Origin of the sequence: Dactylosporangium sp. CA-152071 (assembly GCF_050936335.1) — a bacterium.
Taxonomy (GTDB): domain Bacteria; phylum Actinomycetota; class Actinomycetes; order Mycobacteriales; family Micromonosporaceae; genus Dactylosporangium; species Dactylosporangium maewongense.
The window spans coordinates 7,844,102-7,900,872 of sequence record NZ_JBNJMZ010000001.1 but is presented as its reverse complement, the minus strand read 5'-3'; the positions used below and the strand labels follow the sequence as shown (position 1 = coordinate 7,900,872).

Genomic DNA, 56,771 nt, shown 5'->3' with positions numbered 1-56,771 from the left:
ACACGTACCAAAGTTCTGCTCGTCGACGACCACGATCTCATCCGCCGAGGACTGCGGCACGCCTTCGAGCGTGACCGGCAGTTCGAGGTGGTGGGCGAGGCCGCGACGGCCGCCGAGGCGATCCGCCAGGCCGGCGCCCTGCAGCCCGACGTGGTCATCATGGACCTGCGCCTCCCCGACGGCAGCGGCCTGGAGGCGACCCGCGCCCTGCGCAAGACCAGCAACACCATGGGCATCGTGGTCCTGACCATGTACGCCGGCGACGACCAGCTCTTCGGCGCGCTCGAGGCCGGCGCCTCCGCGTTCGTGCCGAAGACCGCCCCGGCCGACGAGGTGGTCGCCGCGGCCCGTCACGCCGCGTCGGCGCCTTCCGCGTTCACCGCCGCCGACCTCGCCGAGGCGATGAAGCGGCGCCTGGCCCCCAGCGGCCCGCAGCTGTCCCCCCGCGAGGGCCAGGTGCTGCGCCTGCTCGCCGACGGCATGAGCGTCGCCGGCATCGCCAAGCAATTGTTCGTCTCCGAGTCCACCGCGAAGACGCACATATCGAAGCTGTACGAGAAGCTCGGCGCCGCCAACCGCGCCCAGGCCCTCATGACCGCCCTGCGGCTCGGCCTCCTCGAAGCCCCCGACGCCCCGAAGTTCTGACCCACTCCGGATTTCGACTTTCGATAGGCGCTGGCCGATCTGCCCCCAACCCCCAGAACGGCCAGCCTGTCGTTTCTCAACCCCCATGGCCCCACTTCGCCATTGACCACCATCACGCACCTCCGGCCCACCCGGCGCACGCTTTTCCGAGCTGACGCCCACGCGGCCATCACCACCACCCCACCGCACCACGGCGTTCACCGTCGTTCGCGGACCACCACCGCCGGCTCCGCAGACAACCGTCACGGGCCGGACATCACAATCCAGCGCCCCGACCGGCTCCACGGCGTTGACCTTCAATGACCGACCGCCGCCCTCTTGAGCGAGCTCCGCATTCAACCGCCGCGGCCGGACACCCCAGGCCAGCACCTCCCGGACCCACCACGTCGCGGCGTTCACCTTGAATCGCCGACGCCACGCCTGAGCACACTCTGCGGACGACCACCACGGGCCGGCCGCCACGGCCCAGCACCCCGCCGATCGCCCAGGGCCGGTCTCCCGAATACGGCGACACCAGGTCGGACACCACAGCCCAGCGCCCGCAGGACCTACAACCTTCGGCCCCCGCAATGCACCGCGCCCCGCTCAGTTGCCCCCGTGGCGCACCACGGCCGCTCGGCCGGCTCGTAGCCGACGCCGCTTGGCTGCCTCACGGTGCACGTCATCCGACCAGGTGCACCGCCGTTGACAGATCGTGCGGCGGCATGACGGCACCGCCGGCCGCGCTCCACCCGGGCCGAACCTTGGCCCCGCCGGCGTCCGTCTACCCGCCGTCGCCCTGGCAGGAGCTTGTCGTGTGCCTCGCCCGTCACCGTCCTTCCCCGGTTGTCGTCGGCGGTGGTCATCGCCGTCGGCGGTAGAGCGGGTCAGGGTAAGTCGGGCGTGGGTGTGGTGAGCATGGTGCGGAGCCGGTCCGCCTGGGTCTCCCAGCGCCAGTCCGACTCGACCCAGGCGCGGCCCGCGGCGCCCATCTTCGCGGCGAGGGCCGGGTCGCGCAGCAGGGTCGTGACGCGGTCGGCGACGGCGGCGACGTCGCGGCCTGGGACGACGAAGCCGGTCTCACCCTCGCGGACGGCGTCGGGCGCGCCGCCGGAGTCGCCCGCGACGACCGGCAGGCCGGTGGCGGAGGCTTCGAGGTACACGATGCCGAGCCCTTCGACGTCGAGGCCACGGCGCCGGGTCCGGCACGGCATGGCGAACACGTCACCGGCGGCGTAGTGCGCCGGCAGCTCCGCCCACGACACGGACCCGGTGAACACGACGTCCCGCTCGACCCCCGCCTCACGCGCGAGCCGCTCCAGCGCAGGCCGGTACGGCCCACCGCTGACCACCAGCAGCGCGGCGTCGGGAACGGCGCGGCGGATGAGCGGCAGCGCCCGGATCAGCACGTCCTGCCCTTTGCGCGGCACGAGCCGCGACACGCACACGACCACCGGCCGGTCGGCGAGGCCGTGACGGGCACGGATCAGCCGCCGGTCGACCTGCGGCGAGTACGAATCCACGTCGACACCCGGCGCCAGCCGCTGCAGCGACGTGAGCCCGTCCAGCGCCTTGGCGAGCCGGGTGCGGGTGTACTCGCCGAGGTACGTGACGACGTCCGCGCCCCGCCCGATGCGCCGCAGCAGGCTCCGCGCGCCGGGCAGCGCCGCCCAGCCGACCTCGTGCCCGTGGGTGAGCGCGACGACCCGCTCCACCCCGGCCCGCCGCCGCAGCCCGCCGGCCAGCAGCCCGAGCGGCGCCGCCGCGCCGAACCACACGCTGTCGCACCCGTGCGCCCGCGCCAGCTCAGCGGCCCGCCGCGCGACCCCGGCCGTCGGCAGCAGCATGCCGGTCCGCTCCCGCACCACCTCGAACGGCTGCTCCGCGTCGAACTTCTCCGCCCCCCTGAACGTCGAGCAGTACACGACGACCGACCCCGCGGGCTGACGCACGGCAAGGTTGTGCACGAACTGCTGGATCCCACCCGGCCGCGGCGGAAAGTCATTCGTCACGAGCAGCGTGGTCATCGCGCCCCCACCCCTCCAGCAACCACCCGGCCGCACTGCACCCCCGTGCGACCGCACGTCACGAGCGACGACCAGCTCCTCCGTGCCGCGCCGCCGACCCCGCCGGCGCGCTGCGGCGCACGGCGGCGACGGGCAGAGGTCGCATCGCGGCTCAGCCCCTCCGCCAACCACCCGCGAACGGCCGAGACGCTCCCCCATGCCACCGGGCCCGACGGCAACTGCACCGGACCCGACGGCTTCACCGGACCCGACGGCCGACCCCTGCCGCAGCGCAGCAGGTCGCAGCCGGTCAGCACCTTGGTCATCGCCGCCTCACGGCTTCGCCGGCCACCTGGTCGTTGCCGGGGCAAGGGGTCCCCTCTGGCACCACCAGGCTGAGCCGCCGAACTCCGCCACGGCCCACCGGAACGTCCTGGGTCACGAGCAGCATGGTCATCGCTCCGGCGCTCCGAACCCCACCGCGCCGGATTGCCGACCGCTGCCACGGCCCGGCAGGTCGTCACGGCCGGCGAGCGAGGCGGTCATCGCACGCCGCACGCCCCGACCACCCACAGCACAGCGCCCCGGCCGAAGCCGCACACGACACCCCACCGCGCCGAACCGCCGGCCCCCCGGCACGACGTCACGACCGCCGAGCAGGCTGGTCGTCGCACGCCCCGTGCCTCGGCCCGGACGGAATTCCGCACGACACCCCGTCATGGCGAAGCGCAGAGCCCCGCCAGCACCCGGCAGAACGTGACACGTGGAGCGCCGGCTGGTCATCGCTTCCCTCAGGCCCAGACGCGCAGCGCGGCCATACACCGCACCACGACGACCTGGACGGAACTGCTCACGGCACCCCACCGCGGCGAAGGGCCGAACACCGCCGGCGACCGGCAGGACCTCATGGGCGACGAGCGGAATGACCATCGGACGCCTCATACCCAGACGCGCAGCTCGGCCAAGCCAGGCACCACGACCCAGACGGAAATGCGCACGGCGCCCCACGGTGGCGACGTGCCGAACGTCGCTAGCGGCCGGCAGGACGTCGGGGGTGGTGAGCGGAGTGATCATCGCTCGCCTCGGGCCCAGGCGCGGGCCTCGGCCATGCGCTCCACGGCGGTCGGGTGGGAGCCGAACAGGAACTGCTCGACGGGGTTGGGGTCGGGGTCGCCGAGGTTGACCAGGGAGAGCCGGCCCTGCATGGCCTCGAAGCCGGCCGGGTCGGCGGTGAGCTGCAGGGCGTGCCGGTCGGCGCGGGCCTCGACGCGGCGCGACACGAACGCCTGGGCCGGGCCGGCGAGCAGGCCCGCCACGGTCGCGACGGCGATCAGCAGGGCGACCGCGCGCGGCTCGCCGATCGAGTCCACGCCCGCGCGGCGCAGCAGGGCGCCCCACGAGCCCAGCAGGTACAGCGCGCAGACGGCGGCGGCCGCGCCGAACGCGCCGAGCAGCGTGCCGGTGAGCACGTCACCATCCTTGGCGTGGCCGAGCTCGTGCGCGACGACCGACTCGACCTCCTCCGGCGGCGCCTTCTCCAGCAGGGTGTCGTAGACGACGATGCGGCGGGTCGGGCCGAGACCGGACACGTACGCGTTGACGGCCCGGGTGCGGCGGGACGCGTCGGCGATCAGCACGTCGCGGACGGGGACGCCGTCGCGCTCGGCGAGCGCCATGAGCCGGGTCCGCTGCTCCCCCTCGGGCATCGGGGTGAACTTGTTGAAGACCGGCTCGACCAGCACCGGGAAGATGAACGACAGCAGCACCGTGAGCAGGGCCGCGCCGACCGCTCCCCACGCCCACCACCAGCGGGGCACGAAGTGCGTGATGGTGAAGAAGCCGACGAGCACGACCGCGCCGATCACCGCACCGACGGCATAGCCCTTGAGCATGTCGACCGTCCAGGCGGACCAGTCCTGCGTGGACAGCCCATAGCGCCTGAGGATGGACTGGCGCCAGGCGGCGAGGGGCAGCGCCGCCACCTCACCGACGAAGACGACGGCGAGCCCGCCGAGCAGCGCCCGGGCGAGCCAGTGGCCGCCGAACGGCCGGGACACCTGCTCGACGATCCACGCGCCGGCCGGGGTCAGGCCGAGCAGGAGCGCGACGAGCAGGCCGAGGCCGATGGACAGATACATCCCGGGGCGCAGCGCCGCGTGGAACGCCTGCCCCTTGGCGACGGTGTCGGCGGGCAGCGTGTCGAGCGCGGCGAGCTGGTCGGCTCGCGGCGCGGGCGGCGCCGACCAGGGCACCCGCAGCGCCGCGACCACCACGACCGCGACGATCAGCGCCGCGAGGGTGATCGCCGCCCATGCGCGAGGAGTCACGCCGCACCTCCTGGTCGGAAACTCCGCAAGCTTATGCGGCGCGGTGCCGTCTCGACCGGCGCGGTGCGGCCGGCTCGACGTGGGTGGGGTCGAGCACGGTGACCTCGAACCCGGCCCGCTCGAACACCTCGATGGCGCGGACCTCGGCCGCGCCGAGCTGGTGCAGGGCGGGTGGCGTGTCGAGCAGCAGGGTCACCACGCAACCGCCGCAGGCGGTGCCGCGCACTGAACAGGTCTCGCAGTCGACGAGCATCGCTCCTCCTCCGTTGACCGTCTGTAGCTCCACGGTAAGCGGGGGGTATGACAAAAATGCGTTTCCGCAGGTCAGGAGCGGGATAGCCGGCGGAGGAGGGTGTCGTTCCCCAGCGGGTACGCACCGTGACGGCGTACACCGTCGATGACCTCCTTGTCGGAGGAGATCACCACGACCGGGCGGCCGGCCGGCTCGGCCCTGACCAGGCGCCGGATCAGCTCGTCGGCGGTCTCGCCCTTCTTGGAGAACAGCACCCGCACGCCGCGCGGCGCCGGCGGCAGCCCGACGACCCGCTCGGCGCCGTCGAAGGCGACGGTGACCTCGGCCCTGGTCTGGGCGACGAGACCGCCGACCCCGGCGACCAGGCGGTTGCGCTGCTGTTCGAGGGAGAGCTCCCCGTAGCCCTTCTTCGTGACGTTGTACCCGTCGACGATCATGTGCGCCTTCGGCAGGCTCAGCAGCTGGTCGAGGCGGGCGGGGTCGTCGGCGTCGAGCGCCCGGGCCGCGCCGGCGCCCGGTGCGTTGTCCGGGCGGTCGGCGTCGTGCTCGGCGACGAAGTCGGCCGGCAGCCGGTCGGTGGGGTCGAGGGCCAGCTCGCGGCGCAGCCCCACGGCGGCCTGCCCGATCGTCTCCAGCAGCAGCCAGAGGCGGGCGTCGTCGACGGCGCGGGCGTCCTTGGCGCTCTGCCGCTGGGCGCCGGCCACGGTCTCCGCCTCGGCGAGCTTGGCGCGCACGCGGCGCAGCTCGGCGTCGTGGTCGGCGGTCGCCCGGGTGGCGCGGCCCTTCTCGCTGGCGAGCATGTCGGTCGCCTTGCGCTCCTTGGCCTGGCTCTCCCGCAGCGCCTTGCCCAGCGAGCGGACCTCCTCGCGGAGGCCGGCGGTCTCGTCGCGGAGGCGGGCCAGCTCGTCGCGGAGCTTGTCGGCCTCGACCCGGGCGACGGCGCGGTCGTGCTCGGCACGGGCGAGGCGCTGCTCGACGTCGCGGATGCGGTCGGAAGCGGCGGCGTCCTCGGCCTCGGTGCGGACCGTGTCGGTGGCCCGCTCGACCAGGTCGCGCCAGCCGTCGGGGCGGGCGAGGTAGGCCAGCGCGGCGACCTCGACGGGGTCGGCGGCCGGCGGCGCGACCCCTTCCAGGATCGAGGCGCCCAGGTCACCGGCGTCGTTGACGACCCTGGTCGCGAGGCGCTGACGCAGCAGCGGGTCGCCGGACAGCTGCATCGCGATGACGGGTCCGCCGAGGCGGGCGCGCCGGTTGGGGGCGAACTTCGCGACCCGCCGCAGCGGCATCGGCAGCTCGTCGAGGGGCAGGCCGGTCATGGCGCCGGCCGCGAGGGAGATGACCCGCTGGCGGATGATCTCGGGCAGCGCGGGCTCGGCGCCGCCGTCGGAGTCCGGCAGGTCGACGTCCTCCGGCGCAGACGTCACCGCGGCCTCGTCGTCGAGGTCGTCGGGAGCATCGTGCGCGGGCATCACTCCAGTGTCGCATTGTCGACCAGATTCGCCCCGGATGGTCTCCAGGACCGGCGGCTTCCCTCGAAAGGCTAAAAGCTGACATATCCTTATTTCACCCGATTGGGTACGCCAGCGAGGAGGCACGGACATGCAGCCGCCGGTACCCGACAACGAAGCGGAACGGATCTCGACCCTGCGGGGACTGGCGGTCCTCGACACCCCGCCGGAGACGGACTTCGACGACATCGTCAGGATCGCGTCGGAGGTCTGCGGCGCCCCGATCTCCCTGGTCACCCTGGTCGACACCCAGCGACAGTGGTTCAAGGCCAAGACCGGCCTCGACGGCATCACCGAGACGCCCCGCGAAGTGGCGTTCTGCGCCCACGCGATCATGGGCCGCGACCTGATGGTCGTCCCGGACGCCACCGCGGACGCGCGGTTCGCCGACAACCCGTTCGTCAGAGTCGCGGACGGCATCCGCTTCTACGCCGGCGCCCCCCTGCTGACCAGCGAAGGCGCGGCACTGGGCACCCTGTGCGTGGTCGACCACGCGCCGCACCGGCTCAACCTGGACCAGATGCGGGCGTTGCGGGCGCTCGCCAGGCAGGTCACGGAGCTGCTCGAGCTGCGACGCCTGGTCGACGCCGCCGCGCTCGACGGCCCGCCCGAGTCCAGGTCGGTCGACCTCACCTACCTGACCGAGGCCCGCATCCGCGAGTTGCGCCCCATCGCGGACGCCAGGAACATGGCCATCACCCTCGGAGTGACCGATGCGGCGTCGGTACAGGCGGATCCCGGCCGACTGTCGCGCGCGCTGGACTATGTGGTGTTCTCGGCGTTGAAGGTCGCGCCGCCCGGCGGACGGGTCGCGGTGCGGGTGCTGGGCACCCCGGTCCCGACGGTGGAGATCAGCCATGCGGGTGGTTCGATCGCCCCGGAGTGGCAGGCCGACCTCGACGGCACGCGGGAGGCCGACGAGCTGGTCCCGCGGGCCGTGGCGGAGATCCTGCGGTCCCACGGGGCGACCGTGGCCAGGACCAACGCGGCCCTCGGCTCGCCGGACGTCCGGTTCGAGCTGCGCTTCCCGCCGCACTGAGCGATTTTTTGTCACACCCTGGTCGTAGTGTGCGCGCGTGGCCGACTACCACCAGGAAACGCTCGATGCCCTGTTCGACGACCCGCGTGCGGCGACGCTGTTCGCGTCGACGTTCGTGGTCGTCGACCTGGAGACGACCGGCGGCGCACCCGACGGCGGCGGCATCACCGAGATCGGCGCGGTCAAGGTCCGCGGCGGGGAGGTCCTGGGCGAGTTCGGCACGCTGGTCAATCCCGAGGAGCGGCTGCCGGCGTTCATCACCGTCCTGACCGGCATCACCGAGGCGATGCTGGTCGAGGCGCCGAAGATCGACACGGTGCTGCCGGCGTTCCTGGAGTTCGCCGCGGGCGCCGTGATGGTGGCGCACAACGCCCCCTATGACACCGGGTTCCTCAAGGCGGCGTGCGCCAAGCACGGCTACGCGTGGCCGAAGCCGATCGTGCTGGACACCGCCGCGATCGCCCGGCGGGCCCTGGTCGCCGACGAGGTGCCCAACAACAAGCTGTCCACCCTCGCCCGGCACTTCCACGCGAGCACCCAGCCGATCCACCGGGCCCTCGACGACGCCCGCGCCACCGTCGACGTCCTGCACGGGCTGATCGCCAGGCTGGGCAGCCACAAGGTGCACACCATCGGCGACACGATCGAGTTCGTGAAGGCGGTCAGCCCGTCCCAGCGGCGCAAGCGCCACCTCGCCGAAGGCCTGCCCGACGCGCCGGGGGTCTATGTGTTCCGCGGGCACAAGGACCGCCCGCTCTACATCGGCACCAGTTCGTCGATCGCGACCCGGGTCCGCAGCTACTTCACCGCCGCCGAGAAGCGCGCCCGCATCGACGAGATGATCAACGCGGCGCAGCGGGTCGAGGCGATCGTCTGCGCCCACTCCCTGGAGGCCGAGGTCAGAGAGCTGCGGCTGATCGCCGCGCACAAGCCGCCGTACAACCGCCGCTCCAAATTCCCAGAGCGGGTGATGTGGCTCAAGCTCACCGCCGAGGCCTATCCCCGGCTGTCGATCGTGCGCGACGTGCAGCCCGACGGCGCGGCATACCTGGGGCCGTTCGCGTCCCGCCGCGGCGCCGAGCTCGCCGCCGCCGGCATCTATGACGCGCTGCCGCTGCGTCAGTGCACCCACAAGCTGTCGCTGCGCACGAAGACGCCCGCGTGCGCGCTCGCCGAGCTCGGCCGCTGCCCGGCGCCGTGCGAGCACCGCATCTCCCCCGACGACTACGAGACCGCGGCCGCCGAGCCGTTCCGCACCGCCACGACCGGCGACCCGGGCCCCGTCGTCCGCGGGCTCATGGCCCGCATCGAGGCCCTCGCGACCGCCGAGCGCTTCGAGGACGCGGCCACGATCCGCACCCGGCTGATCACGTTCCTGCGCGCCGCGATCCGCATGCAACGGCTCGCCTCGCTGACCAGCCTGCCCGAGCTGATCGCCGCCCGGCCCTCCGCCAAGGGCGGCTGGGAGCTCGCCGTGGTGCGACACGGCCGTCTCGCCGCGGCGGGCGTGTCACCCCCGCGGGTGCATCCACAGCCGACTCTGGATGTAATTCTCGCCACAGCCGAGACGGTCCAGCCGGGTCACGGGCCGACGCCACGCGCGTCACCGGAGGAGACCGAGCGGATCCTCGCCTGGCTCGAGCGGCAGGAGACACGCCTGGTCAAGGCCGATATGGGTTGGTCATCGCCGGCCACGGGGGCCGGTCGGTGGCGCCCGTTCCTCGCCCGCGCGGAGGCCGCCGCGACGGTCCGGATCGACCTGGAAGGCTAAGCACATCGGACGATCGCACATACTCAAATGACCGATCGGATGCCACGAGGGAAACTAGGCTGGAACCTACCCAAACCCAGGCCCGCCCGGCCCGTCGGTGAGGAGGTGCCGCATGGAGCCCGGTCTGCACCAGTCCGGTGCGCCCCTGGATGCTGGCCCCTCCACGGTCACCGGCGCCGGCGGAGCCAACTCCGGGTCCTCGTCCGCGCACAGCGAGTTCATGTTGGACCCACTGACGCCCGGGGGCAAGCCCAACGAGCCGACGGGTTTTGCGCACCCGCTGGCGACGGGGTTCACGACCGGCGGGGCATCGCCGCCGACACCCGGCGCCACCGAAGCCCAGCAGCTCCTGGACGCGGTGGGCGAGGTGCTGCTCGGCCCGCGTGGGCTGCCGACCGCGTCGATCAACGTGCCCGAGGCCCCGCCGCGGCGCCGCCCTGCCCATCCGGCCGGCCGCCACCCGGAGCGCAACACCAGGGACAGGGTGCAGCAGGATCGGCAGCGGGTGGAGCGGACGTACGTCGACAGGACCCCCTCCGACCGCCGGGACTCGCCCTCCCCGGCCAGGTCCCCCCAGGACACCGCGCCGCAGGACAAGCACCCAGAGGCCACGGCGCCACAAGGCACTGCCTCACAGGACAAGACGCCACAGGACCGGGCGCCACAGGACCGGGCGCCGCGAGACAGCACGCCGCAGGACAGCACGTCGCACGACCGGGCCTCCCACGACAGGCACCCGCACGGCGCCGCCTCGCAGAACGCCGCTCCGCAGGGCAGCGCCCCTCAGGGCAGCACCTCGCAGGATCAGGTCTCGCACGACGGGCACCCACAGGACAGCGCCCCTCAGGACGCCTCGCAGGACCGGGCCCTTCAGCACGGGCAACCGCACGGCAGCGCCTCGCAGGGCAGCGCCTCGCAGGACCGGGAAGCTCCGAGCAAGGGTCCGCAGGACGAGGCGGGACGCGGCCGGGTGGCGCCAGGTGAAGGAGCCCAGGACGCGGGCCACCGGGACGGTGCGGCGCAAGGGCAGGAGCCGGAGGCCGGGCAGGCCCCGGACCCGGAGGCCCAGGACGTGGTGGCCCAGGACGGTGCGGGGCGGAGCTGGGGGTCTCGGGGCGAGGGGTCTCGGGACGCGGCCTGGCAGCGTGGCGCGCGGGTAGGCCGGGACGTGGGGACTGTGGAGAGTCAGGCTGCGGTGGTGGCGCCCCCGGGCGAGGTCGTGAGCGAAGCGGCGCCCGGGCAGCGGGTGCCGGTGGATGGGAAGAGCTGGCAAGGAGCGGCCGGGGGGCAGAGCGCTACGGACGCGGGGCAGGACGGAGCGGGTGGCTCCGGGCACGACGGTGGCGTTGGCGTATGGGGCGAGCAGCGGACACCCGCGCAGAGCACAGCAGGCGGGTCCGGGCGCGACAACCTCGGCGTGCGGGACGAGCAGCAGACGCCCGCGCAGAGCACAGCAGGCGGGTCCGGGCGCGACAACCTCGGCGTGCGGGACGAGCAGCAGACGCCCGCGCAGTGGACCGGGCAAGAAGCGGCAGGCGGGTCCGGGCGCGACAACCTCGGCGTGCGGGACGAGCAGCAGACGCCCGCGCAGTGGACCGGGCAAGAAGCGGCAGGCGGGTCCGGGCGCGACAACCCCGGCGTACAGGGCGAACAGCAGACACCCGCGCAGTGGACCGGGCAAGAAGCGGCAGGCGGATCCGGGCGCGACAACCCCGGCGTGCGGGACGAGCAGCAGACACCCGCGCAGTGGGCGGGGCAGGGGCAGCGGCCGCAGCGGGCGGCGCAGGATCAGGGTGACGGGCGCAGGGACTGGCCGGCCAACGAGCGGCCGCCGGCGCCGCGGGGTAATCCCGGGAGTGCCGCCGGTGGGCGGGCGCGCAACGAACGGTCCGCCGGTGAGCGGGCGGGGTCGGACACGGGAGCGGGCGCCGGGGGCGAGCGGGACGTCGCGGGCAGGAGCGCCGACGCGGAAGCGAACGGTGCCGCCGGGCAGACGGACGCGGCCGCCGGTACACGCGAGGACACGACCGCCGGGAAGGCCAAGGACAAGGCGGGCCGGAAGGGTGGCAGGGACGCGGCGGTGAAGCGGGCGGTGCCCGTGGACGACCGGTTCGCGGCGCCGCGGGCCAGGCTCACCGCGCCGCCCACCGAGGACTCGCCGGCGGTGCCGCCGCCGCCGTCGTATTCGGCGCTGGTCGGTGGGGCGGTGCCCGGGGACCCGACGTCGACGTACTCGGCGATCATCGGGTCGCGGCTGCGGGCGATGCTGCCGTGGCAGTCGGCCGAGGACCCCATGTCCAACGTGCTGCGGTCGCACCGGACGATCCACCCGATGGGCGACGTGGCGTTGCTGCGGCGGGCGTACGCGACGGCCGAGCAGATGCACCGCGGGCAGATGCGCAAGAGCGGCGAGCCGTTCATCTCGCACCCGCTCGAGGTGACGGAGATCCTCGCCGACCTGGGGATGGACACGACGACGCTGGTGGCGTCGCTGCTGCACGACACGGTCGAGGACACGGACTACACGCTGGGCGCGCTGGAGCGGGACTTCGGCGGCGAGGTGGCGCTGCTCGTCGACGGCGTGACGAAGTTCGACAAGATGTTCTACGGCGCGGACGCCGAGGCCGAGACGATCCGCAAGATGATCGTCGCCGCCGGGCGGGACGTGCGGGTGCTCGTCATCAAGCTGGCGGACCGGCTGCACAACATGCGCACGCTGGACGCGCGGTCGATCAAGTCGCAGGTGCGGATCGCGACCGCGACGCGGGAGGTGCTGATCCCGCTGTGCGAGCGGCTCGGCATCCAGGCGCTGAAGCGGGAGCTCGAGGACTGGGTGCTGCGGGCGGTCAGCCCCGGCGGGTACGCGCTGATCGACGAGTACGTCAGGCAGCGCAAGGGCTGGGACGGCTACCTCGAACGGGTCATCGCGGCCGTCAACACGGACCTGCGGAAGTTCGGCATCGACGCGCAGGTGTCGCCGCGGCCGAGGCACCTGTACTCGATCTGGAAGGACACCGTCGACGGCAACTACGAGGACCCGCACGACATGCCGCGGGTCGTCATCATCGTCGACGGGCCCGAGACGGACTGCTACGCCGCGCTCGGCGCGGTGCACGGCAAGTGGCGGCCGGTGCCGGGGCGGTTCAAGGACTTCATCGCCACGCCGAAGGGCAACAACTACAAGTCGCTGCACACCACGGTGCTCGGGCCGGAGGGGCAGTCCCTGGAGGTGCTGATCCGCACCGAGGAGATGCACCAGGCCGCCGAGTACGGCATCGTCGCCAACTTCCGGTATCCGCACGTGGCGGCCCGCTTCGGCCCCGCGTCGAAGGCGGAGCAGCTGAACTGGCTGCGGCGGCTGCTGGACTGGGAGGCGGCGGCGTCGGACCCGTCGCAGTTCATCGCGTCGCTGCGGTGCGACCTGGCCGAGGACCAGATCCTGGTGCTCGCCGAGGGCGGCGGCCGGCCGGTGCTGCTGCCGCAGGACGCCACGCCGGTCGACCTCGCGTACATCCTCGGCGCGGACGTCGGCAACCGATGTATCGGCGCGAAGGTGAACGGCCGGCTGATCGCGGTGTCGTCGCCGCTCGCCGACGGTGACACGGTCGAGATCATCACGCGGACCGGGCAGCGCGACGAGTTCGACTTCGACGCCGACGCCCCCGCGCGCGGGCCGTCGCCGGAGTGGCTGGAGTTCGTGAAGACGCCGCACGCCCGGCTGCACATCAGCCGGTGGTTCGAGGCGCACGAGGCGCCCGCGATCACCGTCGCCAACAAGGTGCGGCTCGGCCGGCTCGCGATCGGTCTGGCGCTGCGCCGGCAGGGCCGCGGCCTGGCCAGCGACCTGCCGCTGGTGCGGCTGTCGGCCCGGCTCGGGTACCCGGACCTGGAGACGCTGCTCGTCGCCGTCGCCGACCACAGCCGCACCGCGGACGAGGTGGTCGAGGAGTTGATCGCCCTGGTCGACCACTCGCCCCGGTAGGCCGCTAGCCTTTCGGAGATGGCGGTAAAACAACAACTGCGCATGGTGGCGTACCGGACGTTCTACCGTCTCCCGTCCCGCTGGAAACGCAGGATCGTGCGGACGTTCCAGCCGACGTACACGGTCGGCGCCGTCATCCTGGTGCGCGACCCCGAGGCGAGCCGGATCCTCCTGCTGCGGCAGCCGCCGGGCGCGGGCTGGTCGCTGCCGGCTGGGCTGATGGACCGCGGTGAGCGGCCCGTGCAGACCGCCGCGCGCGAGCTCGCCGAGGAGACCGGGATCAAGCTGCCCCTGGAGCGCTTCCGGCCGGCGAACCCGAACGCCCTTGTGCACACCCGCGGGCAGTGGATCGACATGGTGTTCGAGGTTGAGGTCGAGCCGCCCGCCGAGCTGGTCGTCGACGCCGCGGAGGTCATCGAGGCCGCCTGGCACCGGCTCGACACGCTGCCGCCGCTGACCGTGTCGACGTCGCAGCTGCTCGCGCACTACGGGATCGGGCCGTACAAGGACTACCCCGAGGTGCTGACGAAGTGACCGACATCTGTGCGGTGATCCTCGCCGCGGGTGAGGGCCGCCGGCTGCGGCCGCTGACCGAGCACCTGCCGAAGGCCCTGTGCCCCGTCGGCAACGTGGCGCTGCTCGACCGGGCCATGGCCAGGGTCGCCGCGCTCGGGATCGCCGGCCCCGCCGACCTGGCGGTCAACGCCTGCTACCTCGGGGAGCAGGTCGTCGCGCACGTCGGCGACCGGGCGCACCTCTCCGTCGAGCCGGGTGATCCGTTCGGTACCGCGGGCGGCGTCGCGCTGCTGAAGGACTGGATCGGCGGCCGCGGCGTCCTGGTGGGCAACGCCGACGCGTACCTGGCGGCGGGCGAGATCCCGGAGACGTCCGGCAGAGGGGAAGGCGGCGCGGCCGGTCCGGCCGCCGACATCGCGGAGCTGCTCGAGGGCTGGGACGGTTCGACGGTACGGATGCTCGGTGTGCCCGGGCCGCCGAAGGAGTTCGGCAGGCACCGGTTCGCCGGGTTCTCGCTGCTGCCGTGGGACCTCGTGGAGCGGCTGGAGGCGGTGCCGTCGGACCTGGTGAGGACCACGTGGCGGCCCGCGGAGCGGGAAGGGCGGCTGGAGGTCGTCGAGTACCGCGGGACGTACCTGGACACGGGCACGCCCCGGGACTACGTGACGGCGAATCTGCACGCCGTACACCATGAAACCCTGATCGGTGAGGGCGCCGTGGTGACCGGGAGCGTGGAGCAGGCGGTGATCGGCGCGGGGGCCGTCGTCGCCGGTCAGGTGGTCCGCGGGGTGGTGTGGCCGGGCGGGAAGGTCCGCGCGGGCGAAACGCTGCGCGACGCGGTCCGGGTCGGCCGGGAGCTCACCGTCGCGGCGGATTAGCATGACGATGTCCACATGCTGGAAGGAGCACCGCAGGTGATCACCGCGATCGTCCTCATCGACTGCGCGACCGACTCGATCCCCGAGGTGGCCGAGAACATCGCCAACCTTCCCGGGGTCAGCGAGGTGTACTCGGTCGCCGGCAACGTCGACCTGATCGCGATGGTCCGGGTGCGGCAGTACGAGGAGATCGCCGAGGTCATCGCCGGCGGCATCTCGAAGGTGGCGGGTGTGATCGACACCGACACGCACATCGCGTTCCGCGCGTATTCGCAGCACGACCTGGAAGAGGCGTTCTCGATCGGCCTGCCCGACACGGACTAATTTCCAGCAAATTTGCCGCCCCTTGCAGCAAGCCGTTCGCCGCAGCTGTCGGCAAGCCGCAAGAAACCGGGAAAACCGCTGGTAAGGCCCCCGACAGTGCGCCAAATCGCATCGAACCCGGCCCGGCGACGCGGTAGCCTCGACGCCCATGAGGATCGGCATCGTCGGAGCCACGGGTCAGGTCGGCAGCGTCATGCGCCAAATCCTGGCCGAGCGTCAGTTTCCGGTAGACCAGTTGCGCCTGTTCGCGTCCGCCCGCTCCGCGGGCCGGCCGATCGACTGGCAGGACCAGCAGATCACGGTGGAGGACGCGGCGACCGCCGACTACTCCGGCCTGGACATCGTGCTGTTCTCCGCGGGCAAGGGCACGTCGAAGGAGCTGGCGCCGAAGGTGGCCGCCGCCGGTGCCGTCGTCGTCGACAACTCCTCCGCCTGGCGGATGGACCCGGACGTGCCGCTGGTCGTCGCGGAGGTCAACCCGCACGCGATCGCGAACCGCCCGAAGGGCATCATCGCCAACCCCAACTGCACCACCATGGCCGCGATGCCGGTGCTGCGCCCCCTGCACGAGGAGGCCGGCCTGGTCGCGCTCGTCGCCGCCACCTACCAGGCGGTTTCCGGCGCCGGGCTCAGCGGCGTCGCCGAGCTTGACGAGCAGGTCCGCAAGGTCGCCGACGGCGCCGCCGCGCTCGCGTTCGACGGCTCGGCCGTCGAGTTCCCGGCGCCGAAGCAGTTCTCCCGGCCGATCGCCTACAACGTGCTGCCGCTCGCGGGCTCGATCGTCGACGACGGCTCGTTCGAGACCGACGAGGAGCAGAAGCTCCGCAACGAGAGCCGCAAGATCCTCGAGATCCCCGGCCTGAAGGTGTCCGGCACCTGCGTGCGCGTGCCCGTGTTCACCGGCCACTCGCTGCAGCTCAACGCCCGGTTCGAGCGGGCCGTCTCGGTCGAGCGGGCCATCGAGCTGCTCTCCGCCGCGCCCGGCGTGGTCCTGACCGACGTGCCGACGCCGCTGCAGGCCGCCGGCGCCGACCCCAGCTTCGTCGGCCGGATCCGGGTCGACGAGACCGTCGAGCACGGCCTGGCGCTGTTCGTCTCCAACGACAACCTGCGCAAGGGCGCGGCGCTGAACGCCGTCCAGATCGCCGAGCTCCTCGTCAAGTGACCAAGGTGGGGGCGGTCCTCACGGACCGCCCCCACTCCCCACGGTCAGCTCACACGTGCCGGCCGAACCACTCCAGGATCGCGTCGAAGCGCGCCACCCGGTGCGACGGCCGCCCGGACCGGGACAGCTCGTGCCCCTCCCCCGGGAAAAGCAGCAGCTCCACCGGTGTCCCGCGCCGCTTCAACGCCACGAACAGCCGCTGGGCCTGCTCGACGGGGCACCGCCAGTCGTGCTCCGAGTGGATGATCAGCACCGGGATCTCGATCTTTCCGGCGTACGTGAGCGGGCTCTGCTGCTCGAACGAGCCGCCGTTCGCGCCGTAGAGCGAGTCCGCGAACAGCCAGCCGATGTCGGAGCTGCCCTGGAAGCTGTCGATCGCGTTGACGGCCCGCTCGGAGACGGCGGCCTTGAACCGGTCGCCGTGCCGGCCCGCCAGCCAGGTGGTCATGAACCCGCCGTGCGACCCGCCGAGCACGCCGACCCGGTCGCCGTCGAGGTCGCCGGCCTCCAGCGCCGCGTCCAGCAGGGCGAGCAGGTCCCTGGCCGAGACCTCGCCGACGTTGCCGCGGACGGCCCGGCCGTGCGCCTCGCCGTAGCCGGACGAGCCGCGCGGGTTGCCGTAGACGACCGCGTAGCCCGCGCCCGCGTAGACCTGCGCCTCGTCGAAGAGGCGCCACCCGTACTGCGCGAACGGCCCGCCGTGGATCATCAGCAGCACCGGGTGGGGGCCGTCGCCGGCGGGCCTGACCACCCAGCCGTGGACCGGGTAGCCGTCCTGCGCGGTCGCGGTCAGCTCGACCTGCTCGAGCGCGGTGACGCCGGCGGAGAAGCCGGTGAGCCTGGTGTCGCCGGCGTAGACCTCGCCCCAGTCCGCCGGCCCCGCGATCGTCGTCACCAGCGTGCCGTCCGCGGCCTCGGAGAAGCCGGCCACCTGGCGGGGCCCGTCCACCACGATCTCGGGGGTCCCGCCGTCGTACGGGACGCGCAGCAGCTGCACGGCGCCGCGGTGCTCGTTGGTGAACAGCACGCCGCGTCCGGTGGCGGCGATGTCACCGCCGGGCGCGGCGAGCGTGTAGGCCTCCGCGTCCAGCAGCTGCCGGGCCGTCCCGCCCTCGACGGGCACGGACCACAGCGACTCGTTGCGGATCACCGGGTCGACGCGGCCCTCGCCGGCCAGGTTCGCGGTGAAGACGACCGACCGGCCGTCCGCCGCCCACCGGCACAGCCCGGCGCTGTACGTGGTGTCCGTCAGCACCCGGATCTCGCCGCCGCCGGCGGGCATCACGCACACGTCGGACGCGAAGTCGTCGCCCCTCGTGTCGTGCCGCTCGGACACGAACGCCAGGGTCCGCCCGTCGGGGCTCCAGTCCGGGTCGCCGTGGCCGAGTTCCCCGTCGGTCAGCTGCGTCACGGTGCCGTCGAGGTCGGCCACGTGCAGGTGGGCCGGCCGGTCCAGGAGGAAGCCGAGGCCGTCCACCCGGTAGAAGTAGCGGGTGATCCGCCGGGGTGGCTCGCCGTCGGCGCCGACCGTCTCGCCGTCGTCGGTCTTCCCCGTGCCGTAGCGGCCGTCCTGCGGTACACGGGCGGAGAACGCCAACCGGGCACTGTCCGGTGACCAGGCCGGCGTGCCGGCGCCCAGCGGCAGGTCCGTGAGGCGGCGCGGCTCGCCGCCGGCCAGGGGCATGACGCACAGCTGCGGCGCACTGTCGTGCTCGGCCTTCGGGCCGCCCGCCCGGCTCCCCACCGCCTTCGTCGCCCGCAGGAACGCCAGCCACCGCCCGTCCGGCGAGATCCGCGGCGCGCTGTCGTGCCACCCGTGGGTGAGCTGGGTGGGTTCGGCACCGCCGTCGGTCCGCACGAGCCAGAGCTGGGAGGTGTACGAGTCGGCGGCGAACTCCAGCCGGGACACCGGCACGACGGCGATCGTGCCGTCCGGGCTGACCGCGGGCGCGCCGGGGAGGCGCATTTGGGACAGATCGATTGGCTTCACGCCCCGCACAGTAGTCTGAGTCACACTTCTTACTCGCCAGTAACCTCCTACCTCTACCCTACGAATCCATGGAGTCCGTGGAGTTTCTTGATCGCGGCGCCGATCGCGTCGCGCTGCACGCGTATCCAGCGGACGACGCCCCCACCCTCGCGGTGCTGTGGCCCGCGATGGGCGTGCCGGCCCGCTACTACCGGCACTTCGCCGCCGCCCTGAACGCCGACGGCGTCGAGGTCGTCGTCGCCGACCTGCGCGGCACCGGCGACAGCACCCCGCGCCCGTCCCGGTCCTCCCGCTACGGCCTCGCCGAGCTCACCACCGACGTCGAGGCCGTCCTGGACGCCCTGAAGCCCCGCCGCGCCGGCCGCCGGACGCTGCTCGTCGGCCACTCCCTCGGCGGCCAGGTCTGCGCCCTGCACCTCGCCGTCCGCCACGCCGCCGGCCTGGACCCCGGCGTCGACGGCCTCGCCCTGCTCGCGGTCGGCCTGCCGTACTGGCGCTGCTACCCGGGCTTCACGGGGCCCGGCACGCTCGCGTTCACGCAGGCGATCGCCGCCGCCTCGACGGTCCTCGGCGTGTGGCCGGGCTGGGGCTTCGGCGGCCGCCAGTCCCGCCCGGTCATCCAGGGCTGGGCGCACACCGCCCGGACCGGCCGCTATCCCGCGCTGGACGGCGTCGACGTCGAGGCGTCATTGGCAGGTGTACGACTTCCGGTCCTGGCCGTCGACATGGAGGCCGACCAGTACACGCCAGCGCCCACCGTCGACCGGCTGACCGCCAAGCTGTCCGCGGCGGCGGTCGTCCGCGAGCACTACTCCGCCGCCGACGCCGGCTCCCCGATCGACCACTTCACCTGGGCCCGCCACGGCACTCCCCTGGCCGCCCGCGTCGCCGCCTGGGCCACCACCCTGTAACACCCACCGCCTGCCTCTTACGCGGTGCGGCGTCGGCCAGGTCGCTCACCGCGAAGCGGCGTCGGTCAGGAGCCTCGCCGCCTGGTCGGTGAGCGGGGCGCCGTGGCCGAAGCAGACGGTCGCCGGGCGCAGGGCGGCCTGCCGGCGGAACGACTCGGCGACCCGGCCGGGGTCCGCGTTGAACACGCCCGGGATGACCGCGCCGTCGGGCGTCCTGGCGATCGTGTCGCCGGTGAACAGCACCCCCGGGCCGGGCAGGTGGAACGCGACGCTGCCCGGGGTGTGCCCCGGCACCTCGACGGCCGTGGCCGTCACCCCGCCGCCCAGGTCGACGACGTCGCCGTCGCGCAGTTCCCGGTCCACCCTGGCCGGCGGCGCCGGGGCGTCGGGCAGGGTGGCGTGGACCTGCTCGTACAGGTCACGCTCCCAGCCGTCGAGCACGGGCGGCGGGACCGCGGCCCTGCCCCGGACGGCCTCGGCGTCGCCCGCGTGGGCGTGGACGGTGACGTCGCCCCAGGCGGCGATGTCCGCGGCGGCACCGGTGTGGTCGGGGTGGGCGTGGGTGAGCAGGAGGTTCCGCACGTCGCGCCGGTCGAGTCCGAGGGATTCGACGGCCGCCGCGATCAGGGGCGCCGATCCCGGCAGCCCGGTGTCGACGATGGTCAGCCCGTCGGGGCCACGCCAGAGATATGCGTGCCCCACGGGGAACGCGAACTGATAGAGACGCTCGGGCAGGAGCTCGACCAGGTCCATCCCCGGACCGTAGGCCCGACCGGGTGCCGAGGCCCAGAGCGGTCCGCCCACAGCGGATCCGCTACCGGCGAACCCCCGCGAGGTTTCCCGTTCGCGGTCCTGACATGACGAAACCCCCGGCTCCGCGAGGGAGCCGGGGGTTTCGCACGGGATCGGGGTCAGTGGCCGCTGGTGATTTCCTCGCGGTCACGGTCCTCGGCGACCTGGCGCGGCTTGGGGGCCGGGCCGGCCTTCTCGATCGGGTAGAAGAAGCCCTTCACCGTCGGGGCCAGGGCACCGAGGCGGTTCATCTTCTTCGGCACGACCCAGCCGGCGTAGTCGAGGCCGTGGGCCTCGCCGTGCGCCTCCTCGGCGGGGCCGTGGCCGTTGCCCGAGGGCAGCGGCTGGTGGATCTCGACGAACTTGCCGTCGGGGAGGCGGCGGATGATGCCGGTCTCCACGCCGTGGGCGAGGACCTCGCGGTCGTGCTGCTGCAGGCCGAGAGCCACCCGGTACGCCACGTAGTACGCCAGCGGCGGGAGCACCAGGATGCCGATGCGGCCGGCCCACGTCATCGCGTTGAGGCTGATGTGGAACTTGTCCGCGAGGACGTCGTTGCCGCCGGAGATGAGCAGGACCACGTAGAACGCGATGGCCATGGAGCCCAGGGCGGTCCGCAGCGGGTTGTCGCGCGGGCGCTCCAGGAGGTTGTGGACCCGTTTGTCCTTGCTGAACCTGGCCTCGATGAACGGATAGAAGATCGGCAACATCGTCAGGATGCCGGGTAGCACCACCGTCGGCCAGAAGATCGGCGGGATGGTGTAACCGTCACCGTAGAAGAAGTCGAACCGGATCTCCCAGGCCGGGAAGAGACGGGTCGAGCCGTCGAGGAACATGACGTACCAGTCGGGCTGGCTCGCCGCCGAGACGACCGCCGCCTTGTACGGGCCGAACAGCCAGATCGGGTTGATCTGGAACAGGCCCGCGAGCGCCGCGATCATCGCGAACACGATCATGAAGAAGCCGCCGGCCTTGGCCGCGAAGCCGGGGAACATGCGCACGCCGACCACGTTGTTGTTGGTGCGGCCGGGGCCGGGCCACTGGGTGTGCTTCTGCTTCACCAGCAGGCCCATGTGCACGCTGATCAGGCCGAGCAGCGCGCCCGGGACCAGCAGCACGTGCACGATGTAGAGGCGGTCGAGGATGACCTCACCCGGGAACTCACCACCGAACAGCGACGTGGTCACCCACGTGCCGACGATCGGGATGGACAGCATGATCGCGCTGGCGATGCGCAGGCCGGTGCCGGACAGCGCGTCGTCAGGCAGCGAGTAGCCGCCGAAGCCCTCGAGGAAGCCCATCCAGAAGAGCAGGACGCCGACGATCCAGTTGGCCTCGCGGGGCTTGCGGAACGCGCCGGTGAAGAAGACCCGGAACATGTGCACCACGATCGCGGCCATGAACAGCAGCGCGGCCCAGTGGTGCATCTGGCGCATGAAGAGGCCGCCGCGCACGTCGAACGAGATGTGCAGCGCGGTGTTGTACGCCTGCGACATCTCCACGCCCTTCAGGGGCGCGTAGCTGCCGTCATACACGACCTCGCGCAGCGACGGGTCGAAGAACAACGACAGGAAGATGCCGCTGAGCAGCAGGACGATGAACGAGTAGAGCGCGATCTCACCCAGCAGGAAGGACCAGTGGTCGGGGAAGACCTTGTTCATCAGCCGCCGCAGCGGGGTGGCCGCCTGGAACCGCTCGTCGAGTGCCTTGGCGGAGTTGGCCGGGAGAGCCCGGACGTCGATCTTACGCCGTTTCATGGCCGCTCCCAGAAGGCCGGTCCGACCGGAATCTTGTAGTCCGAGGTCGCGATGAAGTACCCCTCATCGTCCACCGTAATCGGCAGCTGGGGCAAGGCGCGGCTGGCCGGACCGAAGATGGGCCGCGCGTTGTCCGTGATCTGGAACTGCGACTGGTGGCACGGGCACAGCAGGCGGTTGGTCTGCTGCTCGTACAGGCTGGCGGGGCAGCCGGCGTGGGTGCAGATCTTCGAGTAGGCCACGAAGTTCTGCCACTGGGAGCCCTTGTTGATCTCCTTGACGTTGCCCAGCGTCGCCTCGGCGTCCACCTCACGCAGGTGGATGAGCAGCGTCGGCGAGTCGGCCCACTTGTTGGTGGCGCCGTGCGGGATGCCGGGGAAGACCGTGATCTGGCCGCCGATGCTGACGTCGGCGGGGCGGATCGGGGTGCCGTCCTCGTGGGTCAGGCGCACCGGCTTGCCGTCGTTGTACTTCGGGTCCCAGCCGGTGGTGAAGAAGACGTTGTCGCCGTTCTGCGTCGGCGCCTTGATCAGCGAGCCGACGAGCAGCGCGCCCGCGACCGCGCCGAGCGGGGCGGCACCGGCCAGGAACGCCATGCCGACGAAGCGGCGGCGCTTGAGGCCGAGCTCGTCGCCCATGTTCAGGATCGTCGCCGCGGTCAGGACCTGCTCGGTGCTGTCGGACGGGCCGTCGTGCCGCTCCTGGATCGAGACCTCCTCGGGCAGGAGCTTCTTGCTCCACACGACGATGCCGAGGCCCAGGGTGAGCAGGGCCAGGCCGAGCGTCGCGCCGAGGACCGGCGTGTAGTACGGGAAGAGGTCGCGGTAGGTCGCGTCGCCCTCGCCGTACTTCCACGGCCAGGCGATGTAGGCGACCACGAACGCGGTCGACGCCAGGCCGGTGAGCAGGAACAGGAACGCCAGGACGCGCTCGATGCGGCGCTCCGCGCGGGTGCCCGGGACCGGGAACCGCGGCGCGTAGTGCACGATCTCGACACCGTCGCGGCGGGCGCCCTCCCTGACCAGGTCGAACCTGGTCAGGGACGCGTCACTCGCGTCGAACTCGTCGTCGGACGGGTGGTGGGTGGTCATGACTTCCCTGCAATCCACAGCGTGGCGAACACGAGCGCCGCGATACCGACGAGGAAGATGACGAGGCCCTCGGGCACTGGGCCGTACCGGCCGAGGTTCCAGCCGCCCGGGTCGCTCGCCTGGCTCTTGTTGAGGTTCTGGATGTAGGCGATGATCGCGGCCTTGTCGTCCGGGCTCAGCTGGTTGTTGCCGAACACGGGCATGTTCTGCGGGCCGGTCAGCATCGCCGCGTAGATGTCGCGGTTGGTCGAGTGCTCCAGCGACGGGGCGAACTTGCCGGACGACAGCGCGCCGCCGCCGGTGGAGAACGCGTGGCACGAGGAGCAGTTGACCCGGTACAGCTCGCCGCCGTGGGCGAGGATCTTGTCGTCGCCCCGGGCCTGCTTGATCTGCTCGTCGAGGCTCGCCGCGCTGGGCAGCTGCGGACCGCCGCCGAGCTCCTGGATGTAGGCGCCCAGCTGCGCGGCCTGCTCCTCGTTGAACTGCGGCTGCTTGCGCTCGGCCTGCGCCTCCTGGCGCGTGAGCGGCATGCGGCCGGTGTTGACCTGGAACTCCACCGCGGCGGAGCCGACGCCGATGAGGCTCGGTCCCCGGTCCTCGACGCCCTGGGCGTTGCGGCCGTGGCAGGTGATGCAGCTGACCTCGTAGATCGCCTTGCCCTCGGCCGCCGCGTCGGACAGCTTCACGGTGTCCTCGGCGCGACCGACGCCGGGCGCGTATGACGTGTAGAGGCCGCCGACGATCGTGAGCGCCGCGACCAGGCGCACAGCCGCCGACAACCGCCGGCGCAGCTTGCCTCGCGCCGCGCGCGCGCCACCCGGCACCAGCCGGGCAAGCGGCCGCTTGCTCTGCTCAGAAGTCATGGCCTCACCTTTGTGATCATCACCTAAGTCGTGGAGGAGAAGTGGTGGTCCCGGGAGCGTGACGCGGCCCGGACTCCTACTGCAGGAAGTAGATCATCGCGAACAGTGCGATCCACACCACGTCGACGAAGTGCCAGTAGTACGACACGACGATCGCCGCGGTGGCCTGGGCGGGGGTGAACCGGCCCATGGTGGTGCGGATCAGATAGATGATGAAGGCGATGAGCCCGCCCGTGACGTGCAGGCCGTGGAAGCCGGTCGTCAGGTAGAACATCGAGCCGTAACCGTCACCGTTGATCTTCACGCCCTCGGAGACCAGGGTCACGTACTCGTTGGCCTGGCCGAGCACGAAGATCAGGCCCATCACGAAGGTCAGCGCGAACCACCGGCGCAGGCCGTGCACGTCACCGCGCTCGGCGCGGAACACGCCGATCTGGCAGGTGATGGACGACAGCACCAGGACGGTGGTGAAGGTCAACGCGTACCAGACGTTGAGGACCTCGGTGTGCTCGTGCCACAGCTCAGGAGCCGCCGCACGGATCGAGAAATACATCGCGAACAGCGCCGCGAAGAACATCAACTCGCTGGAGAGCCACACGATCGTCCCGACACTGACCATGTTGGGCCTGGTCAGTGAGTGGATCTGGCTCTTGGCAATCGCTGGGGCCGCAGTCACGCCGTCATTATTGCCCCCCGATCATCAGCGACTTTTCACGGGGTCCACCAGAGAGGGACGATTCGGCCTCCGGCATAGGCTGTGCACGTGTTGCTAGCTGCAGATCCAGGGCCTCCGTCCGTCGCGGGCATCCTCGGCACGGTGCACGTGTCGTGGTTGACGCTGCTGCTGGTCGTCGCCGCCGGGGTGTACCTCGCGGGCGTGCTGAGCCTGCGCCGGCGCGGCGACGCGTGGCCCCTCGCGCGGGTGGTGCTCTTCCTCGGGCCGGGCCTCGGCTCGATCGCGGCGGTCACCATGTCCGGCGTCGAGCGCTACGACACGACACTGCTCAGCGTCCACATGATCCAGCACATGATGCTGTCGATGATCGCGCCGATCTTCCTCGCCCTCGGCGCGCCCGTCACCCTCGCGCTGCGCACGCTGCCGCCGCGGGGCCGGCGGGTGGTGCTGACCGTGGTGCACTCGCGGGCGGCGCGGATCCTCGCGTTCCCCCTGGTGGCGTTCGGCTTCTTCGTCGTGACGCCGTTCGTGCTGTATTTCACCGGCCTGTACGAGCTGACGATGCGCCACGGCTGGGTGCACGAGCTGACCCACGCGCACTTCATCGCCGTGGGCTGCCTGTTCTTCTGGCCGCTGATCGGCCTCGACCCGTTGCCGGGGCGCTGGCCGTACCCGGCGCGGGCGCTGCTGATGTTCCTGTCGACGCCGTTCCACACGGTCCTCGGGCTGACCATCATGCAGAGCAAGGAGCTGCTCGGCGGCGACTGGTACCCGTCGCTGGGCCTGGCCTGGGCCGACCCGGTGCACGACCAGGTCGTCGCCGGCGGGGTCCTGTGGGCGGGCGGGGAGTTCGTCTCCGTGACGATGCTCGCCGTGCTCGTCGTGCAGTGGATGCGCCAGTCGGACCGGGAGGCGAAGCGGATCGACCGGCGCCTCGACCGCGAGGAGCGGCAGCGGGTCGAGGAGCAGGAGTGGTCCGCCCGCACCGGCATCACCATCACCGATGACGGTACGATCCCCGAGGCACCCGCCACACGAGGAGCAGCGCGCACATGACACAGCACACCGTCCTGCTGTACAGCGACGATCCCGAGGTCCGCGACCGCATGCGGCTCGCCATCGGCAGCCGTCCCGCGGCCGACCTCACGGTGAAGTTCGTCGACGCCTCCACCTACGCGGAGGTCGTCAGGCTCGTCGACGACACCGACGTGGACCTGCTGGTCCTCGACGGCGAGGCGACCCCCGGCGGGGGTCTCGGCATCGCCCGCCAGCTCAAGGACGAGATCACCGACCCGCCGCCGGTCGTCCTGGCGATCGCCCGGGCCGCCGACCGCTGGCTGGCGTCCTACGCGCGGGTCGAGGGCACGATCATGTATCCGCTGGACCCGGTCACCACGGGCAAGACGGTGTCGGACCTCCTGCGCTCGCTCCCCGTCCAGGGCTGAGCATGGGCGAGCGGACCTGGCCCCAGCTGCTCAACGCCCTGCTCCGGGGCGAGGACCTGTCCAACGACGACACCGGCTGGGCCATGGGCGAGATCATGGCCGGCTCGGCCACGCCCAGCCAGATCGCCGCGTTCGTCGTCGCGCTGCGCGCCAAGGGTGAGACGATCACCGAGGTGGCCGGCGTCGCCGAGACGATGCTGTCCATCGCGCCGAAGGTCCCGCTCACCGACGCCCAGCGCGACGCCGCCGTCGACATCGTCGGCACCGGCGGCGACCGTGCCAACACCGTCAACATCTCCACGATGGCCGCGATCGTCACCGCCGCCGCCGGCGTGCCGGTCGTGAAGCACGGCAACCGCGCCGCCTCCTCCTCCACCGGCGCCGCGGACCTCCTCGAGGCGCTCGGGGTCACCATCGACCTCGGCCCCGACGAGGTGGCCCGCTGCGTGCAGGAGGTCGGGATCGGCTTCTGCTTCGCGGCCCGCTTCCACCCCGGCATGCGCCACGCCTCGGCCACCCGCCGCGAGATGGGCGTGCCGACGGTCTTCAACTTCCTCGGCCCGCTCACCAACCCGGCGCAGCCGACCGCGGCGACCGTCGGGTGCTTCGACACGCGCATGGCGTCGGTGATGGCGTCGGTACTGGCGAAGCGCAACTTCTCCGTGCTGCTCGTGCGCGGCGAGGACGGCCTGGACGAGTTCACCACCGGCGCGCCCACCCGCGTGTGGGCGGTCAGCGGCGGCTCGGTCACCGAGACGGTCCTCGACGCGGCCGACCTGGGCCTGCCCCGCTCCGCCCCGGGTGACCTGCGCGGCGGCGACCCGGCCCACAACGTCGCGGTGGCGCACCGCATGTTCGCCGGCGAGACCGGCCCGGTCCGCGACGCGGTCCTGGTCAACGCGGCCGCCGCCATCGCCGCCCGCGACGGCCTCTCCCCCACGGGCCTGCCCGACCAGCTCCGCGCCGGCATCGCCCGCGCCGCGGCCGCCGTCGACTCGGGCGCCGCGACCGCGCTCGTCACCCGCTGGGCCGCCTTCAAGCCGTAACGCCCGCTCTTTGACCCCACCGTTGATCGAATGACGGATCCGGTCGTGATGACGGCCGGATCCGCTACTCGATCAACGCGGGCGGCCCGGGGGCCGGTGATGTTTTCATCGGTTATGTCGTGGCGCTTCGCGCCCGACATAACCGAAATTTCGGATATGTTCGCGGAGCGGACATATCCGGGGTAAAGGCAGGCGACCGCGTGACCCGGAAGCGGTGCGGGGCGTTGACGAAACGTGGCCAACACTCCCAACTCGCAGAAAAAGGCGCTGGTGTCGGCGGTCCTTGCCGGGGCGTTGACGCTCGGGTTCGCCGGCATGATGGCGAAGTCGTGCGGCGCACCGGTGCAGGAGCAGGCGGAGGCCGCCAACCCCGCCCTCGAGCTGGTCGACAGTCTCGCGTCCAGGCTGGTGCTCGGGCTGCAGACGGACGCGACGATCCAGTACCAGACCGCCGCCGGGGCCGGCGTCGTCGTCTCCCAGTCGATGCCGCGACGGGCCTACCGGGGGTTCGGCGTCACGTACATCGCGACGCCCGACGGCACGTACCTGTGCCGGAACGTGACCCCCTCGCCGTCCCCGAAGGCCAAGAAGAGCCCTCAGCCGGTCCCTCAGTGCGACGAAGGCCCGGGGGCGGACACGATGTCCCCCTCCCAGGCCAGGGACATCAGCGACGCGTTCGGGGGCGAGTTCATGGCCCCTGAGGCGGCGATGGGCAGGCTCGCCACGATCGCCCGGGGTGAGGAGGTGCGGACGGGCACCTCCAAGCACGGCGACGCCCAGTGCGTGTCGGTGACGGCGCGCGGCATCCGCACCGAGACGGCGTGCGTCAACCCGGCCGGGTTGCTGGCGTACTTCGAGGGCACCACGGACGCCGGGAAGTACACGCAGCTCACCCTGCAGTACACGACTCCCAGCGTCAGCGACGAGGCGTTCCTGCCGCCGACCGCGAAGCCGGCCGTGAAGGCGACGGCCTCGGCCAGGCCCGCCGCGAAGGCGATCCCCAGCCCCACCCGGGCCCCGAAGCCGAGCGCTACCGAAAAGTGATGTGACACGCCGCGGGCCGTCCCGGGCGGGGGCGGCCGGCGGTGGCAGCGTGACCCGCATGGAGCTGCACTGCGACACCTGCGCCCGGCAGCGGATCTTCGAACAGCCGGCGTGCCCCGACCACCCGCGGGCGACCTGCCCCGACCGGGCCTGCACGGCCTGCGGCGCCGCGATCGTGGTGGCGCCGGTCATCCTGCTGATGGACCGCCGCTCGCGGGTGATCCTCCGGCAGCGGCGGAAAGCGGCCTGAACGACCGTTCAGCTCTCCGTGGATACCGTTCGGCGCAAGTTCCCCGCCGGTACACATCGAGGCCTGACAATCTGTTCATGAATCTCCGGCGCGCCGCCGGCCTCGCGCTCGCTTGCGCGGTGGCCGGCATCGTCACCACCGCATCCCCCGCCGCCGCGGCCGGCATCGACGAGAAGCTGGCCGTCATGTCGTCGTGGTCGCAGCCGACCGCCGCGAGCTACAACGCCTGGAACACCGCCCGCCAGCACCAGTCCGACTGGGCCGCCTACGGCTTCGACTGGTCCACCGACTACTGCTCCAGCAGCCCCGACCAGCCGCTCGGCTTCGACTTCCGGCTGTCGTGCCAGCGGCACGACTTCGGCTACCGCAACTACAAGGCGGTCGGGCAGTTCCCGGCCAACAAGTCCCGCATCGACGACGCGTTCTACCGCGACCTGAAGGCCAAGTGCGCCACGTACAACGCGTTCGTCCGGCCGGCCTGCACCAGCCTCGCGTGGACGTACTACCAGGCCGTTTCCGCGTTCGGGAACCTCGTCGTCAGCGACGGCGACCTGCAGCGCGCCGCGGACCTCAAGGAGCGCGGCGAGCTCGCCGCCGCCAGGTCCAGGGCATGAAGAAGGGGGCCCCACCAGGGGCCCCCTTCTTTCAACGAACCTCAGTTGCCTCAGTGCTCGGCTCCGCGACGGCTGCCGGTGTAGTACTCGAACATCAGCCCGCAGGTGGCGACGATGACCGAGACCAGGCCGACCGCGACGAGCCACCACTGGTCGAACGCCAGACCGATGCTGGCGGTCGCCGCGGAGAGCGCGATGCCGACGGGCCAGTAGCTGCCCGGGCTGAAGAAGCCCAGGTCGCCGGCGCCCTCGTGGATCTCCGCCTCGGGCCGGTCCTCGGGACGCGGCTCGATGCGGCGCGAGATCAGCCACAGCGCGCTGCCGATCATCGTGAGCAGCAGCCCCGACAGGACCAGCGCGACCACGCCGATCCACTCGACGCCGCGGTGTCCGGTCTGCTCGTGCGGGGCCACGTCGGTCCACCAGCCGTAGAGCGCGGCCATCGCGAACACGAACAACGCGAGCACGAAGAACAAGCGTCCTTCTGACTTCATCGCCGTGCGCCCTTTCTCAGCTCGAGGACCGCTTGGTGCGGTCGGTGTCGAACGGCTGCGTCTTCGTCGCGTAGCCCTGGTTCGGGAAGCCCAGCTGCGCCAGGGCCTCCGGGGTGCTCTTACCGGCGGTCCGCAGGGCCAGGTACTGGCCGTACTGCTCGGCCGACACGACCCGCAGCTCGAAGTTCATCATCGAGTGATACGTGCCGCACAGCTCCGCGCACCGGCCGACGTAGGCGCCGGCGGCGTTGTCCTTCAGCTTGATCTCGAACCTGTTCTCCACGCCGGGGATGACGTCCCGCTTGAACAGGATGTCCGGCACCCAGAACGAGTGGATGACGTCGCGCGAGGTCTCCTTGAACTGCACCGACTTGCCCGCCGGCAGCACCAGCACCGGGATGTAGTCGTCGGCGCCGACCGTCGTGATCGGCTTGCCGTCCGGGCCCTTGGTGTCGCTGTACACGAACTGCCAGTTCCACTTCGAGGCGATGACCTCGATGTTGACGTCCGGGTTCTTCGACAGCCGGTCGACGTCGGTCTGGATGATCGCGGTGTAGAAGAACAACACGGCGATGACCACGAACGGCGCGACCGTGTACAGGATCTCGAACGGCATGTTGTACCGCGTCTGGGGCGGCAGCTCGTCGCCGCGCTTGCGGTACCGCACGACGCACCAGAAGATCAGGCCCCACACGAAGACACCGACCACGAGCGCGGCGACCACGGACCCGATCCACAGGTCGTACATGCGATCGCCCTGCTGGGTGATGCCCTTCGGCCAACCGAACCCGGCGAACGCGTCGTCGACGGAGCACCCGGCGAGCAGGGTCGTCACCGCGACGGCCGAGACGGCGAGCCCGACGGCGCGCCCAAGGGCACCCACAGGGCTCAAACCCTTTGAGACCACCTGCTCCTGCCTCCTTAGCAGCGCCGCGCGGCCCGTCTCCGGATGCGTCACGCGGCAAGCCTCACCAACGCTGGCGAGCGTACTCGACCATGAGTGGTCCGCCCGGCTTGGGGTGGCAGTGTCCGGCTCGCGATAGCGTTGCCCAGGTGGGTGTCTACTTCGACGCGGCCACCGCGATGCCGCCGCATCCCGTTGCGCGGCAAGCATTTCTGGCCGCACTGGACGACGGCTGGGCCGACCCCGGCAAGCTCTACACGCCTGCCCGGCGGGCCCGCCGGCTGCTGGACGCGGCCCGGGCGACCGTCGCGGACGTCCTCGGCGTCCGCCCCGACGAGCTGCACTTCACCGCCGGCGGCACCGACGCCGTCCGGCGCGCCGTCAGCGGCGTCAGGAAGGCCCGCGACCTGTGCCGCGTCGTGCACAGCGCCGTCGAGCACTCCGCGGTCATCAAGGCCGCCGGCGCCGACGCCACCGCGGTGCCGGTGTCGCTGACCGGCCGGGTCGACCTGGACGCCCTCCAGAAGGCACTGGATTCGCCGGAAGTGGCCCTGGCCGCCGTCCAGAGCGCGAATCATGAGGTGGGGACGCTGCAACCGGTCGAGGCGGCCGCCTCGCTGTGCGCCGCGGCCGGGGTGCCGCTGCTGGTCGACGCCGCCCAGTCGATCGGTCACGCGCCGCTGCCCACGGGCTGGTCGCTGCTGGCCGGCAGCGCCCGCAAGTGGGGCGGGCCGGCCGGGGTGGGCGTCCTCGCCGTGCGCAAGGGCACCCGCTGGGAGCAGCCGTGGGAGCCGCCCGCGGACGTGCCGGCGGTGGTCGCCGCCGCCGCGTCGTTACGGGCCGTGCACGCCGAGGCGGCGGCCGAGGCCGTCCGGCTGAGCGCCCTCGTCGACGAGATCCGCACCACGGTCGCCGCCACCGTCCCCGACGTGGAGATCGTCGGCGACCCCGTCGAGCGGCTGCCGCACATCGTGACCTTCTCCTGCCTGTACGTCGACGGCGAGGTCCTCCTGCACGCCCTGGACCGGGCCGGGTTCGCGGTGTCGTCGGGCTCCGCCTGCACCGCCGACACCCTCCAGCCGTCGCACGTCCTGGCCGCCATGGGCGTCCTCACCCACGGCAACGTCCGCGTCTCGCTCCATAGTGGAGTCACCGCCGACGATGTCCGCCGCTTCCTGGCGGTGCTGCCCGGCCTGGTCGCCGACGTGCGGGCCGAGGTGGGCATGTGAGCGCGCCGCTGGTGGTCGAGGCCCTCGGCAAGCGCTGCCCGCTGCCGGTCATCATGCTGGCGAAGCTCGCCGCGACGCAGCCTCCGGGCACGCGCATCGAGGTCCTCGCCGACGACCCGGCGGCCGCGGTCGACATCCCCGCGTGGTGCCGCCTGCGCGGCCACACCTTCATCTCCACCGACGACACCCGCCACACCGTCGAGCTCCGCTGACCTGACCGCGCTCCCGACGGCCGGTATGCTACGGACAGTAGCGACGCCGAACATCAACTTGGATGCCTGGGGTACGGTCGAGGAACAGCGGAGGCCCGTCACCGGGTCATCCGAATCGGGTCCGCCGCGCTCGGGCGGGACGCGATCGGTTTCTACTGCGTTGGACGAAGGGTTACCGAGCTGGGCGTAGGTCGACCGCGCTGAAGCGCCTGCGCCGGGCGGCAGGGCGACCACGCTGGGCGGACTGCGTCGAGCGACCGCGTTAGGCGACTGCGTCGGGCGGTTGGGCGGCTGGGTTGGCCGACTGTGCTGGACGGCTGCGTCGGGTGACCGCGCTGGACGGCTGCGTCGGGCGTAGGCGCGATCGGGTGTCTCGATCGGGTTACTGCGCCGGGCGGAGGCGCTTGATCAGCAGATACGCCTCACAGCCCAGGCAGAGGCCGAACGCGGAGTTCAGGAAGGCCGCCACCAGCGCGAACGACGCGCCGACGACGCCGAGCACGGTGACGCCCGACAGGTAGCCGGCGACGGTGACCACGGTGAAGAGCAGACCGACCGCCTGGGCGAAGCGCACCGGGGCACCGTCCTCCCGTTCGACGGGCGGCACGAGGCGCGGGGCGACCAGGTAGCGGTAGAGCAGCCCGTACGGCGTGAGGCGGGGGTCGTACGCGCCGACGGCGAAGATCACCGCCTGGGCGAGGGCGAGCCAGCCGCTGCCGGTGAGCAGGACGATCACGAAGACAACCGTGGTGAGGGCGGCGGAGAAGCGCGGGCCGCGCGGGTCGAGGGTCATGTGGCCAGAACCTCCGTGAAGGTGGCGCGCAGGACGGTGCGGGCGGGCAGGCCGACGCCGATGGCGCGATGGGCGATGACGCGGCGGGAAATCGCGCTGCGGGCGATGACGCGGCGGGAAATCGCGCCGTGGGCGATGACGCGGCGGGAAATCGCGCCGTGGGCGATGACGCGGCGGGAAATCGCGCCGTGGGCGATGACGCGGCGGGAAATTGCGCTGCGGCAGAGGGCGCTGCGCGGGCCGCGGGAGGCACCCGATGGAGGCCATACGGCCAGGACCTCGGTGACGGCGGCGCGTGGGGAAGCCCAGCTGGCGGCGGCGTGGCGGGCGGTGGCGCCGCAGAGGTCGGGGGTCATGCGGCCACGATCTCCGTGGGTGGCGCGCAGGACGGCGCGGTCGGGGACGCGGGCGCCGGCAGTGTGGCGAGCGATGACACCGTGCGGTCTGCGAGAGTCCCGCGTCGGGGGCCATACGGCCAGGAGCTCCGAAGCGAAAGCGCGCGGGGAAGCCCAGTCGGCGACCGCGCAGCCGGCGACCACGCCGTTCGGGTCGGGGGCCATTCGGCCATGATTCCCGTGGGTGGCGTGCAGGGCGGCGGTGCCAGGCGGGGCGGAGGTCATGCGGCCAGGACCTCCGTGACGGTGGCGTGGAGGGTGGCGCGGTCGGGGACGCCGACGGTGCGGCGGGCGATGGTGCCGCGCGTGTCCACGACGAGCAGCGTCGGCAGGCGCCAGATGCCCAGCTCGCGGACGGCGTCGAGGTGTTCCTCGGCGTCCAGTTCGACGTGGCGGACGCCGGAGACGGTGGTGGCGAGGTCGGTGCAGACGGCGCGGACCTGGCGGCAGGGGGCGCACGTCGCGGAGGAGAACTGCAGCAGAGTGACCGTGTCGCGGGCCGGGGAGAGCAGGCCTGCGGGCAGGTCGCCCCCGGCCGCGCGGAGGCGGCCGTAGCGGGCCCGGTAGACGAGGCCCGCCACGGTCGCGAGGGCGAGCAGCGCCACGACCACGATCATCACAGCGGCAACTGTACGCCCGTACCTACTACACCGATAGGGATGGTTCAGAGCCCGGAAGGCAGGGTCAGGCGGGGAGGTAGGCGCGGATCTCGTCCGCGGCGGCGTCGCCGTACGACTCGGCGATGCGCTTGGTGAACTCGGCGGGCAGGATCTCGTACTCCTGCGGGCCGACGGTCTCGAGGACCAGGGCGGCGACCATCGAGCCGACCTGCGCGGCGCGCTCCAGGCCCAGGCCCCACGACAGGGCGGAGAAGAAGCCGGCCCGGAAACCGTCGCCGACGCCGGTCGGGTCGTTGGCGACGACACCCTTGGCGACCGGCACGTGGATCTCGGCGGGCAGGTCGCGGCCGCGGATGAGGGCGCCGTCCTTGCCGAGGGTGGTGATGAGGACGCCGACCTTGTCCAGCAGCGACTCGGTCGTGAGCCCGGTCTTCGACTCGAGGAGCTCCTTCTCGTAGTCGTTGGTCAGCAGGTACGCGGCGCCGTCGATCAGCTTGCGGATCTCGTCGGCGGACATGCGGGCGAGCTGCTGCGAGCAGTCGGCGGCGAAGGGCACGCCGAGCGTGCGGGCCTCCTCCGTGTGCCGGACCATCGCGACCGGGTCGTTGGCGCTGATGAGGACGAGGTCGATGCCGCCGACCCGGTCGTTGACCGGGGACAGCTCGATGTTGCGGGCCTCGGACATGGCGCCGGCGTAGAACGAGGCGATCTGGCACATGTCGTCGTCGGTGGTGCAGACGAACCGGGCGGTGTGCGCGATCTCGCTCACGTAGACGGAGTCGCAGTCGACGCCGTGGCGGGTGAGCCAGCTGCGGTAGTCGCCGAAGTCGGCGCCGACGGCACCGACGAGGATCGGCTCGAGGCCGAGCAGGGCCATGCCGTACGCGATGTTGGGCGCGATGCCGCCGCGGCGGACGGTCAGGTCGTCGACGAGGAACGACAGCGAGACCTTGTGCAGCTGGTCGGGCAGGAGCTGCTCGGCGAAGCGGCCCGGGAAGTGCATCAGGTGGTCGGTCGCGATCGAGCCGGTGACGACGATCTTCATGGAAACCTCGGTCTCAAGACGGCAGGGCCTGAACAGACTACTGTCCCGGTCCAGCCAGCGCGGACACCCCACAGAAAGCTCAGGAAGAGCACCAAAAGGCCGCCCTGCAGGAGCAGGAAGAGAGCAGAAAAGGCACCAAAAGGCCGCCCTCCAGGGGTCGGAGAGCGGCCTTGGGATGAGCCGGGAACTAGTGGAAGGAGTCGCCGCAGGCGCAGGAGCCCTGGGCGTTGGGGTTGTCGATGGTGAAGCCCTGCGCGTCGATCCGGTCGGCGAAGTCGATCGTCGCGCCGGTGAGGTAGGGCACACTCATGCGGTCGACGACGACCTCGAAGCCGTCGTAGGTGCTGACCTTGTCCCCGTCGAGCGAACGCTCGTCGAAGAACAGCTGGTAGCGCAGGCCGGAGCAGCCGCCGGGCTGGACGGCGACGCGGAGCCGCAGGTCGTCCCGCCCTTCCTGCTCCAGCAGGCCCTTCACCTTGACAGCGGCATCCGCGGTGAGGCCGATGCCGGCCGGGTTGTCCGTCTGAACAGGCTCGGCAAACTTCGGAGAAGCGGTCACGATCAAGGCTCCCTGCGGTGATGTCTACGGTTCCACCGGTTGCCAACGCGGAGGCGACCGACGGCATTCCCTCTCATAGTGACACGGTTTCGTGCTAGCGGCTCCACTGCGGAGCCAGCCGTCCGCCCAGTTCCCGCAGGCCGTCGGCCGGTCGGGCGAGCGCCTCGGCGGCGCTGCCGAAGTGCTGGACCAGGGAATGCGTCTCCGTGACGCCGATGCTGGCGGCCTCCCGGCGGCCCGCGTCGACCCGCCCGGCGACCACGACGCAGGGCACACCGAGGTCGCGTGCGGCGTTCGCCACACCCGCCACGACCTTCCCGCGCAGCGACTGCTCGTCGAAGGCGCCCTCACCGGTCACGACCAGGGAGACCTCCTCCAGTTCGGCGTCGAGGCGGGTCAGCTCCCGGACCAGGCCGATGCCGGAGGTGACGCGGCCGCCGAGGGCGAGCAGGGCGGCGCCGAGCCCGCCGGCGGCGCCCGCGCCGGGCTGGTCGGCGAGGCCGGCGGGGGCGGTCGGCAGGGCCTGCAGGACGCCGGCCCAGCGGGTCATTGCGGCGTCGAGCAGGAAGACGTCCTCCCTGGTCGCGCCCTTCTGCGGGCCGTAGACGGCGCTCGCGCCGTGCAGCCCGAGCAGGGGGCTGTCCACGTCCGTGGCGGCGACGATCCTGGCGTCGCGCAGCCGGGGTGTACCGCCGAGCGAGGCGCACTCCGTCAGCGCGGCGCCCCCGTACGGCAGCGCGTAGCCGGACGGGGACAGCGGCGCGGCACCCAGGGCGGCGAGCAGCCCGGCGCCGCCGTCGTTGGTGCCGCTGCCGCCGAGCCCGACGACGAGCGTGGTGGCGCCGGCCTCGACCGCGGCGAGCAGCAGCGTGCCGAGCCCGAAGGTGGTGGTGTGCTTCGGATCACGTTCGGCGTCGGCGAGCAGGTGCAGGCCGCAGACCTCGGCGCTCTCGATGTAGGCGGTCGTCCCGTCGAGCACGACGTGCCCTTCGGCCGGACGGCCGAGGGGGCCGGTGGCCGGCACGGTCAGGACGCGTGCGTGCGGCAGCGCCGCCGCCAGTACACCCGCGAAACCCGGACCTCCGTCCGACAGGGGCCGCAGGACGAGGTCGTCGCCGGGCCTGGCCGCGAGCCAGCCGGCGCTGAAGGCCTCGGCGGCGTCGACGGCCGTGATCGTGCCGGCGAACTTGTCGGGGCACACCAGGACACGCATCTGGACATTGTGCACGTCTGCTAGGTCACAGTTCCGCGGTACCGCACGCGTGGGACGATCGAAGGGTGACCTGGGCTGAACCGTCGTCAACCGCCACCGCGCTCCTGCTGCTGGGCCGCGGCACCGACCCTGACACCGAGAAGGGTGTCGAGTGCCCCGGCGACCTGCCCGCACCGAGCGACCCCGACCTCGTCGAGCGCGCCCGGCGCGCCAAGGCCGCCCTCGGCGACCGTGTCTTCGTGCTGGGCCACCACTACCAGCGCGACGAGGTCATCCAGTTCGCCGACGTGACCGGCGACTCGTTCAAGCTGGCACGGGAGGCCGCCGCCCGGCCAGACGCGGAGTACATCGTGTTCTGCGGCGTGCACTTCATGGCCGAGAGCGCCGACATCCTGACCTCCGACCGGCAGCAGGTCGTGCTGCCGGACCTGGCCGCCGGCTGCTCGATGGCCGACATGGCCGCGCTGGTGCAGGTGGAGAAGGCCTGGGACCACTTCACCGAGCTGGGCATCGCCGGTGACGTGGTGCCGGTGACCTACATGAACTCGACCGCCGACATCAAGGGGTTCGTCGGCCGCCGCGACGGCGTCGTGTGCACGTCGTCCAACGCGGAGACGGCCCTGAAGTGGTCGTTCGAGCAGGGTTCGAAGGTGTTCTTCCTGCCTGACCAGCACCTGGGCCGCAACACCGCCGTGCTGAAGCTGGGCATGAGCCTCGACGACTGCGTGCTGTACGACCCCCACAAGCCCGCCGGTGGGCTGACCGACCAGCAGCTGCGCGACGCGAAGATGATCCTGTGGCGCGGCCACTGCTCGGTGCACGGCCGGTTCACCCTCGACAGCGTGCGCGACGTGCGGGAGCGGGTGCCGGGCGTCAACGTGCTGGTCCACCCTGAGTGCAAGCACGAGGTCGTCACGGCCGCCGACCACGTCGGCTCGACCGAGTACATCATCCGGATGATCGAGGCGGCGCCGGCCGGCTCGGCGTGGGCGGTCGGCACCGAGCTCAACCTGGTCCGCCGGCTGGCGCTGGCGCACCCGGACAAGCAGATCATGTTCCTGGACCGCAACGTCTGCTACTGCTCGACGATGAACCGGATCGATCTGCCGCACCTCGTGTGGGCGCTGGAGGAGCTCGTCGCCGGTCGCGTGCCGAACGTGATCACCGTCGACGCGGACACCGCGCACCACGCCCGGGTGGCACTCGACCGGATGCTCGCTCTGCCGTAACGCCGAACACCCCGTCACCCTCTGTGGTGGTTGAAGGTTGATCGCTGTCGGAGTCACGTCTTCGTGCCATGACGGACGTGCGGTCGGCGCTCGCATGCCGTAGATGTGGTTATGCTGCTGCGCGGGTTCACGCTCCGTCAGCACATCAGCCTTCAATCCCTGCCTGCAGGAGGGTCTTTCCGTGACCAACTACGACGCCGGTGACGTCCTCACCGTGCACGGTGGCGCGCCGCTCAATGGCGAGCTGCGGGTGCGCGGCGCCAAGAACCTCGTGTCCAAGGCGATGGTCGCGGCGGTGCTGGGCGAGACTCCGAGCACGCTGTTCGACGTGCCGGCGATCCGCGACGTCGAGGTGGTCACCGGCCTGCTGGAGCTGCACGGGGTGACGGTGACCCGCGGCCCGCTCGACGGCGAGCTGCACTTCGACACCTCCGACGTCGAGTCGGCCAACGTCGACGAGATCAACGTCCACGCCGGCTCGAGCCGCATCCCGATCCTGTTCTGCGGGCCGCTGCTGCACCGCCTCGGCCACGCGTTCATCCCCGACCTCGGCGGCTGCAACATCGGCGGGCGCCCGATCGACTTCCACATCCAGGCGCTGCGCGAGTTCGGCGCGGTCGTGGAGAAGTCCGAGAAGGGCATGGACATCACCGCGCCCAACGGGCTGCACGGGGCGAAGCTGCAGCTGCCGTACCCGAGCGTCGGCGCGACCGAGCAGATCCTGCTCACGGCCGTGCGCGCCGAGGGCGTCACCGAGCTGCGCAACGCCGCGGTCGAGCCGGAGATCATCGACCTCATCTGCGTGCTGCAGAAGATGGGCGCGATCATCAAGGTGCACACCGACCGGGTGATCGAGATCCAGGGTGTACCGCGGCTCACCGGCTACACGCACCGCCCGATCCCCGACCGCATCGAGGCGGCCAGCTGGGGCGCGGCGGCCCTCGCCACCCGCGGTGACGTGTTCGTCCGCGGTGCCCGGCAGGCCGACATGATGACGTTCCTCAACCTGTTCACGTCCGTCGGCGGCGCGTTCGAGATCGACGACACCCCGGGCGTGGGCGGCATCCGCTTCTGGCACCCGGGCGGCGAGCTCAACGCCGTGGCGATGGAGACCGACGTCCACCCGGGCTTCATGACCGACTGGCAGCAGCCGATGGTCGTGGCGCTCACGCAGGCCCGCGGGCTGTCGATCGTGCACGAGACGGTGTACGAGCGGCGGCTCGGCTACACGGCGGCGCTCAACCAGATGGGCGCCACGATCCAGACGTACCGGGAGTGCCTCGGCGGCACGCCGTGCCGCTTCGGCCGGCGCAACTTCATGCACTCCGCCGTCATCGCCGGCCCGTCCAAGCTGCACGCCGCCGACCTGGTGATCCCCGACCTGCGGGCCGGGTTCAGCCACCTGATCGCGGCCCTGGCCGCCGAGGGCACGTCCCGCGTGTACGGCGTGAAGCTCATCCAGCGCGGCTACGAGGACTTCGAGGGCAAGCTCAACGGCCTGGGCGCCCACGTCGAGCTGGGCTGACGTTCTTTTCGCGGACAGTGTGCGACCGGCCCGTGGCGTTGGGCCGCTCGCGCACTGTCCGCTACCCTTCACGGCGTGCCGTCGTTGTTTTCCCGTAAGTCAGCAGAGCCCGCCGCAGCACCCACCCCTGAGCCCGACGAAGCCGATGTCACGGCCGGTCGGCGCCAGACGCTGAGCAAGCGCGAGCAGGGCAAGACCACGCCGAAGCGGGTCGTGGCCGGCCGGCGTGTCGCCGAGCCGCCCGCGGCGAACCGGCGCGAGGCCGCGAAGAAGATGCGGGAGCGGCAGCGGGCGGAGCGCCTCGAGGCCCGCGAGGGCATGGCCAACGGCGACGAGCGCTTCCTGCTCGCCCGCGACAGGGGCCCCGAGCGGCGGCTCGTGCGCGACATCGTCGACTCGCGCCGGACCATCGGCACGTTCTTCTTCGGCACCACGTTCCTGGTGATGCTGGTGGGGTTCAACAAGAACCTCAACCCGAGCATCTACTTCGCGGCGAACGCCCTCTTCGGCGTCATGGCCGTCGCGACCGCGATCGACAGCTTCCTGATCTCGCGGACGGTCAAGCGCCTCGTCAAGCAGCGCTTCCCCAACAGCACCGAGAAGCTCGGCCGGCTGTACTTCTACGCGATCATGCGGGCCATCTCGTTCCGTTTCATCCGCAACCCGAAACCGCAGGTGAAGATCGGCGCCACCGTCTAGCGGCCGCCTGGCCGACGGTTCCGGCTCTCCGGGCGACAACGATTCGGCGGCGGCGCTCCGTCCGACGGTGGCGGTGGGAGGCTCCCAAGCCGTACCCTCCCTTCGCGACCGGACCACGATTTTCACCGGGTAGGCGCGTGGCGGGCGCCGGTGCATGATCGGCGCCGGTGTGGGGCGAGGAGAGCGAAGCTGTGAGCGACGAGTACCCGGGGGAAGAGCCGGGAACCGCCGCGCCCACCTGGGCCGCAGCGCAGACGATGCCGTGGACCAGGGTGCCGGAGCAGCGACGTGACGAGCAGGCACCGTCGGGTCGCGGCGGTCCGGAGCACGGTCCGGGCCAGCAGGGCGGCGAGCAGTGGGGCGACGACCCGTCCGGCCGCCGCCAGCAGGGCCGGCCGTACGGCGACCCGCGCCTGACCGATCCGCGTGCCGGTGACCCCCGCGGGCCCGTCGACGAGCACGGCCGCCCGCAGCCACGCTGGGCGCAGGGCGGGCCGCCGCCGCAGGGGTACCAGCCGCCGCCGCAGGTGCCGCAGCAGGGCCGCCACCCGCAGCAGGGACGTCCGCCGCAGGGCGGCTACCAGGGGCAGCAGGGCTATCCGCAGGTGCCGCAGCAGGGCCGCCACCCGCAGCAGGGTCGGCCGCCGCAGGGCCGCGACGACCGGCGCGGGTATGAGCGCGGCCACGACGGCCAGTACGACGGCCAGTACGACGACCGCCGCGGATACGACGCGCCCTTCGACGACCGCCGCGGGCACGACGCCGGGTATGACGACCGGCGCGGCTACCCCGGTCATGACGACCGCCGCGGCGATCCCCGCCGTGACGACCGGCGCGGCGACCCCCGCCGTGACGACCGCCGGGACGACCGGCGGGGCTACGACGACGACCGGCGCGGCGACTTCCGGCGCGACGACCGCCGCGGGTACGAGCCCGGCTACGACGGCCGCGGCCACGAACCCGGCTACGACGACCGGCGCGGGTACGAGCCCGGCTACGACGACCGCCGGGACGACTTCCGGCGCGACGACCGCCGTGACGACCGGCGCGGGTATGGCGCCGGCCACGACGACGACCGCCGCGGGTACGACGACCGGCGGGGCTACGACGGGCCGCCGCCCGGGTACGGGCGCCCGCAGCAGGGGCACGGCCGGCCGCGCAACCCCGCCCTGGACGAGCCGACCGACGAGGTCCCCCGGGTGCGCCGCGGCGCCGCCCCACCGGCCGCACCGCAGTCGGCCCCGCCCGGCACGGGCCGGGCCACGGTCTACGGCGCTCCCCCGCCGGTGGACGCGCCGATGAGCGCGCCGCCGGCCGGGACGACGTACGGCGGTCAGGGCCGCTCCACCGTCTACGGCGCCCCCGCCCAGCCGGGCGGCGGACCGGGCCAGCAGGGTGCCCCGCAGCAGGGACGCACCTACGGCGCCCCGGTCCAGGGCCCGCCGGCGCACGGCGACCACGGCATGCCCGACGCGCCCGTGTCGGCCGCGCCGGTCTCGGCCGCGCCCGTGTCGGCGGCGCCGGTCTCGTCGGCGCCGGTGTCGGCCGTGCCGCACCACCATGCGCCGGGTCACGCCCGGCCCGAGGACCTCACCGACCGGCCCGTGTCGTCCGCGCCCGCGCGGCACGCCGGGCACGGCCGGCACGAGGACCCGGGCAACCGGCCGGTGTCCGCGGCGCCCGTCTCCGCGGCCCCGGTCTCCGCGGCACCCGTCTCGTCGGTGCCGGTCTCCTCGGTCCCGGTCTCGTCCGTGCCCGTCTCCGCCGCCCCGGCGCAGGCTGTACCGGCGCACGTCCCACCGGCGCAGGCCGCGCCCATGCCGCCCGCTCCCGTCCAGCCCGCTCCCGTCCAGCCCGCTCCCGTGCCGCCCGTTCCTGTCCCGACCGCGCCCGTCCAGCCCGCGCCCGCACCCGGGACCGCGGCGAACGCGGACACGGCGAACGTGTCCGGCGGGGGCGGCCCGGCAGGCGGGGGTGCGGAGCCGCCGGCCGGCGACGACGTGGTCGTGACGGTGGCGCCGCTGAGCGCGCCGCCGGTCGACGCACCGGAGGCGCCGTTCAACGCGTTCGGGCCCGCCGGAGGCGGCGACGCGGAAGGGCCGGCGCAGGCAGTACCGACGCCGCAAACGGAACACGAGGGGTCAGGCACGGTGCAGCAGACCGCGATGGACGCCTATCGCTCCGCGCCGCTGACCGGGGCGGGCGTCGACGGGTTGCAGGCGACGGGCTACCTGCCGATCGTGCGCCCCGGGGCGGAAGGGTTCCCGGCCGAGCTGGCGGCGCTGCTGCCGACCTCGCCGGCGGCACCCGGACGCAGCGAGCCGAAGCCCGAGGAGGCCGCGGGCCCCGACCCGGAGCAGGTCCTCGCCGGGTACGTGTGGCGCTTCGACCCCGACACGCTGCGTGAGCAGATCGAGGGCGACGAGGTGCAGGAGCTCACCGAGATCCGCGACTCGCTGACCGCGAAGCTGAACCGCGTCGAGGACAACCCGACGCGGGCGCGGCTGCTGAGCCTGCGCGCCGTGGTGTCCCGGATCCTGAACGACCTGCCGAAGGCGTTCGCGGACGGCAAGCTCGCCCTCGCGCACGCCGAGGCGACCGGTGAGCTGCGCCGGATCGCGATCGCGCAGGCGCGGCTGGCGCACGTGCTGCAGTGGCGGGAGGAGTTCGAGGAGGCCGACCGGCTCTTCACGCTCGCCAACTCCAGCGAGCTGCCGGACCGGCTGCGCGCCACCATGCACCAGCACGCCGGCAAGTGCGCCTACGACCAGGGCCGCTACATGGAGGCCTGCAACCACTTCGAACGGGCCCTCGACCTGCGCAAGGAGGAGGACCCGGAGCTCATCGCGCAGACCGAGCTGGCGCTCGACGCGGTGTTCCGGCGGGTCGCCGAGAAGGGGTGGGGCCCGTACCCGCGCAGCCGCGACGACATCCTGCAGATCCGCAAGGCGCCGGCGCCCGCGTTCGACGAGCAGACCCAGCGGTGGGGGTACATCGAACCCGACGGCAACTTCTGCATCGGCCCCGGCTACCTGGACGTGCAGCCATTCCGCGACGGTGTGGCGTGGGTGCAGCGGCAGGGGTCGGAGACGTGGGAGCTGATCGACGACGCCGGCAAGCTGCTCATCGAGCCCGCCGCCGGGTACCTGGGCGTCGGTAGCTTCTCCGACGGGGTCGCCTGGGTGTCCCGCGACGGCACGAACCGCTGGATCGCGATCGACAAGACCAACGCGGTGCTCATCTCGACCGGGTACGACGACGTGCGGCCGTTCCGGCGCGGGGTCGCGGCGGTCCGGCGCGGCGAGCACTGGGGCGCCGTCGACAGCGTCGGCCGGGTCGTCGTGTCGTTCCAGTACGACGGGTTCGCCACCGCGCTGCTCGACGGACGGTACATCGACGGCTTCAGTGACGAAGGTCTCGCCGTCGTGTCCCTGGACGGGCGCAAGGGTGTCGTGGACCGGTCGGGCCGGGTCCTGGTGCCGCCGATCCACCACACGCTGATGATCCACCCGGTCGCGTTCCTGTTCGCGGACGACTCGCAGCGTTGGGGCGCCCTCGACCGGCGCGGCCGGACGGTGATCGAGGCCACGTTCCCGAGCCGGACCGGGGTGACGGACGAGATCGACCGTCTGCTCGCCGACACGCGCCCCGTCATGTAAGCAGTTAGTCATGGAGTTTCGTCACCTCGGCCGGTCCGGGATGCTCGTCAGCGAGATCTCGTACGGCAACTGGATCACCCACGGCTCACAGGTCGAGGCGGAGCAGGCGACCGCCTGCGTGCACGCCGCCCTCGACCTCGGCATCACCACGTTCGACACCGCCGACGTCTACGCCGGCACCCGGGCGGAGGTCGTGCTCGGCGAGGCGCTGAAGGGTCAGCGCCGCGAGGGCCTGGAGATCTTCACCAAGGTCTACTGGCCGACCGGCCCGGGCCGCAACGACCGCGGCCTGTCCCGCAAGCACATCCTCGAGTCGATCAACGGCTCGCTCCGTCGGCTGCAGACCGACTATGTCGACCTGTACCAGGCTCACCGGTACGACTACGCCACCCCGCTCGAGGAGACCATGGAGGCGTTCGCCGACGTGGTGCGCAGCGGCAAGGCGCACTACATCGGCGTCTCGGAGTGGCGGGCCGACGAGATCAGGGCCGCTCACGAGCTCGCCCGCGAGCTCCGCATCCAGCTGGTCTCGAACCAGCCGCAGTACTCGGCGCTGTACCGGGTCATCGAGGCCGAGGTCGTCCCGACGTCGCAGGAGCTCGGCATCGGGCAGATCGTGTGGTCGCCCCTGGCGCAGGGCGTCCTGACCGGCAAGTACCTGCCGGGCCAGCCGCCGCCGGCCGGGTCGCGGGCCACCGACGAGAAGTCGGGTGCCAACTTCATCTCAGCGCTGCTGCGCGACGAGGTCCTCACCGCGGTGCAGCAGCTCAAGCCGCTCGCCGAGCAGGCCGGGCTGACGATGGCGCAGCTGGGTGTCGCGTGGGTGCTGCAGAACCCGAACGTGTCCTCGGCGATCGTCGGGGCGACCCGCCCCGAGCAGCTGCAGGACAACGTGAAGGCGGCGGGCGTGAAGCTCGACGCGGAGCTGCTCAAGCGGATCGACGAGGTGCTCGACCCGGTCGTGGAGCGCGACCCGGGCAAGACGCAGAGCCCCGCCAAGCGTCCCTGATCGGTGGTGACGGGGGCCGCTTCGGCGGCCCCCGTCTCACGACCAGAAGCGGAACAGGCTGAGACCGTCGGAGACCAGGTAGGACGGCAGGCCGAGCACATCGCCGAACGCGAACACGACGGTGAAGAACCAGTCGTTGATCACCGGTGACCACAGCAGCGCGATCAGCAGCAGCATCCCGTACGGCGCGACGTGGTTGAACCCCCGCTGCCACTGCGGGCTCAGCCACGGGAAGAGCAGGTTGCCGCCGTCCACGCCGGGCATCGGCACGAAGTTGAGGATGCTCGCGGTCAGCTGCAGGAACGCCAGGAACGCCAGCGCCGCCCAGAACGCCTCGGTGCCGCCGTTGTCCATGCCCAGCGCGAACGGCAGGACCAGCACGACGGCGAGGACCATGTTGGTGGCAGGGCCGACGAAGCTGATCAGGCTGTCCGTGAACCGGTTGCGGATCACCGAGTGGTTGACCCAGACGGCGCCGCCGGGCAGGCCGATCCCGCCGATCAGCAGGAACACCACCGGCAGCACGATGGACAGCAGCGGGTGGGCGTACTTCAGCGGATCGAGCGTCAGGTAGCCCCGGTGCGCCACGTCGTGGTCGCCGCCTTTGTACGCGACGAGGGCGTGCGCGTATTCGTGCAGGCAGAGCGAGACCGTCCAGCCCGACGCGACGAACAGGAACACGTCGAGCTGCTCGCTGCCGAAGCCCGTCCACGTCATCCAGCCGGAGACCGCGAACAGCGCGAGGATGCCCAGGAAGATCGGGCTCGGCCGGAACGCCTCGCGGGGCAGCCCCGCGACGCGTCCCGGCGAACGGCCGAAGGCCACCGCGTCAGCCTCCCGCCGCGGGCAGGAGGCTCATCTTGTATTCCGTGCGCTCGTCCTCGGTCAGGATCGCCGTCGTTGCGCCCTTGGCGACCAGCTCACGCCAGCTCTGGCCGAGCCAGGACTCCGCGTCGGACTGGCTGGAAAACGCCTCGTTCGGGCCGTCGACCGTCCGGCTCTCAGCGTCTTCGAAATGCCATGTCCACGCCATCAGTCACGCTCCCGTCCCAGGTAGGTAGTTTCGAGCGTATCGGGAAGACCGCGTTGTGCCGATGCCGCCCACCGGAAAGTGAACCCCTGGCCATAAAGTACGGGGCATGCGGTTGCTGGTGCTCGGTGGAATCCGGTCCGGGAAGTCGGAAGTGGCGGAGTCGCTCGTCGCGGACGCGGAGCGGGTGCGCTATGTCGCGACCGCCCCCGAGCTGCCGGGCGGACTGACAGACGAGGCGTGGGCGGCGCGGCTGGCCAGACATCGGGAGCGGCGGCCCGCGGGCTGGAGCACCGAGGAGATCGGCACCGAGCCGGAGCGCCTCGCCGACCTGCTGCACAGCGCGAAGCCCGAGGACGTGCTGCTCGTCGACGACCTCGGCGGGTGGCTCACCGCCGTGTTCGACACCGGCGGCGACTGGTCCGACGCGCACGCCGCCGACGCCCGCATCGCCGCGCTCGCCGACGCCGTCCGCGGCTGCCCGGCGGCGCTGCTGGTCATGGTCTCGCCCGAGGCCGGGCTCGCCGTGCTGCCCGCCACCGCGGCCGGGCGCACCTTCGCCGACGCCAACGGGCTGCTCAACCAGCGGGTCGCGGCGGCCAGCGACGGGGTCGCCCTGGTCATCGCCGGGGAGGTCACCTGGCTGCGCGGCGGCTCCGCGGTCGGTTTCGCGGGCGGCCGGGAGGCTGCCGCCGCTGTTGTGGAAACCACGCCGTTCGCTTTCACCGGCGCGGTCGCCGGAGCGGTGCTGTCGACGGCCGACGGTGGCGAGGCGCTGTCGTTCCAGCCGGGCATGGAGCTGCCGCTGCCCGACGAGTCGACGGCGGCCGAGGCCGGCGAGCGGCTGCGGACCCTGAAGCTCAACGGCGCCGGCCTGGGCGGGCTCGTGCCCGTCGTCCGCTTCGCCGGCGGCACCCAGGGCCGGCCCGACCCGCGCCCGTGGCAGCAGCCGCGGATCCTGGTCCTACGCGGCGACCGGACCGGCGGCTTCGCGGCCGGTGACTCGTCGGCGGCCGCCGACGAGCGCCTCCAGGACGTCGTGGACGGCACCGGCACCCTGGCGATGCTCGCCGCGACCGCCGGCGCCAGCGTGCAGGCGATCGACTGCCCCGAGGCCGGGCCCGCCGAGCTGCACGACTCCCTCGACGACAGCAGCGTCGACGCGGCGCTGACCCTCGGCTGGCGGCTCGCCGACGCCGCCGCCAACGAGGGCGTCGACCTGCTCGTCCTGGGTGCCTGCGGCTCCGGCTCCGACGCGGCCGCCGCGGCGATCGTGGCCGTCCTCACCGGCGGCGAGCCCGCCGCGCTGCTCGGCCGGGTCGTCGACGCGACCGGCTTCGTCGACGACGCCGCCTGGATCCGCAAGGTCGGCGCGGTCCGCGACGCCCGGCACCGCATCCGCGCCCGCAGCCGCGAGCCGCACACGATCCTGTCGATGCTCGGCGGCGGCGACATCGCGGTCGCGGTCGGCGTCCTGCTCGGCGCCGCGTCCCGCAAGCTGCCCGTCATGATCGACGGCCCCGTGGGCATCGCCGCCGGCCTGGTCGCCCGCGACTACGGCGCGCAGACCCGGCACTGGCTCCTCATGCCCGACCACGGCGAGAACCCGACGGTGAAGCTCGCCGCCGACGTGCTCGGCGTGACCCCGTTCCTGCAGCTCAAGCTCGGCCTCGGCGAGGGCGGCACGGCCCTGGCCACGCTGCCGCTGATCAACACGGCGCTCACCCTGGCCGCGGCGACCCCGCCCCGCGTGCCGGCCCCCGCCGAGCCGCCGTCGGACGGCCTGACCGAGCAGGAGCGGATCGAGGCGGAGATCCAGCGGGTCGTCGCGGACTCCCCCACCGCCGAGATGCCGTACGTGAAACCGTCGTGGGAGGACTGAAGCTCGCCCTGACCCTCTTCACGATTGCCCCGCTGGGCGTGTCCCGGGTCGACCGGCCGGCGGCGCGGACGGCGATGGCCGTGGCTCCCCTGGTCGGCGTCATGCTGGGAGGTGTACTGGCCGGCGCCGCCCTCGGTCTCCGCACCGCGGGCGCCTCACCCCTCCTGGCCGCCGCCGCGACGGTCGCCTTGGCCGCCGTCTGCACCCGTGCCCTGCACCTGGACGGCCTGGCTGACACGGCCGACGGCCTGGGCTCCTTCGCCCCGAGCAACAAAGCCCTCGAAATCATGAAAAAATCGGACATCGGCCCTTTCGGCGTGGTGTCCATCGTGGCGGTGCTGCTGCTCGACACGGCCGCCCTGACCAGCATCCTGTCCCACCCGTGGCCGGCGGCCCTGGCCATGGTCGTCACCGGCACCGCCGCGGGCCGCCTCGGCGCCACCATCGCCTGCCGCGCGGGCCTGCCCGCCGCGCGCCCCGAGGGCCTCGGCGCCCTGGTCGCCGCGACCCTCCCCCGCCCGCTGATCGCCGCGCTCACCCTGCTGCTCGCCGCCGCCGCGGCCGCCCTGGCCACCACGACGGGCTTCACCGACCCGGTCCGCGCCCCGCTCGCGGTCCTCCTCGCCGCCGCCACCGCCTGGTCCCTGACCCACCACACAAGACGCCGCCTGGGCGGCATCACCGGCGACGTGATCGGCGCCGCTGTGGAACTCGCCACACTGACCGCCTGGCTCGTCCTCGCCACCACCCCCTGACCCCCACCCCGGTCCCCCGCCACGAGACCGGCTGCCGGTGCCGCCACTCCGGCCTGACACGTCCAACGAGCGCCCGCCCCGGCACTCCTTTGTGGAACTCGCCACATGACACGCCGGACCACGGACACCGCCCACCGTCCACAGCGGCTCCATCTACCGGCACTGGACTGGACCGATCGACTTCCGGGGCGATCGCGACCCGAATCCGAGCCCAGACCGCCGGCCACCCGACAGACGTTGGTCAATGCCCGCATTTGCGGCTTTTGTTCGATAGACAGTGCGCGATCCACCCACAAGATGATCTTTGAAATGAGGGTGGATCGCGCAACGTCAATGCCGAAAACGGGCAATCCGGGGCATTGACCAACGTCTGCGCGGGGCGTGGAGGGCGCCGGGACGCGTGGGACAGGGCCGAGCCACCAGAGCGAGAGCCACCAGGCAAACAGTCATCAGGCGGGAGTTGCCAGGCGAGCGTCACCGAGAGCAATGACGCCAAGGCGAAGGACTGGCGGCCTGGTAGGGCGTGCGACAGGTAGCCGTTGCCCACCCCCGCGGACGGGTTCAAATCGGCGAGGAGTGGTGCAGGATCGTACTAAAAATGGACAAATTGGGGTATTGACCAGCGTCATGGGTGGGTGGGGGTGGAGAGCGGTCCGGGCGGGAGGCGGGAGGCCCGCCCGGAGCGACGTGGTCAGCGGACGTTGGACTTCACGAACGGGGGTTTGACGACGCGGACGGTTGAGCGGCGGCCGCGGACGTCCAGGGCGACCTCGTCACCCTCCGAGACCCCGGCCGAGGTGTCGATGAGGGCCAGGCCGATGCCGACCTTGCGGGTCGGGGAGAACGTGCCGCTGGTCACCTCGCCGATCGGGGTGTCACCGGAGGCGGGGAGGACGGCCATGTGCGCCCTGGGGATGCCGCGGTCCAGGGACTCGATGCCGAAGAGGAGGCGGCGCGGGCCGGCGGCCTTCTCGGCGAGCAGGGCGTCGCGGCCCCAGAACTGCTCCTTGCCCCAGCCGACGGCCCAGCCGGAGCGGGCCTGGACGGGGCTGATGTCCAGCGACAGGTCCTGGCCGTGCAGGGGGTACCCCATCTCGGTGCGCAGCGTGTCACGGGCGGCGAGGCCGCACGGGCGGGCGCCGGCGGCGGCGATCGCGTCCCAGAGTGCGTGGGCGTCGTGGGAGGGCACGACCAGCTCGTAGCCGTGCTCGCCGGTGTACCCCGTGCGGCACACGACGACGTCGCTGCCCTCGAAGGCCGAGACGGTGAAGCTCATGTAGTCGTGGTCGGTCGGCAGTCCGATGCCGGACAGCAGCTCCGCGGAGCGGGGGCCCTGCACGGCGAGGACGGCGAAGAGCTCGTGCTGGTCGACGACGCTGATCCCGTTCGGGGCGGCGGCGACGAGCCGGCGGACGACCTCGGCGGTGTTGGCCGCGTTGGGGATGAGGAAGACGTCGTCGTCGCCGAAGCGGTATGCGATGAGGTCGTCAACCACGCCGCCGGATTCGTCGAGGCAGAGGGTGTACTGCGCCTGGCCTGCGGCGATACGGTTGAGGTCGTTGCTGAGGCAGCGGTTGACGAAGTCGGCGGCGCCGCGGCCGCGGACCCGGGCCTTGCCCAGGTGCGACACGTCGAACACGCCGGCGTCCTCCCGGACCGCCGTGTGCTCCTTGAGCACGCCACCTCCGGCGTACTCGAGGGGCATCTCCCAGCCACCGAACGCCGCGAACTTGGCACCGAGCGCCGCATGACGGTGATACAACGCGGGGTGCCGCAAGGGTTGCGTCATGCCCGCAACCTATCGCGTTGGTTATCGTGTCCAGCACCCGAATCGGCGGCATGCTGAAGGTGCGGTACCGCCGCAGCCGACGCTGACGCAGAACACCACCAGTGATGTGGAGCCCGAGTGACCGCCCTGAACCTGGTCGACACCGACCCCGCCGAGCTCGCCGTCGACGCCGTGGTCGTCGGCGTGTACGCACACGACGGCGGTGACGCCAAGCTGCTGCTCGCCTCCGGAGCGGAGAGTGTCGCGGCGGCGTTCAGCGACCGGCCGGGTGGCGGGCTGGCGGAGACGCTGCGGGTCCTCGGCGCGAGCGGGGCGGTCGGCGAGGTGACGAAGGTCGCCGCGTTCGGCGCGGTCGCGGCGCCGCTGGTGGTGGCGGTCGGGCTCGGCCCGGAGCCGGCGGGTGCCGCTCCCGCGGCGGAGACGCTGCGGCGGGCCGCCGGGGCGGCGACGCGCGCCCTGGCCGGGTCGGCGTCGGTGGCGCTCGTGCTGCCGCTGTCGGACCGGGACACGCCCACCGACGACGAGCTGACCGCGGGCGTGCGGGCCGTCGCCGAGGGCGCGGTGCTGGGTGCGTACCAGTTCACCGGGTACAAGACGAAGGGCGTCCGGAAGGACCCGGTCCGCAAGGTGGTGCTGCACGTGCCGGACGCGGCGGCGCGCCTGGCGAGGGCGGCCGTGAAGCGGTCGGGCACGGTGACGTCGGCGGTGACCCGGACCCGCGACTGGATCAACACGGCGCCCAACGAGCTGCGCCCGCCGCAGTTCGCCGAACAGGCGAAGGATGCCGCGGAGGCGGCGCAGCTGGACGTCACCGTCCTGGACGAGAAGGCCCTGGCGAAGCAGGGGTACGGCGGCATCCTCGCGGTCGGGCTCGGCTCGGCGGCGGCGCCGCGGATGGTGCGGATCGCGTACGAGCCGGCGGGCGCGACGAGAAGGGTCGCGCTGGTCGGCAAGGGCATCACGTTCGACACGGGCGGCGTGTCGATCAAGCCGGCGGCGGGCATGTGGGAGATGAAGTCCGACATGTCAGGGGCGGCGGCGGTCGTGTCGACGATGATCGCGATCGCGGCGCTGAAGCCGAAGGTCGCCGTCGTGGCGTACGCGCCGATGGCCGAGAACATGGCGTCCGGCAGCGCGTACCGGCCGGGCGACGTCGTGACGATGTACAACGGCCACAAGGTCGAGGTGCTCAACACCGACGCCGAGGGCCGCATGATCCTCGGCGACGCGATCGCCCGGGCGTGCGAGGACGACCCCGACTACCTGTTCGAGGTGTCGACCCTGACCGGCGGCCAGGTGATCGCGCTCGGCAAGCGGATCTCCGGGGTGATGGGCACGCCGGAGCTGTGCGAGCGGGTCCGGGACGCGGGCGAGCGGGTCGGCGAGCCGGCGTGGCCGATGCCGCTGCCGGAGGACGTCCGCAAGGGCATGGACTCCGAGGTCGCCGACATCTCGCAGGTCAACGCGGGCATGGACCGGGCGGGGCACATGCTGCAGGGCGGCGTGTTCCTGTCCGAGTTCGTCGCCGAGGGCGTGCAGTGGGCGCACATCGACATCGCCGGCCCCAGCTACCACTCCGGTGAGGCGTTCGGCTACTGGGCGAAGGGCGGCACCGGCGTGCCGGTGCGCACCCTGATCGGCCTGGTGGAGGAGATCGCCGCCGAAGGCTAGGTGGTCTTGTTGCGGGCGTTGAAGTCGCGCATCCGCTGCGGGTAACCGACGAGCGCCACGTCGTAGATCGGCATGCTCAGCTTGTGGGCGAACTGGCGGGCCGCCTGCGGGTCGTCGACGCGGCGGCGGGTCCACTCGCCGTCGTGTGCGATCAGCAACAGTGTCGTTTCTGTCACTGCCGTGCGGGGCTCGATGAACCCTTCGACGCCCCGCCGGGACCGGACGAACTCCTCCAGGTGCCGCAGGTCCTCACGGTTGGCGGCGCGCCCACCTGCGGCGGCTCTGTTGCGGCGGAACCAGGCCAAGATCCGTGCCCCTCCCCGTGATGATGCCCCGACGAACCCCCGCGAACGGGCACCCGGCGGTCGACGTCGGGGCACCTACCGTCGCAGGCGGACGGCGGTGATGACAAGATGGCCAAGGATCGTCATGCCATCACGGACCCAACCGGTCCGTGCATCACCTGGGAGAATCCGTGAGCGACCCACACGCCAACTCCTTCGACGTCCTGATCCTGGGCGGCGGCAGCGGCGGCTACGCGGCGGCGTTCCGCGCGGCGCAGCTCGGCCTGTCCGTCGGCCTGGTCGAGAAGGACAAGCTCGGCGGCACCTGCCTGCACCGCGGCTGCATCCCGACGAAGGCGCTGCTGCACGCAGGTGAGGTCGCCGACGCGGCCCGCGAGGCGGAGCAGTTCGGCGTCCAGGCGACGTTCAACGGCGTCGACATGAAGGCGGTCAACTCGTACAAGGACGGTGTCATCACCAAGCTCTACAAGGGGCTGCAGGGCCTGGCGAAGGCCCGCAAGGTGACGCTGATCGAGGGCGAGGGCCGGCTCGTCGCCGCCGACACGGTCGAGGTGTCGGGCACGCGGTACAAGGGCAGGAACGTCGTCCTGGCGACGGGCTCCTACTCCAAGTCCCTGCCGGGCCTGGACGTCGACGGCGAGCGGGTGCTGACCAGTGAGCACGCCCTGGCCCTGGACCACGTGCCGGCGTCGGCGGTGATCCTCGGCGGTGGCGTGATCGGCTGCGAGTTCGCCAGCGCGTGGAAGTCCTTCGGGGTGGACGTGACGATCGTCGAGGCCCTCCCGCGGCTCATCGCGGTCGAGGACGAGGCGAGCTCGAAGGCCCTGGAGCGGGCGTTCCGCAAGCGTGGGATCAAGTTCAAGACCGGCAAGCCGTTCGAGAAGGTCGAGCGCGCCGGCGAGGGCGTCAAGGTGACGATCCAGGGCGGCGAGACGATCGAGGCGGAGCTGCTGCTCGTCGCGGTCGGCCGCGGTCCGACGACGGCCGGCCTCGGCTACGAGGAGCAGGGCGTCAAGATGGAGCGCGGGTTCGTCATCACCGACGAGCGGCTGCGCACCAGCGTCCCCGGCGTGTACGCGGTCGGCGACATCGTGCCGGGTGTCCAGCTCGCGCACCGCGGCTTCCAGCAGGGCATCTTCGTCGCCGAGGAGATCGCCGGGCAGCACCCGCAGGTGATCGACGAGGCCGGCATCCCGCGCGTCACGTACTCGGAGCCGGAGGTCGCCTCCGTCGGGCTCAACGAGTCGAAGGCCCGCGAGCTGCACGGCGACAAGATCGAGGTGATCCAGTACGACCTGTCCGGCAACGGCAAGAGCCAGATCCTGAAGACCGCCGGTTTCGTGAAGCTGGTGCGGGTCAAGGACGGCCCCGTCGTCGGCGTCCACATGGTGGGCGCGCGGGTCAGCGAGCTGATCGGCGAGGGCCAGTTGATCTACAACTGGGAGGCCTTCCCGGGCGACGTCGCCCCGCTCGTGCACATGCACCCCACGCAGAACGAGGCCATCGGTGAGGCGTTCCTGGCGCTCGCCGGAAAGCCGCTGCACGTCCACTGATTCCATCCGGGACCCGACCGCCACAAGCACTGTCCAGCAGCGTTTCAAGGAGACTGTTCATATGCCGGTATCGGTCACCATGCCCCGGTTGGGCGAGAGCGTCACTGAGGGCACCGTCACCCGCTGGTTGAAGCAGGAGGGCGACCAGGTCGAGGCCGACGAGCCGTTGCTCGAGGTCTCCACCGACAAGGTCGACACGGAGATCCCGTCACCGGCGGCCGGGGTGCTCACGCGCATCGTGGTGCAGGAGGACGAGACCGCCGAGGTCGGCGCCGAGCTCGCCGTCATCGGCGACGCGGGCGGTGCGGCCCCGGCCGAGGAGCCGGCCGCCGCCGAGGAGCCCGCTCAGGCCGAGGAGCCGGCCCCCGCGGCCGAAGCACCCCAGGCCGAGGCCCCGAAGGCCGAGGCGGCGCCCGCCGCGGAGGCGGCGTCGGGGGAAACCACGTCGCTGAAGATGCCGGCGCTGGGCGAGTCCGTCACCGAGGGCACCGTCACCCGCTGGCTCAAGCAGGTCGGTGACGCGGTCGAGGCCGACGAGCCGTTGCTCGAGGTCTCCACCGACAAGGTCGACACGGAGATCCCGTCGCCGGTCGCCGGCACGCTGCTGGAGATCAAGGTCGCCGAGGACGAGACCGTCGAGGTCGGCGCCGAGCTGGCCGTCATCGGCGCCCCGGGCGCGGGCGGCGGCGCCCAGCCGGCGCAGCAGGTCCAGCCCGCCCAGCAGGTGGAGCAGCCCCAGCCGAAGGCCGAGCCCAAGCCCGAGCCGAAGCCGGAGCCGAAGCAGGCCGCCGCCCCCGCGCAGGCGGCCGCCCCGGCCCCCGCGCAGCCGGCGCAGGCCAAGCCGGCCGCGGCCGCCCCGGTCGCCGCCGGCCCGGCCACCTCGGTCGAGCCGAGCGTCAACGGCAAGGCCGAGGGCGACGCCGGGTACGTGACGCCGCTGGTCCGCAAGCTCGCCTCCGAGCACGGGGTCAACCTGGCGACGCTGTCCGGCACCGGGGTCGGCGGGCGCATCCGCAAGCAGGACGTCCTCGACGCCGCCGCCAAGGCCAAGCAGGCCGCCGCCGCTCCCGCGGCCGCGCCCGCCGCGGCCGCCGCGGAGAGCAAGCCGGCCGCGAAGGCGGCGCCGAGCCCGCTGCGCGGCCAGACGCAGAAGCTGACCCGCATGCGCGCGCTCATCGCCCGCCGCATGGTCGAGTCGCTGCAGGTGTCGGCGCAGCTCACCACGGTCGTCGAGGTCGACGTCACCAAGGTGGCGAAGCTGCGGGCGAAGGCCAAGCAGCAGTTCCTCGACACGCACGGCGTGAAGCTGTCGTTCCTGCCGTTCTTCGCCCTCGCGGCGGTCGAGGCGCTGCGGGTGCACCCGTCGGTGAACTCCTCGATCGACCTGGAGGCGGGCACCGTCACGTACCACGACGCCGAGCACCTCGGCATGGCCGTCGACACCGAGAAGGGGCTCATCGTCCCGGTCATCCGCAACGCGGGCGACCTGAACCTCGGCGGCCTCGCCAAGCGGATCGCGGACGTGGCCGAGCGCACCCGCACCAACAAGCTCAACCCGGACGACATCACCGGCGGCACGTTCACGCTGACCAACACCGGCAGCCGCGGCGCGCTGTTCGACACGCCGATCATCAACCAGCCGCAGGTGGCGATCCTCGGCACCGGCGCGGTCGTGAAGCGTGCCGTCGTCGTCAACGACCCGGAGCTCGGCGAGATCATCGCGCCGCGGTCCATGGTGTACCTGGCGCTGTCCTACGACCACCGGATCGTCGACGGCGCCGACGCGGCCCGCTTCCTGACCACGGTCAAGGAGCGCCTCGAGGGCGGCAACTTCGAGGCCGACCTCGGCCTGTAACACCGCAATGCGAAACCTGTAGCACCGCGACGCGAAACAGGGGCGCCCCCGAGGGGCGCCCCTGTTTGTGGTTCATCGGCCGCCGCTGGGCAAGATGACGGCATGCAGATCCTCATCGCGGGCGCGTCCGGGTTTCTCGGCGGGCGGCTCGTGCCGCACCTGCGCGCCGCCGGGCACCAGGTCACCCAGCTCGTGCGTCGGCCCGCCCGCGGCCCGGGCGAGCTGCGCTGGGACCCGGCCGCCGGCCTGCTCGACGCGTCGGCCGTCGCCGGCAAGGACGCCGTCATCAACCTGGCGGGGGCCGGTGTCGGCGACCGGCGCTGGACCGAGCAATACAAGCGGACGCTGCGCACCAGCCGCGTCGACACCACCGGGACCCTCGCGAAGGCGATCGCGGCCGCCGGGGCGCAGCGGCCGGCGGTGCTGCTGAACTCGTCCGCGGTCGGGTTCTACGGCGACACCGGCGACCGCGCCGTCGACGAGCAGTCACCGGCCGGAGCGGGGTTCCTCGCCGACCTGTGCCGGGTGTGGGAGGCGGCGACCCGCCCCGCGGAGGACGCCGGGACGAGGGTCGCGCTGCTGCGCACCGGGTTCCCGCTCGCCCGCGACGGTGGGCTGCTGAAGCCGCTGTACCTGCAGTTCAAGCTGTTCGCCGGCGGGAGGATGGGCGGCGGCCGGCAGTACCTGCCGTGGATGTCGCTGCCGGACTGGCTGGGCGCCGTCGAGTTCGTCCTGGAGCGCGACCTCGCCGGCCCCGTGAACCTCACCGGCCCCGAACCGGTCACCAACGCCGAGTTCTCCGCGACCCTGGCGAAGGTGCTGCACCGGCCCAACCTGCTGCCGGTGCCCGGGTTCGCGCTGAAGGCCGCCGTCGGCGAGTTCGGCGGCGAGGCCCTGGTCAGCCAGCGGGTGCTGCCCGGGGTCCTGGTGCGCGAGGGTTTCCCGTTCGCGCACCGGACCGTCGAGGCGGCGCTTCAGCAGGCGGTGTCGGCGACGACGTAGTAGTTGGCGCCGGTCTGCTGCAGGCCGTGCGTGGTGAACACGTTGTAGAGGCCCATCGCCTGGTTGGACCCGTTGGCGTACACGTAGCCGCCGCTCTGGTGCGCCCGCCCGGCGGTGACGTGGGCGTAGTTCGACGCCCGGACGCACGGACCGGCGGACGGGGTCGACGACGGCGTGGCCGACGGCGTGGCCGACGGCGTGGCCGACGGCGTGGCCGACGGCGTGGCCGACGGCGTGGCCGACGGCGTGGCCGACGGCGTGGCCGACGGCGTGGCCGACGGCGTGGCCGACGGCGTGGGCGAGGCGGTCGGCGAGCCCGTGGGGGTCACGACGCCGCCGTCCAGGCCCCAGTCGCGGGCCTGGTAGTACGACGAGCAGATGGTGTCCTTGTAGTACGTGCCGGCCGTCCCGCACTGCTCGGTGGCGCTGCCCGGGTCGACGGGTGTCGCGTGCGTCATGCCCTGCACCAGGT

At 72.3% G+C, this 56,771-nt stretch carries 51 protein-coding genes (2 of these 51 running past the window's edge); 28 read left to right on the top strand and 23 right to left on the bottom strand.

Annotation, left to right across the window (positions count from 1 at the left end; genetic code table 11):
* On the top strand, positions 1-645 hold the 3' portion of the coding sequence (locus tag ACQEVZ_RS35620; RefSeq protein ID WP_033362529.1) for a response regulator transcription factor. It extends 24 nt beyond the left edge of the window; 645 of the gene's 669 nt are visible here — the last part of the coding sequence; its start codon lies beyond the left edge, outside the window; it ends in the stop codon at positions 643-645.
* Positions 646-1,511: 866 nt separating this feature from the next.
* Here ACQEVZ_RS35620 and ACQEVZ_RS35615 read toward each other — a convergent pair.
* From ACQEVZ_RS35615 to ACQEVZ_RS35600, 4 genes are all read right to left on the bottom strand, one after another.
* Entirely contained in the window at positions 1,512-2,651 is a 1,140-nt protein-coding gene (locus tag ACQEVZ_RS35615; RefSeq protein WP_433374710.1) for a glycosyltransferase family 4 protein, read from the bottom strand.
* A gap of 1,049 nt (positions 2,652-3,700) precedes the next feature.
* The gene (locus ACQEVZ_RS35610) at positions 3,701-4,957 is read right to left on the bottom strand and encodes a M48 family metallopeptidase (RefSeq protein ID WP_433374707.1); all 1,257 of its coding nucleotides are present in this window, start codon (positions 4,955-4,957) and stop codon (positions 3,701-3,703) included.
* 31 nt (positions 4,958-4,988) lie between these two features.
* A complete protein-coding gene (locus ACQEVZ_RS35605) occupies positions 4,989-5,210 on the bottom strand; it encodes a hypothetical protein (RefSeq protein ID WP_344506273.1) in 222 nt (73 codons plus the stop codon).
* 71 nt (positions 5,211-5,281) lie between these two features.
* Complete coding sequence (locus tag ACQEVZ_RS35600) at positions 5,282-6,679, bottom strand: NYN domain-containing protein (RefSeq protein WP_433374703.1); 1,398 nt, start codon at positions 6,677-6,679, stop codon at positions 5,282-5,284.
* Between the two features lie 130 nt (positions 6,680-6,809).
* Between ACQEVZ_RS35600 and ACQEVZ_RS35595 the strand changes: the two genes are divergently transcribed.
* The 7 genes from ACQEVZ_RS35595 (at position 6,810) to ACQEVZ_RS35565 (ending at position 16,393) form a co-directional block, all read left to right on the top strand.
* On the top strand, positions 6,810-7,757 hold the full coding sequence (locus ACQEVZ_RS35595) for a GAF domain-containing sensor histidine kinase (RefSeq protein WP_433374700.1): 948 nt from the start codon (positions 6,810-6,812) through the stop codon (positions 7,755-7,757).
* A gap of 37 nt (positions 7,758-7,794) precedes the next feature.
* Entirely contained in the window at positions 7,795-9,528 is a 1,734-nt protein-coding gene (locus ACQEVZ_RS35590) for a DEDD exonuclease domain-containing protein (protein WP_433374697.1), read from the top strand.
* Positions 9,529-11,692: 2,164 nt separating this feature from the next.
* A complete protein-coding gene (locus ACQEVZ_RS35585; protein ID WP_425552333.1) occupies positions 11,693-13,510 on the top strand; it encodes a RelA/SpoT family protein in 1,818 nt (605 codons plus the stop codon).
* A gap of 18 nt (positions 13,511-13,528) precedes the next feature.
* The gene (locus ACQEVZ_RS35580; RefSeq protein WP_344506269.1) at positions 13,529-14,044 is read left to right on the top strand and encodes an NUDIX hydrolase; all 516 of its coding nucleotides are present in this window, start codon (positions 13,529-13,531) and stop codon (positions 14,042-14,044) included.
* Positions 14,041-14,904: a nucleotidyltransferase family protein gene (locus ACQEVZ_RS35575; protein WP_433374693.1), complete on the top strand. Its 864-nt coding sequence runs from the start codon at positions 14,041-14,043 to the stop codon at positions 14,902-14,904. Before ACQEVZ_RS35580 ends, ACQEVZ_RS35575 begins: the two co-directional genes overlap by 4 nt.
* A gap of 36 nt (positions 14,905-14,940) precedes the next feature.
* Entirely contained in the window at positions 14,941-15,228 is a 288-nt protein-coding gene (locus ACQEVZ_RS35570) for an Lrp/AsnC family transcriptional regulator (RefSeq protein WP_344506344.1), read from the top strand.
* Between the two features lie 148 nt (positions 15,229-15,376).
* Positions 15,377-16,393, top strand: a complete 1,017-nt coding sequence (locus ACQEVZ_RS35565) for an aspartate-semialdehyde dehydrogenase (protein ID WP_433374690.1) — start codon at positions 15,377-15,379, stop codon at positions 16,391-16,393.
* A 49-nt stretch (positions 16,394-16,442) separates the two neighbouring features.
* Here the strand turns inward: ACQEVZ_RS35565 and ACQEVZ_RS35560 are convergent, their stop codons facing one another.
* Positions 16,443-18,383 carry a S9 family peptidase gene (locus tag ACQEVZ_RS35560; protein ID WP_433374687.1) on the bottom strand — a complete coding sequence of 647 codons (1,941 nt, stop codon included), beginning with the start codon at positions 18,381-18,383 and terminating at the stop codon, positions 16,443-16,445.
* 68 nt (positions 18,384-18,451) lie between these two features.
* Here ACQEVZ_RS35560 and ACQEVZ_RS35555 point away from each other — a divergent pair, with 68 nt between their 5' ends.
* A complete protein-coding gene (locus ACQEVZ_RS35555; RefSeq protein ID WP_433374684.1) occupies positions 18,452-19,294 on the top strand; it encodes an alpha/beta hydrolase family protein in 843 nt (280 codons plus the stop codon).
* Between the two features lie 45 nt (positions 19,295-19,339).
* On the opposite strand, the gene ACQEVZ_RS35550 is transcribed toward ACQEVZ_RS35555, so the two are convergent.
* The 5 genes from ACQEVZ_RS35550 to ctaE all read right to left on the bottom strand — a co-directional run bounded on the left by ACQEVZ_RS35550 (position 19,340) and on the right by ctaE (position 24,473).
* A complete protein-coding gene (locus tag ACQEVZ_RS35550) occupies positions 19,340-20,047 on the bottom strand; it encodes an MBL fold metallo-hydrolase (RefSeq protein WP_344506264.1) in 708 nt (235 codons plus the stop codon).
* A 158-nt stretch (positions 20,048-20,205) separates the two neighbouring features.
* Complete coding sequence (gene qcrB / locus ACQEVZ_RS35545; protein ID WP_344506263.1) at positions 20,206-21,843, bottom strand: cytochrome bc1 complex cytochrome b subunit; 1,638 nt, start codon at positions 21,841-21,843, stop codon at positions 20,206-20,208.
* The gene (qcrA, locus tag ACQEVZ_RS35540; RefSeq protein ID WP_433374679.1) at positions 21,840-22,934 is read right to left on the bottom strand and encodes a cytochrome bc1 complex Rieske iron-sulfur subunit; all 1,095 of its coding nucleotides are present in this window, start codon (positions 22,932-22,934) and stop codon (positions 21,840-21,842) included. Before qcrA ends, qcrB begins: the two co-directional genes overlap by 4 nt.
* Entirely contained in the window at positions 22,931-23,797 is an 867-nt protein-coding gene (qcrC, locus tag ACQEVZ_RS35535; RefSeq protein ID WP_433374676.1) for a cytochrome bc1 complex diheme cytochrome c subunit, read from the bottom strand. The genes qcrA and qcrC overlap by 4 nt, the downstream gene beginning before the upstream one ends.
* A 76-nt stretch (positions 23,798-23,873) precedes the next feature.
* Positions 23,874-24,473, bottom strand: a complete 600-nt coding sequence (gene ctaE / locus ACQEVZ_RS35530; RefSeq protein WP_344506260.1) for an aa3-type cytochrome oxidase subunit III — start codon at positions 24,471-24,473, stop codon at positions 23,874-23,876.
* A 90-nt stretch (positions 24,474-24,563) separates the two neighbouring features.
* Here ctaE and ACQEVZ_RS35525 point away from each other — a divergent pair, with 90 nt between their 5' ends.
* From ACQEVZ_RS35525 to ACQEVZ_RS35500, 6 genes are all read left to right on the top strand, one after another.
* Positions 24,564-25,529: a cytochrome c oxidase assembly protein gene (locus tag ACQEVZ_RS35525; RefSeq protein ID WP_433377149.1), complete on the top strand. Its 966-nt coding sequence runs from the start codon at positions 24,564-24,566 to the stop codon at positions 25,527-25,529.
* Positions 25,526-25,918 carry a hypothetical protein gene (locus ACQEVZ_RS35520; RefSeq protein ID WP_344506258.1) on the top strand — a complete coding sequence of 131 codons (393 nt, stop codon included), beginning with the start codon at positions 25,526-25,528 and terminating at the stop codon, positions 25,916-25,918. Before ACQEVZ_RS35525 ends, ACQEVZ_RS35520 begins: the two co-directional genes overlap by 4 nt.
* 2 nt (positions 25,919-25,920) lie before the next feature.
* A complete protein-coding gene (gene trpD / locus ACQEVZ_RS35515) occupies positions 25,921-26,964 on the top strand; it encodes an anthranilate phosphoribosyltransferase (protein WP_344506257.1) in 1,044 nt (347 codons plus the stop codon).
* Positions 26,965-27,198: 234 nt separating this feature from the next.
* Positions 27,199-28,008 carry a hypothetical protein gene (locus ACQEVZ_RS35510; RefSeq protein WP_433374671.1) on the top strand — a complete coding sequence of 270 codons (810 nt, stop codon included), beginning with the start codon at positions 27,199-27,201 and terminating at the stop codon, positions 28,006-28,008.
* Between the two features lie 49 nt (positions 28,009-28,057).
* Complete coding sequence (locus ACQEVZ_RS35505) at positions 28,058-28,258, top strand: hypothetical protein (RefSeq protein ID WP_344506255.1); 201 nt, start codon at positions 28,058-28,060, stop codon at positions 28,256-28,258.
* A gap of 77 nt (positions 28,259-28,335) precedes the next feature.
* A complete protein-coding gene (locus ACQEVZ_RS35500; RefSeq protein ID WP_433374668.1) occupies positions 28,336-28,872 on the top strand; it encodes a phospholipase in 537 nt (178 codons plus the stop codon).
* Positions 28,873-28,922: 50 nt separating this feature from the next.
* Here the strand turns inward: ACQEVZ_RS35500 and ACQEVZ_RS35495 are convergent, their stop codons facing one another.
* Together ACQEVZ_RS35495 and ctaC are read right to left on the bottom strand one after the other, a co-directional pair.
* Complete coding sequence (locus ACQEVZ_RS35495) at positions 28,923-29,366, bottom strand: cytochrome c oxidase subunit 4 (RefSeq protein ID WP_433374665.1); 444 nt, start codon at positions 29,364-29,366, stop codon at positions 28,923-28,925.
* A gap of 16 nt (positions 29,367-29,382) precedes the next feature.
* Entirely contained in the window at positions 29,383-30,249 is an 867-nt protein-coding gene (gene ctaC, locus ACQEVZ_RS35490; RefSeq protein WP_433374663.1) for an aa3-type cytochrome oxidase subunit II, read from the bottom strand.
* A 113-nt stretch (positions 30,250-30,362) separates the two neighbouring features.
* On the opposite strand from ctaC, the gene ACQEVZ_RS35485 reads away from it, so the two are divergent.
* On the top strand, positions 30,363-31,499 hold the full coding sequence (locus tag ACQEVZ_RS35485) for a cysteine desulfurase family protein (RefSeq protein ID WP_433374660.1): 1,137 nt from the start codon (positions 30,363-30,365) through the stop codon (positions 31,497-31,499).
* Positions 31,496-31,711, top strand: coding sequence for a sulfurtransferase TusA family protein (locus ACQEVZ_RS35480; RefSeq protein ID WP_344506251.1), 216 nt, complete (start codon positions 31,496-31,498; stop codon positions 31,709-31,711). The genes ACQEVZ_RS35485 and ACQEVZ_RS35480 overlap by 4 nt, the downstream gene beginning before the upstream one ends.
* Positions 31,712-32,093: 382 nt before the next feature.
* On the opposite strand, the gene ACQEVZ_RS35475 is transcribed toward ACQEVZ_RS35480, so the two are convergent.
* From ACQEVZ_RS35475 to ACQEVZ_RS35450, 6 genes are all read right to left on the bottom strand, one after another.
* Positions 32,094-32,504 carry a DUF4395 domain-containing protein gene (locus tag ACQEVZ_RS35475; RefSeq protein ID WP_433374656.1) on the bottom strand — a complete coding sequence of 137 codons (411 nt, stop codon included), beginning with the start codon at positions 32,502-32,504 and terminating at the stop codon, positions 32,094-32,096.
* Positions 32,501-32,860 carry a hypothetical protein gene (locus ACQEVZ_RS35470; protein WP_433374654.1) on the bottom strand — a complete coding sequence of 120 codons (360 nt, stop codon included), beginning with the start codon at positions 32,858-32,860 and terminating at the stop codon, positions 32,501-32,503. The genes ACQEVZ_RS35475 and ACQEVZ_RS35470 overlap by 4 nt, the downstream gene beginning before the upstream one ends.
* A 260-nt stretch (positions 32,861-33,120) precedes the next feature.
* Positions 33,121-33,516 (bottom strand): TlpA family protein disulfide reductase, encoded by a 396-nt coding sequence (locus ACQEVZ_RS35465; protein WP_354904391.1) that lies wholly within the window; start codon positions 33,514-33,516, stop codon positions 33,121-33,123.
* A gap of 67 nt (positions 33,517-33,583) precedes the next feature.
* On the bottom strand, positions 33,584-34,564 hold the full coding sequence (locus ACQEVZ_RS35460) for a carbohydrate kinase family protein (RefSeq protein ID WP_344506248.1): 981 nt from the start codon (positions 34,562-34,564) through the stop codon (positions 33,584-33,586).
* 187 nt (positions 34,565-34,751) lie between these two features.
* On the bottom strand, positions 34,752-35,123 hold the full coding sequence (locus ACQEVZ_RS35455) for a HesB/IscA family protein (protein ID WP_425552326.1): 372 nt from the start codon (positions 35,121-35,123) through the stop codon (positions 34,752-34,754).
* A 94-nt stretch (positions 35,124-35,217) separates the two neighbouring features.
* Positions 35,218-36,336 carry a glycerate kinase family protein gene (locus ACQEVZ_RS35450; RefSeq protein WP_433374650.1) on the bottom strand — a complete coding sequence of 373 codons (1,119 nt, stop codon included), beginning with the start codon at positions 36,334-36,336 and terminating at the stop codon, positions 35,218-35,220.
* Positions 36,337-36,401: 65 nt separating this feature from the next.
* Between ACQEVZ_RS35450 and nadA the strand changes: the two genes are divergently transcribed.
* The 5 genes from nadA (at position 36,402) to ACQEVZ_RS35425 (ending at position 44,457) form a co-directional block, all read left to right on the top strand.
* Positions 36,402-37,565, top strand: coding sequence for a quinolinate synthase NadA (gene nadA, locus ACQEVZ_RS35445; RefSeq protein ID WP_344506246.1), 1,164 nt, complete (start codon positions 36,402-36,404; stop codon positions 37,563-37,565).
* A 181-nt stretch (positions 37,566-37,746) separates the two neighbouring features.
* Entirely contained in the window at positions 37,747-39,090 is a 1,344-nt protein-coding gene (murA, locus tag ACQEVZ_RS35440; protein ID WP_344506245.1) for a UDP-N-acetylglucosamine 1-carboxyvinyltransferase, read from the top strand.
* Between the two features lie 75 nt (positions 39,091-39,165).
* Positions 39,166-39,789: a DUF3043 domain-containing protein gene (locus ACQEVZ_RS35435; RefSeq protein WP_344506244.1), complete on the top strand. Its 624-nt coding sequence runs from the start codon at positions 39,166-39,168 to the stop codon at positions 39,787-39,789.
* 191 nt (positions 39,790-39,980) lie between these two features.
* Positions 39,981-43,448, top strand: a complete 3,468-nt coding sequence (locus tag ACQEVZ_RS35430) for a WG repeat-containing protein (protein ID WP_433374645.1) — start codon at positions 39,981-39,983, stop codon at positions 43,446-43,448.
* A gap of 10 nt (positions 43,449-43,458) precedes the next feature.
* Positions 43,459-44,457, top strand: a complete 999-nt coding sequence (locus ACQEVZ_RS35425) for an aldo/keto reductase family protein (protein ID WP_433374642.1) — start codon at positions 43,459-43,461, stop codon at positions 44,455-44,457.
* 36 nt (positions 44,458-44,493) lie between these two features.
* Here ACQEVZ_RS35425 and ACQEVZ_RS35420 read toward each other — a convergent pair whose 3' ends face one another.
* Both ACQEVZ_RS35420 and ACQEVZ_RS35415 read right to left on the bottom strand, forming a co-directional pair.
* Complete coding sequence (locus ACQEVZ_RS35420) at positions 44,494-45,282, bottom strand: site-2 protease family protein (RefSeq protein WP_433374639.1); 789 nt, start codon at positions 45,280-45,282, stop codon at positions 44,494-44,496.
* A 4-nt stretch (positions 45,283-45,286) separates the two neighbouring features.
* Positions 45,287-45,490: a hypothetical protein gene (locus ACQEVZ_RS35415; protein ID WP_344506240.1), complete on the bottom strand. Its 204-nt coding sequence runs from the start codon at positions 45,488-45,490 to the stop codon at positions 45,287-45,289.
* Between the two features lie 106 nt (positions 45,491-45,596).
* Here ACQEVZ_RS35415 and ACQEVZ_RS35410 point away from each other — a divergent pair, with 106 nt between their 5' ends.
* Positions 45,597-47,369, top strand: coding sequence for a bifunctional adenosylcobinamide kinase/adenosylcobinamide-phosphate guanylyltransferase (locus ACQEVZ_RS35410; RefSeq protein WP_433374635.1), 1,773 nt, complete (start codon positions 45,597-45,599; stop codon positions 47,367-47,369).
* A complete protein-coding gene (locus ACQEVZ_RS35405; RefSeq protein WP_354904340.1) occupies positions 47,357-48,124 on the top strand; it encodes an adenosylcobinamide-GDP ribazoletransferase in 768 nt (255 codons plus the stop codon). Before ACQEVZ_RS35410 ends, ACQEVZ_RS35405 begins: the two co-directional genes overlap by 13 nt.
* Before the next feature lie 691 nt (positions 48,125-48,815).
* On the opposite strand, the gene gcvT is transcribed toward ACQEVZ_RS35405, so the two are convergent.
* Positions 48,816-49,913 (bottom strand): glycine cleavage system aminomethyltransferase GcvT, encoded by a 1,098-nt coding sequence (gcvT, locus tag ACQEVZ_RS35400; RefSeq protein WP_433374631.1) that lies wholly within the window; start codon positions 49,911-49,913, stop codon positions 48,816-48,818.
* 117 nt (positions 49,914-50,030) lie between these two features.
* On the opposite strand from gcvT, the gene ACQEVZ_RS35395 reads away from it, so the two are divergent.
* Entirely contained in the window at positions 50,031-51,584 is a 1,554-nt protein-coding gene (locus ACQEVZ_RS35395; RefSeq protein WP_433374628.1) for a leucyl aminopeptidase, read from the top strand.
* Here ACQEVZ_RS35395 and ACQEVZ_RS35390 read toward each other — a convergent pair.
* Entirely contained in the window at positions 51,581-51,889 is a 309-nt protein-coding gene (locus ACQEVZ_RS35390) for a hypothetical protein (RefSeq protein ID WP_425552325.1), read from the bottom strand. The two genes, ACQEVZ_RS35395 and ACQEVZ_RS35390, sit on opposite strands and share 4 nt — an antisense overlap.
* 170 nt (positions 51,890-52,059) lie before the next feature.
* Here ACQEVZ_RS35390 and lpdA point away from each other — a divergent pair, with 170 nt between their 5' ends.
* From lpdA to ACQEVZ_RS35375, 3 genes are all read left to right on the top strand, one after another.
* Positions 52,060-53,442 (top strand): dihydrolipoyl dehydrogenase, encoded by a 1,383-nt coding sequence (gene lpdA / locus ACQEVZ_RS35385; RefSeq protein ID WP_433374624.1) that lies wholly within the window; start codon positions 52,060-52,062, stop codon positions 53,440-53,442.
* Positions 53,443-53,503: 61 nt separating this feature from the next.
* Positions 53,504-55,297, top strand: a complete 1,794-nt coding sequence (gene sucB / locus ACQEVZ_RS35380) for a 2-oxoglutarate dehydrogenase, E2 component, dihydrolipoamide succinyltransferase (RefSeq protein ID WP_433374621.1) — start codon at positions 53,504-53,506, stop codon at positions 55,295-55,297.
* A gap of 102 nt (positions 55,298-55,399) precedes the next feature.
* Complete coding sequence (locus ACQEVZ_RS35375; RefSeq protein WP_344506233.1) at positions 55,400-56,299, top strand: TIGR01777 family oxidoreductase; 900 nt, start codon at positions 55,400-55,402, stop codon at positions 56,297-56,299.
* On the opposite strand, the gene ACQEVZ_RS35370 is transcribed toward ACQEVZ_RS35375, so the two are convergent.
* Positions 56,272-56,771 carry the 3' end of an extracellular catalytic domain type 1 short-chain-length polyhydroxyalkanoate depolymerase gene (locus tag ACQEVZ_RS35370; RefSeq protein WP_433374618.1) on the bottom strand. 823 nt of this gene lie beyond the right edge of the window, so the window shows 500 of its 1,323 coding nt (coding positions 824-1,323); its start codon lies off the right edge, out of view — the gene reads right to left on this strand; its stop codon occupies positions 56,272-56,274. The two genes, ACQEVZ_RS35375 and ACQEVZ_RS35370, sit on opposite strands and share 28 nt — an antisense overlap.

Excerpts from the sequence above, each read along its gene's own strand:
- ACQEVZ_RS35615 (WP_433374710.1), bottom strand. The coding sequence starts at position 2,651 with ATGACCACGCTGCTCGTGACGAATGACTTTCCGCCGCGGCCGGGTGGG.
- ACQEVZ_RS35605 (WP_344506273.1), bottom strand. The coding sequence starts at position 5,210 with ATGCTCGTCGACTGCGAGACCTGTTCAGTGCGCGGCACCGCCTGCGGC.
- ACQEVZ_RS35600 (WP_433374703.1), bottom strand. The coding sequence starts at position 6,679 with ATGCCCGCGCACGATGCTCCCGACGACCTCGACGACGAGGCCGCGGTG.
- ACQEVZ_RS35595 (WP_433374700.1), top strand. The coding sequence starts at position 6,810 with ATGCAGCCGCCGGTACCCGACAACGAAGCGGAACGGATCTCGACCCTG.
- ACQEVZ_RS35580 (WP_344506269.1), top strand. The coding sequence starts at position 13,529 with ATGGCGGTAAAACAACAACTGCGCATGGTGGCGTACCGGACGTTCTAC.
- ACQEVZ_RS35565 (WP_433374690.1), top strand. The coding sequence starts at position 15,377 with ATGAGGATCGGCATCGTCGGAGCCACGGGTCAGGTCGGCAGCGTCATG.
- ACQEVZ_RS35555 (WP_433374684.1), top strand. The coding sequence starts at position 18,452 with ATGGAGTCCGTGGAGTTTCTTGATCGCGGCGCCGATCGCGTCGCGCTG.
- ACQEVZ_RS35550 (WP_344506264.1), bottom strand. The coding sequence starts at position 20,047 with ATGGACCTGGTCGAGCTCCTGCCCGAGCGTCTCTATCAGTTCGCGTTC.
- qcrB (WP_344506263.1), bottom strand. The coding sequence starts at position 21,843 with ATGAAACGGCGTAAGATCGACGTCCGGGCTCTCCCGGCCAACTCCGCC.
- qcrA (WP_433374679.1), bottom strand. The coding sequence starts at position 22,934 with ATGACCACCCACCACCCGTCCGACGACGAGTTCGACGCGAGTGACGCG.
- qcrC (WP_433374676.1), bottom strand. The coding sequence starts at position 23,797 with ATGACTTCTGAGCAGAGCAAGCGGCCGCTTGCCCGGCTGGTGCCGGGT.
- ACQEVZ_RS35520 (WP_344506258.1), top strand. The coding sequence starts at position 25,526 with ATGACACAGCACACCGTCCTGCTGTACAGCGACGATCCCGAGGTCCGC.
- trpD (WP_344506257.1), top strand. The coding sequence starts at position 25,921 with ATGGGCGAGCGGACCTGGCCCCAGCTGCTCAACGCCCTGCTCCGGGGC.
- ACQEVZ_RS35500 (WP_433374668.1), top strand. The coding sequence starts at position 28,336 with ATGAATCTCCGGCGCGCCGCCGGCCTCGCGCTCGCTTGCGCGGTGGCC.
- ACQEVZ_RS35495 (WP_433374665.1), bottom strand. The coding sequence starts at position 29,366 with ATGAAGTCAGAAGGACGCTTGTTCTTCGTGCTCGCGTTGTTCGTGTTC.
- ACQEVZ_RS35485 (WP_433374660.1), top strand. The coding sequence starts at position 30,363 with ATGAGTGGTCCGCCCGGCTTGGGGTGGCAGTGTCCGGCTCGCGATAGC.
- ACQEVZ_RS35475 (WP_433374656.1), bottom strand. The coding sequence starts at position 32,504 with ATGACCCTCGACCCGCGCGGCCCGCGCTTCTCCGCCGCCCTCACCACG.
- ACQEVZ_RS35470 (WP_433374654.1), bottom strand. The coding sequence starts at position 32,860 with ATGACCCCCGACCTCTGCGGCGCCACCGCCCGCCACGCCGCCGCCAGC.
- ACQEVZ_RS35465 (WP_354904391.1), bottom strand. The coding sequence starts at position 33,516 with ATGATCGTGGTCGTGGCGCTGCTCGCCCTCGCGACCGTGGCGGGCCTC.
- ACQEVZ_RS35460 (WP_344506248.1), bottom strand. The coding sequence starts at position 34,564 with ATGAAGATCGTCGTCACCGGCTCGATCGCGACCGACCACCTGATGCAC.
- ACQEVZ_RS35450 (WP_433374650.1), bottom strand. The coding sequence starts at position 36,336 with ATGCGTGTCCTGGTGTGCCCCGACAAGTTCGCCGGCACGATCACGGCC.
- ACQEVZ_RS35425 (WP_433374642.1), top strand. The coding sequence starts at position 43,459 with ATGGAGTTTCGTCACCTCGGCCGGTCCGGGATGCTCGTCAGCGAGATC.
- ACQEVZ_RS35415 (WP_344506240.1), bottom strand. The coding sequence starts at position 45,490 with ATGGCGTGGACATGGCATTTCGAAGACGCTGAGAGCCGGACGGTCGAC.
- ACQEVZ_RS35410 (WP_433374635.1), top strand. The coding sequence starts at position 45,597 with ATGCGGTTGCTGGTGCTCGGTGGAATCCGGTCCGGGAAGTCGGAAGTG.
- gcvT (WP_433374631.1), bottom strand. The coding sequence starts at position 49,913 with ATGACGCAACCCTTGCGGCACCCCGCGTTGTATCACCGTCATGCGGCG.
- sucB (WP_433374621.1), top strand. The coding sequence starts at position 53,504 with ATGCCGGTATCGGTCACCATGCCCCGGTTGGGCGAGAGCGTCACTGAG.
- ACQEVZ_RS35375 (WP_344506233.1), top strand. The coding sequence starts at position 55,400 with ATGCAGATCCTCATCGCGGGCGCGTCCGGGTTTCTCGGCGGGCGGCTC.